Annotated in this window: 47 protein-coding genes, 1 tRNA gene, 1 rRNA gene, 1 other RNA gene and 1 pseudogene; 11 read left to right on the plus strand and 40 right to left on the minus strand. The window is 34.3% G+C overall.

The genetic code is table 11. The features are described 5' to 3' along the window. The 14 genes and pseudogenes from IDG45_RS09810 to gltB form a co-directional block, all read right to left on the minus strand. A 16S ribosomal RNA gene (locus IDG45_RS09810) occupies nucleotides 1-95 on the minus strand; the annotation flags it as partial. 549 nt (nucleotides 96-644) lie between these two features. Next, nucleotides 645-741: pseudogene (locus IDG45_RS09815) on the minus strand (hypothetical protein). A gap of 207 nt (nucleotides 742-948) precedes the next feature. Further along, entirely contained in the window at nucleotides 949-1,545 is a 597-nt protein-coding gene (gene recR / locus IDG45_RS09820) for a recombination mediator RecR (protein ID WP_000559156.1), read from the minus strand. 6 nt (nucleotides 1,546-1,551) lie between these two features. Next, entirely contained in the window at nucleotides 1,552-1,869 is a 318-nt protein-coding gene (locus IDG45_RS09825) for a YbaB/EbfC family nucleoid-associated protein (RefSeq protein ID WP_001213992.1), read from the minus strand. A gap of 89 nt (nucleotides 1,870-1,958) precedes the next feature. Further along, nucleotides 1,959-3,656 (minus strand): DNA polymerase III subunit gamma/tau, encoded by a 1,698-nt coding sequence (gene dnaX, locus IDG45_RS09830; protein ID WP_031927435.1) that lies wholly within the window; start codon nucleotides 3,654-3,656, stop codon nucleotides 1,959-1,961. A 68-nt stretch (nucleotides 3,657-3,724) separates the two neighbouring features. Then, nucleotides 3,725-4,249: a GNAT family N-acetyltransferase gene (locus IDG45_RS09835; protein WP_001167821.1), complete on the minus strand. Its 525-nt coding sequence runs from the start codon at nucleotides 4,247-4,249 to the stop codon at nucleotides 3,725-3,727. A gap of 138 nt (nucleotides 4,250-4,387) precedes the next feature. Further along, a complete protein-coding gene (locus tag IDG45_RS09840) occupies nucleotides 4,388-4,489 on the minus strand; it encodes a hypothetical protein (protein WP_014936987.1) in 102 nt (33 codons plus the stop codon). A 69-nt stretch (nucleotides 4,490-4,558) separates the two neighbouring features. Continuing rightward, nucleotides 4,559-4,828, minus strand: an RNA gene (ffs, locus tag IDG45_RS09845) — signal recognition particle sRNA large type. A gap of 61 nt (nucleotides 4,829-4,889) precedes the next feature. Continuing rightward, nucleotides 4,890-5,618 (minus strand): trehalose operon repressor, encoded by a 729-nt coding sequence (treR, locus tag IDG45_RS09850; RefSeq protein ID WP_000240627.1) that lies wholly within the window; start codon nucleotides 5,616-5,618, stop codon nucleotides 4,890-4,892. 24 nt (nucleotides 5,619-5,642) lie between these two features. Further along, on the minus strand, nucleotides 5,643-7,283 hold the full coding sequence (gene treC / locus IDG45_RS09855; RefSeq protein WP_000031519.1) for an alpha,alpha-phosphotrehalase: 1,641 nt from the start codon (nucleotides 7,281-7,283) through the stop codon (nucleotides 5,643-5,645). 63 nt (nucleotides 7,284-7,346) lie between these two features. Beyond that, complete coding sequence (gene treP / locus IDG45_RS09860; protein WP_000279377.1) at nucleotides 7,347-8,774, minus strand: PTS system trehalose-specific EIIBC component; 1,428 nt, start codon at nucleotides 8,772-8,774, stop codon at nucleotides 7,347-7,349. Nucleotides 8,775-9,243: 469 nt separating this feature from the next. Then, nucleotides 9,244-9,336: transfer RNA gene (locus IDG45_RS09865), tRNA-Ser, on the minus strand. Nucleotides 9,337-9,605: 269 nt separating this feature from the next. Beyond that, entirely contained in the window at nucleotides 9,606-11,069 is a 1,464-nt protein-coding gene (gene gltD / locus IDG45_RS09870; RefSeq protein ID WP_000503590.1) for a glutamate synthase subunit beta, read from the minus strand. Nucleotides 11,070-11,086: 17 nt separating this feature from the next. Continuing rightward, nucleotides 11,087-15,586 (minus strand): glutamate synthase large subunit, encoded by a 4,500-nt coding sequence (gene gltB, locus IDG45_RS09875; RefSeq protein ID WP_206171613.1) that lies wholly within the window; start codon nucleotides 15,584-15,586, stop codon nucleotides 11,087-11,089. A gap of 180 nt (nucleotides 15,587-15,766) precedes the next feature. Between gltB and gltC the strand changes: the two genes are divergently transcribed. From gltC to IDG45_RS09890, 3 genes are all read left to right on the plus strand, one after another. Then, nucleotides 15,767-16,651 carry a glutamate biosynthesis transcriptional regulator GltC gene (gene gltC, locus IDG45_RS09880; RefSeq protein WP_031927437.1) on the plus strand — a complete coding sequence of 295 codons (885 nt, stop codon included), beginning with the start codon at nucleotides 15,767-15,769 and terminating at the stop codon, nucleotides 16,649-16,651. A 114-nt stretch (nucleotides 16,652-16,765) separates the two neighbouring features. Then, complete coding sequence (locus tag IDG45_RS09885; protein ID WP_072357655.1) at nucleotides 16,766-17,884, plus strand: YibE/F family protein; 1,119 nt, start codon at nucleotides 16,766-16,768, stop codon at nucleotides 17,882-17,884. Next, entirely contained in the window at nucleotides 17,881-18,663 is a 783-nt protein-coding gene (locus IDG45_RS09890; protein ID WP_000994678.1) for a YibE/F family protein, read from the plus strand. Before IDG45_RS09885 ends, IDG45_RS09890 begins: the two co-directional genes overlap by 4 nt. A gap of 168 nt (nucleotides 18,664-18,831) precedes the next feature. Here IDG45_RS09890 and IDG45_RS09895 read toward each other — a convergent pair whose 3' ends face one another. Then, entirely contained in the window at nucleotides 18,832-19,317 is a 486-nt protein-coding gene (locus IDG45_RS09895) for a GNAT family N-acetyltransferase (RefSeq protein WP_000183666.1), read from the minus strand. After that, on the minus strand, nucleotides 19,307-19,702 hold the full coding sequence (locus tag IDG45_RS09900; protein ID WP_000588523.1) for an NUDIX hydrolase: 396 nt from the start codon (nucleotides 19,700-19,702) through the stop codon (nucleotides 19,307-19,309). Before IDG45_RS09900 ends, IDG45_RS09895 begins: the two co-directional genes overlap by 11 nt. 149 nt (nucleotides 19,703-19,851) lie before the next feature. Between IDG45_RS09900 and IDG45_RS09905 the strand changes: the two genes are divergently transcribed. Continuing rightward, a complete protein-coding gene (locus IDG45_RS09905) occupies nucleotides 19,852-20,121 on the plus strand; it encodes a hypothetical protein (protein WP_001129473.1) in 270 nt (89 codons plus the stop codon). 186 nt (nucleotides 20,122-20,307) lie between these two features. On the opposite strand, the gene aaa is transcribed toward IDG45_RS09905, so the two are convergent. The 10 genes from aaa to IDG45_RS09955 all read right to left on the minus strand — a co-directional run bounded on the left by aaa (nucleotide 20,308) and on the right by IDG45_RS09955 (nucleotide 30,000). Continuing rightward, nucleotides 20,308-21,315: an autolysin/adhesin Aaa gene (gene aaa, locus IDG45_RS09910; RefSeq protein ID WP_001170267.1), complete on the minus strand. Its 1,008-nt coding sequence runs from the start codon at nucleotides 21,313-21,315 to the stop codon at nucleotides 20,308-20,310. Nucleotides 21,316-21,647: 332 nt separating this feature from the next. Next, on the minus strand, nucleotides 21,648-22,490 hold the full coding sequence (gmpC, locus tag IDG45_RS09915) for a dipeptide ABC transporter glycylmethionine-binding lipoprotein (protein ID WP_031927438.1): 843 nt from the start codon (nucleotides 22,488-22,490) through the stop codon (nucleotides 21,648-21,650). 36 nt (nucleotides 22,491-22,526) lie between these two features. Beyond that, entirely contained in the window at nucleotides 22,527-23,186 is a 660-nt protein-coding gene (locus IDG45_RS09920; RefSeq protein ID WP_111063895.1) for a methionine ABC transporter permease, read from the minus strand. A gap of 3 nt (nucleotides 23,187-23,189) precedes the next feature. After that, nucleotides 23,190-24,215 (minus strand): methionine ABC transporter ATP-binding protein, encoded by a 1,026-nt coding sequence (locus IDG45_RS09925; RefSeq protein ID WP_000569268.1) that lies wholly within the window; start codon nucleotides 24,213-24,215, stop codon nucleotides 23,190-23,192. Between the two features lie 294 nt (nucleotides 24,216-24,509). After that, nucleotides 24,510-25,652 carry a bifunctional cystathionine gamma-lyase/homocysteine desulfhydrase gene (locus tag IDG45_RS09930; RefSeq protein WP_001036646.1) on the minus strand — a complete coding sequence of 381 codons (1,143 nt, stop codon included), beginning with the start codon at nucleotides 25,650-25,652 and terminating at the stop codon, nucleotides 24,510-24,512. Further along, the gene (locus IDG45_RS09935) at nucleotides 25,645-26,550 is read right to left on the minus strand and encodes a PLP-dependent cysteine synthase family protein (RefSeq protein ID WP_000634112.1); all 906 of its coding nucleotides are present in this window, start codon (nucleotides 26,548-26,550) and stop codon (nucleotides 25,645-25,647) included. The genes IDG45_RS09930 and IDG45_RS09935 overlap by 8 nt, the downstream gene beginning before the upstream one ends. Nucleotides 26,551-26,765: 215 nt before the next feature. Next, nucleotides 26,766-28,103: a sodium-dependent transporter gene (locus IDG45_RS09940; RefSeq protein WP_000828722.1), complete on the minus strand. Its 1,338-nt coding sequence runs from the start codon at nucleotides 28,101-28,103 to the stop codon at nucleotides 26,766-26,768. 165 nt (nucleotides 28,104-28,268) lie between these two features. Then, nucleotides 28,269-28,358, minus strand: a complete 90-nt coding sequence (locus tag IDG45_RS09945; protein WP_031785503.1) for a hypothetical protein — start codon at nucleotides 28,356-28,358, stop codon at nucleotides 28,269-28,271. A gap of 196 nt (nucleotides 28,359-28,554) precedes the next feature. Further along, nucleotides 28,555-29,289, minus strand: a complete 735-nt coding sequence (gene fphI, locus IDG45_RS09950) for a fluorophosphonate-binding serine hydrolase FphI (RefSeq protein ID WP_001220809.1) — start codon at nucleotides 29,287-29,289, stop codon at nucleotides 28,555-28,557. Between the two features lie 36 nt (nucleotides 29,290-29,325). Next, nucleotides 29,326-30,000: a phosphatase PAP2 family protein gene (locus IDG45_RS09955; RefSeq protein WP_000565824.1), complete on the minus strand. Its 675-nt coding sequence runs from the start codon at nucleotides 29,998-30,000 to the stop codon at nucleotides 29,326-29,328. Nucleotides 30,001-30,037: 37 nt separating this feature from the next. Here IDG45_RS09955 and IDG45_RS09960 point away from each other — a divergent pair, with 37 nt between their 5' ends. Then, nucleotides 30,038-30,454 (plus strand): hypothetical protein, encoded by a 417-nt coding sequence (locus tag IDG45_RS09960; protein ID WP_001793744.1) that lies wholly within the window; start codon nucleotides 30,038-30,040, stop codon nucleotides 30,452-30,454. Between the two features lie 227 nt (nucleotides 30,455-30,681). Here the strand turns inward: IDG45_RS09960 and IDG45_RS09965 are convergent, their stop codons facing one another. The 3 genes from IDG45_RS09965 to IDG45_RS09975 all read right to left on the minus strand — a co-directional run bounded on the left by IDG45_RS09965 (nucleotide 30,682) and on the right by IDG45_RS09975 (nucleotide 35,408). Beyond that, nucleotides 30,682-31,044, minus strand: coding sequence for a Na-translocating system protein MpsC family protein (locus IDG45_RS09965; protein WP_000831495.1), 363 nt, complete (start codon nucleotides 31,042-31,044; stop codon nucleotides 30,682-30,684). Between the two features lie 161 nt (nucleotides 31,045-31,205). Beyond that, complete coding sequence (locus IDG45_RS09970) at nucleotides 31,206-33,911, minus strand: DUF2309 domain-containing protein (RefSeq protein ID WP_000211556.1); 2,706 nt, start codon at nucleotides 33,909-33,911, stop codon at nucleotides 31,206-31,208. A 12-nt stretch (nucleotides 33,912-33,923) separates the two neighbouring features. Next, the gene (locus tag IDG45_RS09975) at nucleotides 33,924-35,408 is read right to left on the minus strand and encodes an NADH dehydrogenase subunit 5 (protein WP_111063897.1); all 1,485 of its coding nucleotides are present in this window, start codon (nucleotides 35,406-35,408) and stop codon (nucleotides 33,924-33,926) included. 518 nt (nucleotides 35,409-35,926) lie between these two features. On the opposite strand from IDG45_RS09975, the gene IDG45_RS09980 reads away from it, so the two are divergent. From IDG45_RS09980 to IDG45_RS09995, 4 genes are all read left to right on the plus strand, one after another. Beyond that, nucleotides 35,927-35,992 carry a phenol-soluble modulin PSM-alpha-1 gene (locus tag IDG45_RS09980; RefSeq protein ID WP_014373781.1) on the plus strand — a complete coding sequence of 22 codons (66 nt, stop codon included), beginning with the start codon at nucleotides 35,927-35,929 and terminating at the stop codon, nucleotides 35,990-35,992. A gap of 31 nt (nucleotides 35,993-36,023) precedes the next feature. Further along, a complete protein-coding gene (locus IDG45_RS09985) occupies nucleotides 36,024-36,089 on the plus strand; it encodes a phenol-soluble modulin PSM-alpha-2 (protein ID WP_014373780.1) in 66 nt (21 codons plus the stop codon). A 51-nt stretch (nucleotides 36,090-36,140) separates the two neighbouring features. Next, nucleotides 36,141-36,209: a phenol-soluble modulin PSM-alpha-3 gene (locus IDG45_RS09990; RefSeq protein WP_014373779.1), complete on the plus strand. Its 69-nt coding sequence runs from the start codon at nucleotides 36,141-36,143 to the stop codon at nucleotides 36,207-36,209. Between the two features lie 63 nt (nucleotides 36,210-36,272). Next, nucleotides 36,273-36,335, plus strand: coding sequence for a phenol-soluble modulin PSM-alpha-4 (locus tag IDG45_RS09995; RefSeq protein ID WP_014532416.1), 63 nt, complete (start codon nucleotides 36,273-36,275; stop codon nucleotides 36,333-36,335). Between the two features lie 657 nt (nucleotides 36,336-36,992). Here IDG45_RS09995 and IDG45_RS10000 read toward each other — a convergent pair. Further along, on the minus strand, nucleotides 36,993-38,195 hold the full coding sequence (locus IDG45_RS10000; protein WP_001062992.1) for a GTP-binding protein: 1,203 nt from the start codon (nucleotides 38,193-38,195) through the stop codon (nucleotides 36,993-36,995). Between the two features lie 118 nt (nucleotides 38,196-38,313). Here IDG45_RS10000 and IDG45_RS10005 point away from each other — a divergent pair, with 118 nt between their 5' ends. Then, a complete protein-coding gene (locus IDG45_RS10005) occupies nucleotides 38,314-38,574 on the plus strand; it encodes a hypothetical protein (RefSeq protein WP_072357653.1) in 261 nt (86 codons plus the stop codon). Nucleotides 38,575-38,873: 299 nt separating this feature from the next. On the opposite strand, the gene IDG45_RS10010 is transcribed toward IDG45_RS10005, so the two are convergent. From IDG45_RS10010 to IDG45_RS10035, 6 genes are all read right to left on the minus strand, one after another. Further along, the gene (locus tag IDG45_RS10010; RefSeq protein ID WP_000172546.1) at nucleotides 38,874-39,188 is read right to left on the minus strand and encodes a hypothetical protein; all 315 of its coding nucleotides are present in this window, start codon (nucleotides 39,186-39,188) and stop codon (nucleotides 38,874-38,876) included. 18 nt (nucleotides 39,189-39,206) lie between these two features. Beyond that, a complete protein-coding gene (locus IDG45_RS10015) occupies nucleotides 39,207-39,530 on the minus strand; it encodes a hypothetical protein (RefSeq protein WP_000971498.1) in 324 nt (107 codons plus the stop codon). Further along, a complete protein-coding gene (locus IDG45_RS10020) occupies nucleotides 39,527-40,855 on the minus strand; it encodes a hypothetical protein (protein WP_072357651.1) in 1,329 nt (442 codons plus the stop codon). The genes IDG45_RS10015 and IDG45_RS10020 overlap by 4 nt, the downstream gene beginning before the upstream one ends. Next, entirely contained in the window at nucleotides 40,842-41,654 is an 813-nt protein-coding gene (locus IDG45_RS10025; protein ID WP_000455731.1) for a tandem-type lipoprotein, read from the minus strand. The genes IDG45_RS10020 and IDG45_RS10025 overlap by 14 nt, the downstream gene beginning before the upstream one ends. Nucleotides 41,655-41,835: 181 nt before the next feature. Next, the gene (locus IDG45_RS10030; RefSeq protein WP_031927442.1) at nucleotides 41,836-42,618 is read right to left on the minus strand and encodes a tandem-type lipoprotein; all 783 of its coding nucleotides are present in this window, start codon (nucleotides 42,616-42,618) and stop codon (nucleotides 41,836-41,838) included. 2 nt (nucleotides 42,619-42,620) lie between these two features. Then, nucleotides 42,621-43,418, minus strand: a complete 798-nt coding sequence (locus IDG45_RS10035; RefSeq protein ID WP_025174481.1) for a tandem-type lipoprotein — start codon at nucleotides 43,416-43,418, stop codon at nucleotides 42,621-42,623. Nucleotides 43,419-43,784: 366 nt separating this feature from the next. On the opposite strand from IDG45_RS10035, the gene spn reads away from it, so the two are divergent. Beyond that, nucleotides 43,785-44,093: a myeloperoxidase inhibitor SPIN gene (spn, locus tag IDG45_RS10040; protein WP_000669522.1), complete on the plus strand. Its 309-nt coding sequence runs from the start codon at nucleotides 43,785-43,787 to the stop codon at nucleotides 44,091-44,093. 107 nt (nucleotides 44,094-44,200) lie between these two features. Here spn and IDG45_RS10045 read toward each other — a convergent pair whose 3' ends face one another. The 4 genes from IDG45_RS10045 to IDG45_RS10060 form a co-directional block, all read right to left on the minus strand. Further along, nucleotides 44,201-45,703, minus strand: coding sequence for an FKLRK protein (locus IDG45_RS10045; RefSeq protein WP_001208891.1), 1,503 nt, complete (start codon nucleotides 45,701-45,703; stop codon nucleotides 44,201-44,203). Between the two features lie 21 nt (nucleotides 45,704-45,724). After that, a complete protein-coding gene (locus IDG45_RS10050) occupies nucleotides 45,725-46,408 on the minus strand; it encodes a superantigen-like protein SSL11 (protein ID WP_000769153.1) in 684 nt (227 codons plus the stop codon). Between the two features lie 401 nt (nucleotides 46,409-46,809). Continuing rightward, nucleotides 46,810-47,970: a restriction endonuclease subunit S gene (locus IDG45_RS14160; protein WP_000072615.1), complete on the minus strand. Its 1,161-nt coding sequence runs from the start codon at nucleotides 47,968-47,970 to the stop codon at nucleotides 46,810-46,812. Further along, on the minus strand, nucleotides 47,963-48,420 hold a 458-nt coding region (locus tag IDG45_RS10060; RefSeq protein WP_031859883.1), incomplete at its 5' end, for an N-6 DNA methylase. The genes IDG45_RS14160 and IDG45_RS10060, both read right to left, overlap by 8 nt.

Below are 48,420 nucleotides of genomic sequence, written 5' to 3' on the forward strand. Positions count from 1 at the left end.
ATCAGAGAAGCAAGCTTCTCGTCCGTTCGCTCGACTTGCATGTATTAGGCACGCCGCCAGCGTTCATCCTGAGCCAGGATCAAACTCTCCATAAAAATTATGATGTTTGATTAGCTCATAAATACTATAATAATGTTTGTAACTAATAGTTACGTTTTTGGAATTAACGTTGACATATTGTCATTCAGTTTTCAATGTTCATTTTTCTTACCGACAAGAATTAATTATACATTTTATTAACATTTAAGTCAACAACTTTTTGAAATTAATTTTCGTTAGTAATTCAAGTTATTTCTTAAGTTGAGTTGTTTTGTTTGCCTCAACAAATAAATACTATACAGGCTTTCAAACTGCTTAACAACAGTAAAAATTACACCTTCACTATCCATTCTGAACGCTCTCATTCTAAAAATCGAACTTAAAGAAATTACAATTGTGAATAGTACGTTTTCTAAAACAAATAAGGTGGTTATTTTTATGAAAAGATAATAAAAAACCCGCAAAACAGAACGTTATTTTTTTACCAGAAATTAAAAATAAATTTACAAGTTTTAAATAATCTCTCAAAACACCGCTATACAGGCTGATTTAATAAGCTTTAGACCAAAGAAGTACAACTACTAAGCCAGCATCTATCATTTCAATTACAAAAGAATTTCATTTGCATAGTCATTAACCATCAACCGCATTTATCAAATTAATAACACCAACACACCATAACGGTATTCCTACTTCGATAATCCAATTCGAATCATTACTATTAAAAGTAACAAATCACAACCAACGGCTTGCTTCCTAAATATTCCCCACCCTCAGTAAAACTAGGTAAACCATGCCACCAACACACCACAAATAAAGTAGTACACCACACCATAAAAAAAGCCACAATGATTACACTGTGACTTTTCTTACTATAGTATTAAATTCAAAAATGTTTAATAGAAGACATTACATTTCTGTTCTACCTGCGATTGCTTTAGATAATGTTACTTCGTCAGCATACTCTAAATCGCCACCTACCGATAATCCTTGTGCTAATCTCGTCACTTTGATACCTATAGGCTTAACTAATCTAGAAATATACATGGCTGTAGATTCCCCCTCTAAGTTCGGGTTCATAGCTAAGATTAATTCGCTAACTTCATCGTTTTTCAAGCGTTCAATCAATGAAGGAATATTAATATCTTCTGGTCCAATTCCATCCATAGGCGAAATAGACCCATGTAAAACGTGATATAAACCTTTGTATTCTCTCATTTTTTCCATAGCTATGACATCTTTGTCATCTTCCACAACACAAATAACTGAACGATCTCTTTGCTTATCTTCACAAATATAACATGGATCATTTTCAGTAATGTGACCACATACGCTACAATATGTTAATTCTCTTTTAACATCTACTAATGCTTTGGCAAACTGAACAACATCGTCTTCTTTCATATCTAAGGTATGAAAAGCCAGACGTTGGGCTGTCTTTGGACCAATGCCTGGCAATTTCATAAAGCTATCAATAAGCTTTGATATAGGTTCTGGATAATGCATCTATGATCACATTCCAGGGATGTTTAAGCCTTGAGTATGTTTACCTAAACGTTCTTGAGTAAGCTCATCAGCTTTATTCATCGCTTCATTAGTAGCTGCTAACACTAAGTCTTGTAGCATTTCAATATCATCTGGGTCTACAGCTTCTTCTTTGATTTCAACGTCGACAACTTCTTTATGACCAGTTACAGTAACTGCAACCATGCCACCGCCAGCTGTTCCTACAATACGCTCTTCTTTAAGTTTTTCTTGTTCTTGAGCCATTTTCTTTTGCATTTTTTGCATTTGTTTCATCATTTGTTGCATGTTTCCGCCACCGCGCATATTCCATTTCCTCCTTGAAAATCAATAAATATTTATCAATAAAATGATGTTTCTTTCATTATACATACGATTATATCGCTTGTCATGTATCACTCTTCATCTATCACATGTACAGTTTCTTCACCGAAAAGATCTTTTGCTTTTTGAGCAATATCTGTTTGTTGCGCTTGTTGCTTTGGCATATCATCGCCTTCGTTTTTACGATTTTGTAAATACTCCGTTCGAACTCTTTGCCATTGATCTGATGGTACACCAACAACTTTAACGTTTTTATTAACGATATTACATACAACACTTTCTATACTACTACGTTTCTCGTCGTCTTTATTGACGATTTCACAATGGATCTCTTCCTCAAATTTCACAAGTACGTGATCTTCACTTGCCGCCACAGGTTCCGAATTTTGCAATAAACTAACGAGTGATTTTTTATCATTGTTTTTGGCATGGTCAATCACTTCTTGCCAATGATCTTTCAACAATTTGATATCTGCCTTATTCGCTTTATCTAGCACTTTTGCAATTTGTTGCATTGAAAATGCATTTTTAGATTTTTGTATGCCTCTCGCAGGCTTTTTCGAAGATTTTTGAGTAGGAGCCACACTCACTCCTTGTGCTTTTAGTGTTTTTAGTTCTTGCTCTAACTGTTCCATACGTTGCAACAATACGTCTGTGTTTGGCGATGAAGCAATTTGTGCTGGTTCAGCTACATTCGCAATCACTTGTGGTTGATCCTTAATCTGCTCAGCTAATTTTACTAACAACACTTCAAAATGAACGTTTTGATTCACACTAAAACGAATCGACACTAATGTATCATTAATAAGATCAATCATTTGATATAACATATCTAATTCTAAGTTCATCAGTGCTCGATACTCAGTATCTTTCTCAGATGTTTTATTCATAATCGTATCTCTGACAAAATAAATCATATCATTTATTAGGCGATTCACTTCTTTACCTTCTGTTATAAACTGATGATATTTTTTAAAAGATGCTTGTACATCACCTTGTACAATATCATCAAACAAGTGATCCAACGCTTCATCATGAACGCTACCCGTAACATTTAGGGCATCTTGTAATGTCAATGTGCCATCTCCGAAAGCAATAGCCTGATCCATAATACTTAATGCATCACGCATACCCCCTTCAGACGCTTTAGCGATAAATGCCAAGGCTTCATCTTCACATTCAATTTGTTGTGCATCTGCTACAAATTTTAAACGTTCAACAATTTGATCTAGGCTAATTGCTTTAAAATCAAAACGTTGTGCCCTAGAAATGATTGTTGGAGGAATTTTATGTGGTTCTGTCGTTGCCAATATAAAAATAGCGTGTGCTGGAGGTTCTTCTAACGTCTTTAAAAGGGCATTAAAAGCACCTGTTGTTAGCATGTGCACCTCATCTATAATATAAACTTTATATTTCGATTCACTTGGTGCATATTTAACTTTGTCTCTAATATTTCTTATTTCATCAACGCCATTATTACTAGCAGCATCAATTTCTATCACATCTGAATTAGTCCCCTGCGTAATGCCTTTACAAATATGACATTCATTACAAGGTTCTCCATCAGTGCTATTTAAACAGTTGATTGCTTTAGCAAACACTTTGGCAATACTCGTTTTCCCCGTACCTCTCGGACCACTAAAAATATATGCATGCGACTGTTTTTCTTTCGAAATCGCATTGCGCAATGTCTTCGTGACATGTTCTTGTCCGACGACATCCTCGAAACTTTGGGGTCTGTACATACGATATAAGGCTTGATAATTCAAGTTAGCACCTCCATAAACAATTACCTTTCATTATAGCATGATAATACCTTTACTTCTTAAATGAACAATTAATAAAAATGTTCTGGAAATTTTACGATTCCGTGTGGTGCATCCGTCAAATTATCCCATAAATATTTTACAAGTAACGGTGCATCACCAGATTCTAATTTAATGTCATGCTCAGCAGCATTTTGATAACCCAACTTTTCAAAGTAGTCAAAACAATGGTCTACAACAACCGTACTATACTCTTGCGCTTTAGCACGTTCTTCTACTGCTTGAACCAATCCACGACCTAATTTTTGTCCACGTAATTCAGGATGAACTGATAAAGAGGCAATCGCCAAACCATAATACGTCTTGTCATCACTATTAATTTCTACTTCAATTAATAAAACGTGTCCAACGACATCGTTATTTTCATTTTTCGCTATTACTTCTAATTCAAAATTATAGCAAGGAGATTTCCTTAAATGTTTCACTTTCGCACGTGCTTGCCAACTCATTTCAGGATTATCATCAAAACTTTCTTCAATACTATTTAAAGATTTATCATAATCTAACTCTGTTAAAGTACTTAAATATATTTGCATATGTCCTCCGTAGGCATTTGATTGTCAATAATCATAACGTATCTCATTAATAATTCTATTGTAAGATACTCCCCCTCATTTCACCATCATTTCTTTATCATCAAATAATAACTTCTTACTTTTTATATCCGTAAAAAATCATTCAAACTGCGCATCGATTTCACTTGAATCAAACTTCACATATAAAAAAGCTACTTCCCACAAACAAGTTCCACGTATAATACGCTGAATTGTCTTCAAGAAAGTAGCTTCTATAATTATATATTTTCAACTCTTAATAATCGGTTTAATATTTAAAAAAATAAAAAACCGTGCACCTAAGCATCGAACGTAATTCACGAACGTAACCAAAGTCGTTAGCTAAATCTCGGCTACCCTACGGCACATATGATGATCCACTTAATGCTGCTTCCGTCAGGACCTGACATGGTTCATGGGTTCATATTGCATAGGACCGAAATCTTCAAACACTACGTGCTTTGGGCAGACTTCGCAAAAATACGGCCTCAACAAAGGAATTAAGCCTCGCATAAAGCGGATTTCGAGTACAGGGAACCGCTACCTCCCCACCTAGCACGGCAAGATATATATTACTATATTTTAATAGTTAATTGCAAGTATAAATCATTTATATCATTGTTTACTTTATACGACGTCTTGAGAAGTCGTTAAATTTAAATTCATTTGCAAGATGTTTTGAAATATTATATTGAAACGGCATTGTATTTTCTAAATACACAATACTTCGAACTGTTGCTGAATAAGCCACCGATACATCACCAAACAATTGATATGCTTGTTCATCAAACGGTTCAAAAGTAATAGACTTACTTGAATAACTAATATTAAGATTTAATACCTTTTCCAAATAATCATAAATAGAATCACTCGCAACATCATTACCTATGTCTGAAACAATCGACTTTAGAAAATAATCTTCATCAACAATCTTCACATGTTGGTTAAGCCGACGAGTTCTAACAATATGAATGAGTGATTCACTAGAATTGATGTTTAAAGCATGTTGAACTTCTGGAACTTCATGCGCTTCAACAACCTCATTCACAACAACTTCAGTTAAATATGCGACACCCATTTCTTCTTGCATTTCTTTAAAACTAACAAGTTCAGAAAATGGAAACTCTGTAACCTCCTGATAAATGACAAGTGACCCTTTACCATGAATCTTTTGAATCATACCGTCTAATGCCAACAAATCTAATGCCTTACGCACGGTCTCTCGAGATGACTGGTACAATTGCACCAAATCATGTTCAGACGGAATTTGTTCACCATATTGAATCTGCCCGTTTAATATATCTTCTTTCAACGCCTCATAAATCTTCATAAACTTCTTTTGCTTCACCATATAAACGCATCCACTCAATTTATTTTACGCGTTTGTTTCGATTACAATTGCACCAAACCCGCTTATCGTATTATTTTCCACTGTACCTGTTTGAATCACAACACGACCTTCGCTAGCCAATCCTTCTGGCAAATCAACAGCCGATGCTGAGAAATTCGCAATTACTAGCCATTGTTGATTCTTATAATGACGTTCATAAACAAATAAATGATCATGATCCATAAAACGTGGCACAATGTCTCCATACGTAATAATATCATGCGTATGTCTTAATTGTATTAATTTTTGATACGTATAGAAAATAGAATCTTTATTCTGAAGTGCTTGTCTAACGTTGACCTGATGATAATTTTCCGAAATATCAATCCAAGGCTTACCAGCTGTAAATCCAGCATTAACATCATCACTCCATTGCATAGGCGTTCTCGAATTGTCTCGTGACTTCTGTCCTAAAATCGCTAACACATCCGCTTCAGCATGCCCTTCACTTAACAACTGATGGTAGGCATTAATCGATTCAACATCTCGATATTGTGCTATTGATGTAAAATGTGGGTCCGTCATACCAATTTCTTCACCTTGGTAAATATATGGCGTCCCTTGCAACATATGCAGTGCGATAGCTAACATTTTAGCACTTTGTATCCTCATCTCTTCCGACGTATCATCACCAAATCTAGACACTACCCGTGGCTGATCATGATTACACCAGAAAATGGCGTTCCATCCGCCACCGTCATAAATACCTCGTTGCCATTGCATCAGAATTTCCTTTAACTTATGAAAATCAAGCTTCGCATTTGTCCACTTTTCACCATCAACATAATCAACCTTTAGATGATGAAAATTAAAAACACTATTCAATTCTTGGCGTTCTGGCTGTGTATACTTAATACAATTTTCAATCGTCGTCGAAGACATTTCTCCTACAGTCATCATGTCAGTGTTACCAAACGTTTGACGATTTAATTCATGCAGAAACTCATGCACTCTAGGACCATCCGTATAAAATTCTTTACCTATTTTGTCAGAGTCCTTAAATTCACCTTTAGAAATTAAGTTAATGACATCAAATCGAAAACCATCAACGCCGAAGTCTATCCAATGATTGACAATGCGATATAACGATTGACGTACTTCCGGATTATCCCAATTTAAATCAGCTTGACTGACATCAAATAAATGTAAATAATATTCATCTGTCTCAGAATCATACTTCCATGCATTACCACCAAATTTAGAATGCCAATTTGTTGGCGGTCCGTCTTCAGATGATCTGAAAAAGTAATAATCTCTATAAGAGTTGTCTTTAGATTTACGGGCTTCTTTAAACCATTCATGCTCCGTAGACGTATGATTAATGACAATATCTAACATCACTTTCAAGTCTTTTTGATGAGCAACTTTGATTAACTTTTCAAAATCATCCATCGTTCCAAAGTCTTCATTGATTTCTAAATAATTGCTGATATCATAGCCATTATCATTCATCGGTGATTCATACACTGGTGTTAACCAAATATAATCAACACCCAATAACTTGATATAATCCAATTTTTCTATAATTCCGTTAATATCTCCTATACCATTCCCCGTCGTATCATTAAACGACTTAGGATAAATTTGATATACAACGGATTTTCTCCAATCTATTTCTTTCGACACACAATTACCACCTTATAACGTAATAAAGGACGTCCAAATAACGAACGCCCCTTTTTTATTTTATTAATCTTCAACAATTTCTTTCGCTTTTTGTTTACTAAAATGAGACATCACAATTGTTAGTATACATGGTACAACAATAGCAATAGCTGTCACAATAAGATATACTGGCCAAAATTCTTTTTGAATTGAAATGAATGCTGGCACACCACCAACACCAACTTTTCCAAGTACGTTATTCATACCAACGATTGCCCCCAATACACAAGACGTTGATATCGCAGCGATAAATGGATATTTCAGAGGTAAGTTCACACCAAACATAGCTGGTTCAGTAACACCTAACATACCAGAAATACCAGATGTTAATGCCAAGCCTTCTTCTTTAACCATTTTACGACGTTTATAGACAAACCATGCTCCAAATGCTGCAGACCCCTGACAAATATTTGAAATCGCAACGATTGGCCATAAGTACGTACCACCTAAACTGCTACCCATCAATTGGAAATCTACTGCTAAAAACATATGGTGTAGTCCTGTAATGACAAGTGGTGCATATAACAATCCATATATTGCTCCGCCAAGCCATCCTGCATGTTGGAATATAAATGTAACACCAGATGTGATACCTGTACCAATCAATAACGCAACTGGTCCAATGATAATAAATGCTAAAAATCCAGTAACTAAAAGCGCTACGGGTCCAACGACCAACATTTTTATCGAATCGTGAACGACTTTATTTAATCCTTTTTCAATTTTAGCTAGAACATAAGCTGCAATTAAAACAGGCAACACTTGACCTTGGTAATTCAACTGCTTAATCTCTAAGCCAAATAAGTTCCACGTCGGAATATTCCCTTTTGCCAAATCATACTGAGATACTAATTGCGGGTGCATTAAAATCAAACCTAAGACTAAGCCTAGAATCGGACTACCACCAAATACACGCATACTACTCCAGCCAATTAATGCTGGTAAGAAAATAAATGCCGTACTCGCAATCACATTAATGATGTTTGAAATATCAGCAATTTGTGGATACATCTCAATAAGTGCTTTTGGACCAAATAAACCTTTCATTGTAAGTAAATTATTGATCCCCATTAACAAACCAGCTGTCACAATCGCAGGTAATATTGGTATAAAAATATCCCCCAACAATTTGATTAAACGTTGTACTGGATTCCCTTTTTGCGCAGCTGCTTGTTTCGCTTCATCTTTCGAAGCTTCTTGAGCACCTGTTTCATCAATAAACTGCTTATACACTTCATCGACTGTTCCTGGACCAATGACAATTTGATATTGATGGTCTGCTTTGAACTGCCCCTTGACCAACGCGTTATTACTTAATGCGTCTTTATCAACTTTACTTTCATCCTTCAGCACTAAACGTAATCGTGTTACACAATGCGTTGCAGCTTCAAGATTTTCTTTTCCCCCAATAGCGGTTACGATGGCTTTTACATCTTCTCTTTTTACAGCCATATATTTCACTCCCTTAATGTCTTAAAACGAGTATAACTTGTCTAGACAAGTTATGTAAAGGCTTTCAACAAAATATTTTTATTTTGTCACAATTATCTGGGGTAGCCATTTCAGAAAATCAATGAGCCATAACGACATATGTAGCAATACCCCCTCGCTACAATTGTGTTATTAACAATACCTCACCACGCTCTCGCCATTATAAAGTGTAAATGCATGGCCAACCCCTAAATTGAAAAATGCATATCTACAAATAGCAAACTTGCCACACAAGCCATCCATCATATTTCACAAAACAAAAAAGACATTTAGCTGTGTATATTGCACAAGCTAAATGCCCTTCCAATCTCAATGCCTTATCATTTCTATTATCAAAAATTACGAGTCATTCAAAGTCATATAAAAAAGGTAAACACTCAAACTTTGAGTACTTACCTTTTTTATATATAGTATTTAATATAAATATTGATGGCGGAGGAAGAGGGATTCGAACCCCCGCGAGCCGTTAAGCCCCTGTCGGTTTTCAAGACCGATCCCTTCAGCCGGACTTGGGTATTCCTCCTAAACACAATATTTATCATATATGAACGTTCTGTAAAAGTCAATATTGTTTTTAAGCATTACATGATTACCACAAATCATTGTCTTCCACTACAGTTGACCTATAAAACGAATGTAAAAAATCACTACTTATAATTAATCCATTTGTTGTCTTACAAACCTTTGTTTTTAGGTTACAAAGATGGCATGTGACGTTGATAGATACTAGATTATTTCAAACTCGATTCAGCATGACACAACGTCAACGTAACCACCATTTCCATACAAAGATTATACACAAACTTTACTCGCTAAATACTGATCTACTGCTTTCGCTACGCCTCTACCTTCTTTAATTGCCCATACAACTAAACTTTGACCACGTCTAGCATCTCCAGCAGCAAATACCTTTTCATTATTAGTTTGATAGTTTGTATCATCCGCCACGATTCGATTTCTATCCGTTTTAATGTTAAAAGCATTCGGTACTGTTGGTTCTGTACCTTCGAAGCCGATTGATAATAATACAAGGTCAGCAGGCCAAAATCTTTCAGGTCCTTCTTTCATGACCATACCATTTTCGCCTTGCTCTAAAATTTGAGTATACAAACCACGTATGTGTCCTTTATCGTCAACATCGTAACGCATTGTTTGAACACCATATGCACGTGGTTCCTTACCAAACTTAGCTTCGTACTCTTGGTGCGCATAGTCCATTTTAAACACCGGCATTGCTAAAGGCCATGATGCATTTTCTGTAAACGTAATTGCTTCTGGCAATTTCGTATATTTATTAAATTGAACAATCGATTTACAATTTTCTCTTAATGCTGTCGCTACACAGTCTGCCCCTGTATCACCAGCACCAATGATAATGACATTCTTATCTTTTGCAGTTATTGTTATATCATCAATTTCTCCATTTAACAGTTGCGTTTGTTCAGTTAAATAATCCATAGCGAAATGTATACCATCACCCATGCGTCCTTCTAAAGGTAAATCTCTACCTTTTTGTGCACCAGTACATAATATAATGGCATCATACTCAGATTCTAAAGTTGCTTTATCAATATCAACGCCTACTTCAACACCATTAATGAAAGTAATGCCCGCTTCTTCCATTAACTTAATACGACGTCGAACCACATCTTTATCAAGTTTCATATTCGGAATACCATACATTAATAAACCGCCTGATTCTCTAGCACGTTCATAAATAGTTACTTGATATCCTAGTAGATTAAGTTCTTCAGCAGCAGTTAATCCTGCTGGACCGCTTCCAACGATTGCTACTTTTTCATCTCTACGGCGACTCGGAACTTTCGGCGCTACCCAACCATTTTCAAAAGCTTCATCAATAATTGTGCGTTCAATACCTTTAATCGCAATCGATTCTCTATTAATCTTCATCACACAAGCACTTTCACATGGTGCAGGACATACACGCCCTGTAAAGTCAGGAAAGTTATTTGTTTCGCTTAAGCGTTCATAAGCAGTTTTAAAATCTTGATGATACACTAAGTCGTTCCATTCAGGAATGTAGTTTCCAATTGGACAACCTATTGTTTCCCTACCATACTGTTGTCCGGTTTGACAAAACGGCGTTCCACAATCCATACATCGTGCACCTTGGATAGAGGCATCTTCTTTAGTAAATCGTTGTTGATATGCTTTATGATGCTTCAAACGGTCTACCAGTGATAATTCACCTAAGTACTGTTTGTCATACTTCATAAATCCTTTAAATTCACCCATCGTATCTCCCCCTTTCCTTAATACACAACGGCTGGTTTATGTTTAGCGTCGATTGTTTTGCTGTCATCGTAAAATGCAGCTAACATCGCTTCATCTTCATTGTCATGTAATGATTTGTGCAAATGAATTTTTTGCATCATTAATTGATAATCTTTAGGAATAACTTTAACGACGACATCTTCAATGCGATCAAAGTGTTTTAACACATGAATCGCTCTCGTACTATTCGTATGTGACACATGTTCTTCCAGCATTTGCTTAATGAATGCTTTTTCTTCTTGGTGTTTAATCTTTGTAAACGAAAGCGTATCTAGTTGATTATTTTCAACAAAAGCTTCTACATCAGACGGGATAACGTAAGCAATACCACCACTCATACCTTGACCGAAGTTCTTACCTACATCACCTAAATTAATGACATGTCCACCAGTCATGTACTCTAATCCATGGTCGCCGATACCTTCAACGACAACATCTACACCACTATTTCTAATACAGAATCTTTCTCCTGCACTACCGTTAATAAATGCCTTACCACCTGTCGCACCATAGAATGAGACGTTACCAGCAATAATTTCATTTTGTCGTTCTTCAAAAGGCGCTTTGACAATGACCGTACCACCAGATAATCCTTTACCAACATAGTCATTCGCATCTCCAGTATGATGAATCATTAAGCCTTTCGGTGCATATGCTGCAAGACTTTGACCAGCATGACCATTCGTATAAAGATTAATTGTATTTTCAGGAAGTCCTGCTTCTCCATATTGTTTCGAAATCTCACTACCTGTAATAACCCCTACATCACGTTGTTCATTATTTACTGTAAAGCTACCTGTATAGCGACGTCCTTCAGCAATATATGGCTTCGTTATCTCATATAAATTTGTTAAATCAAATCCATGCTCAAGATTATGATTTTGTTGAATTTCTTTTGTGTTTGGCCCATCGAAAGGACATAACAGTTTTTCAACATCAATACTAGCCGCTTTGCTATTCGCTTTTAATGTTGATGATCGTTGTAATAAATCAGTTCTTCCAACTAAGTCTTCTACACGTTTCAAACCTAAAGATGCTAAAATTCCTCTTAATTCTTGTGCAATAAAATGCATAAAATTAACAACATGATGTGCTTTACCTCTATATAAAGCACGTAAATCTTTGTTTTGAGTTGCAACTCCTACTGGACATGTATCTTTATGGCATACACGCATCATAATACAGCCCAACACCACTAATGGTGCAGTTGCAAATCCAAATTCTTCCGCTCCAAGCGCACATGCGTACGCTACATCTTTACCAGTTAATAACTTACCGTCTGTTTCTAACTTAACACGACTTCTTAAGTCATTTAGTTTTAATGTTTGATGTGTTTCTGCTAAACCAATCTCCCAAGGAACACCGGCATGCTGAATACTCGTTTTAGGTGAAGCCCCTGTACCACCATCGTAACCACTGATGACAATTTTATCTGCAAATGCTTTTGCCACCCCAGATGCAATGGTACCAACACCTGTTTTCGAAACTAATTTTACCGCGATATCTGCATCTTTATTCGCATTTTTCAAATCATGTATCAGTTGCGCTAAATCTTCTATTGAATAAATATCATGATGTGGCGGTGGTGAAATCAGACCGATACCTGGCGTTGACCCTCTTGTCTTCGCAATCCACGGATATACCTTAGTACCAGGTAATTGACCACCTTCACCAGGCTTTGCACCTTGCGCAACTTTAATTTGAATTTCTTTGGCATGTTGTAAATAATCACTAGTTACACCAAAACGTCCAGAAGCAACTTGTTTAATCGCACTTACTTTGTTGCTTCCATCAACTTGTACTTCATAACGTTTTGCATCTTCGCCACCTTCACCACTATTACTCTTTCCACCTAATTGGTTCATGGCTTGTGCTAACGTTTCATGTGCTTCCGCTGAAATCGATCCATAACTCATCGCCCCTGTATTAAAGCGTTTGACAATGTCACTCACCGGTTCAACTTGGTCGATGTCAATCGGTGTACATGCTTTAAATTCAAGTAAATGTCTAATATGATCTGTTCTATTTTTGTTTACCGCTTCAGAGTATGCTTTAAATTGCGCATAGTCATTTTCTTTACATGCGTGCTGCAATAAGAAAATAGATTCCGGATTAAAAGCATGATGTTGACCTTGTTGTCTCCATTGGAATGTACTACCTGATGCAAGATAATTATCATCACTTTGTTGACGTGCTTTATTTTCAGCATCGATTTGATCAATCGAAATACCAGATAACTTAGACTGTGTTCCAGTAAAATAACGATCAATCACACCATGAGACAAGCCAATCGCTTCAAATATTTGTGCACCTTGATAACTTTGCACTGTCGAAATTCCCATCTTCGCCATTACTTTAATGACACCTTCCGACAATACATCCGTATATGTCTTAACATTATCGACAACGGTGCCTTGTAACCCTTCTGTCAATGTCAGTTGTTCAACTGTACGTTGCGCTAGGTATGGCACAATTGCATTCGCGCCATATGCTAGTAAACAAGCAACATGATGCACTTCTCGTGTCTCACCAGATTTAGCGACTAAACTTGTAGACATACGTAAATCTGCTTTAATAAGTAATTGATGCACATGACTTATTGCGAGTAACATCGGCATTGCAAAGCCATTGCCATCAACTAATCCACTATCATCTAACACTAGAATTTGAGCGCCTTGCTTTACAGCATCCACTGCTTCTCGGCCTAATGCTTCTAACGCATCTTCCAAATCCCCTTCATATACCGTTGATAAATATGTTAATTTAAAATGCTCCTGATCAATCGCTGCTAAGTGTGATTCATTCAATACCGGTCTCTTCAATTGAATTCGATCTAAAACCGTTTCGTCAGGTGCTAATAAGTTACCTTCGCCACCTAAATAAGAAAGTTCACTCGTTACGATTTTTTCACGATACGCATCAATTGGTGGATTCGTTACTTGTGCAAACAGCTGTTTAAAGTAATTAAATAGTGATTCTGGTCGCTCGTTCAACACTGCAATTGGCGCATCATATCCCATTGCACCGATAGGATCCTTCTTACCTTCTACAAGTTCCTGAATATACTTATGAATCTCTTCTTTCGTGTATGCAAATTGACGTTGTAATTTAAATAACGTTTCATCTGTCCATTGCGAATCTTGATATTGTATATTTTCAAAATCAAAATCAACTTTATGGTTATCAATCCACGCTTTATATGGTAATTCTCCGGCAATCGCACCTTTTAAATCATTATTTTCAATGACTTTATTCTGTTTAAAATCAACAAGCAATAACTTTCCAGGATTCAATTGACCTTTAAAAGCAACATTACTTTCAGGTACGTCCACAACACCCACTTCAGATGAAAAGACAATAAAGTTATCTTTAGTAATCGTATAACGACCTGGACGTAATCCATTTCTATCTGTAAGCGCGCCAAGTTTGTCACCGTTACAGAACGAAATCATTGTAGGACCATCCCACGGTTCCATTAAAAAACTATAAAATTCATAAAACGCACGTACATTTGCATCATTCGCTTCATTATATAACCAAGGTTCAGGTATGAGTAACATTGCTGCCTTTTCTGGCTCCATGGCTAACGATAAGAACTCTAGCGCATTATCTACAATGGCAGAGTCACTACCATCCTCATCGACAATTTGAAACACTTTATGTTGATCCTCGCCAAATAATGTTTCGATTAATTTATGTTGGCGTGCTCGCATCCAGTTCACATTACCTTTTATCGTGTTAATCTCACCATTATGCATTAACATACGGTTAGGATGCGCCCTTTTCCAACTCGGGAATGTATTCGTACTAAATCTCGAATGAACTAACCCTAGCTTTGATTGATATAAATCATCCGATAAATCTGTATAGAGTTTTTTAATTTGGTCTGATCGTAACCAACCTTTATATACAATTGTTTTGCGTGATAAGCTCGTAAAATATAATTCTAAATCGCACTGAGTCGAATAGAACTCTAATTGTTTTCTCGCTAAAAACAAACGCTTTTCAACATCTTCAATGTCCCTAATATCAATAAACACTTGTTGAATGACTGGCATCGTATCTGCTACATGTTTAGCAATGGCATCTTTATTAACTGGTACATTACGATAACCAAGAATTGATAACCCTTCGCCTTCAAAATATTTTTTAAAAACTACTTCATGTTCAGAACCTAAAATGCGTTCTTTGGAAAAAAATAACCCCACGGCATATTCACCTTCACCTGGGATATCAAAGTCCGTTACATGTTGTTTGAAAAATGCAAAAGGTATTTCAGTCATAATACCTGCGCCATCACCAGTGATGCCATCTGCGCCGACCCCGCCCCTGTGATCTAAGCGTCGCAACATTTCAAGCGATTTATCAATGATGTCGTGAGACCTTTTATTGTCCATATTCGCATAAAAACCAATACCACACGCATCATGTTCCTCACGATAGTCATATAAGCCTTTAATTAATTTCTCATTGTGCATGATGCACACCCCTTTTTTAGAATATTCTGATATTAGTTATTAATGATAATTACTATAATCCAAAAAATTTATCTGTTCAATATATAAAATAGAAGGTATTCATCTAAAAAATAGAACATTTATCAATAATATTGCTATAATAGTTACAAAACACTCATTTTCGGAGGTGCCTATATCGCTATGGAAATTAAACAATTAAGATATTTTATCGAGGTCGCTAAAAGAGAACATATCTCCGAAACAGCACTTGAACTAAACATTGCTCAATCAGCGATAAGCCGTCAAATTACATTATTAGAACAAGAACTTAATGTGTCTTTATTTAAAAAGCAAGGACGCAATATTATACTCACATCTGAAGGGAAATTATTATTTAATGAAGCTCTGCGTATTATTGAACATTTAGATAGCACGATTGAACAATTTCAAAGCCATGGATTAACTAAAAATAAAAGTATCTACATTGGCTATGATGAGAGTGACGTATCCCACATGTTACTACCACTTATCCAAACGTTTCATTTACAAAATGATACACATGTCATACCGAACTTATTAGATCATGACACGATTATAAATAGCGTATTAAATGGGAATATAGACATTGGTTTCACGGAACTTACACCAGAAATACGTAAACACAAACAATTACATATGCTACCTTTATTCGAAGAGCACTATCATTTATATGCGCCTTCAGACGATCCAATCACGATGGCGACACACCCACCATTAATTCAGTTTGAGCATAGTCATATTTATTGCTTGGCACCATTTGCCGAATCTGTAAAAAAGCAATTGCGTAAGATTACTAAATCAGATGTATACACAATCAGTAGCCAACCACTTGCGCAGTATCTCCTTCGTCAAAAAGAAGGTTACATCATTTCATCACAAAATATACATTTACCAGAATCTAAATCATGGATAGATATAAAATTAGATCATACTGAATTAAAAAGAACGATATGTGCTATTACAAAGGAGCCTTATACGAAGAGTGATATTGGTATCTTATTAACACTCATTCAACAATTAATGACTAAAACGTCTACATTCCATTAAGTAATTCGACTCTATCAATGATGATTTTCGTTTTACACTTAACAGTAATATCTTTGAAAATAAAAAATTAAGGGCGTATAATCACCATATTAATTCATTCATAGAATTGGGGTTTTGTTTTTGAAATATAGAAATTTATTTACAAAGCCATTTAATATAATTTTAGGTTTGTTCTGCATCGTATTCATTGGTGCTATTTTATTTACATTCAATAATGAGAACTTTTACAACAAACCAATTGGTCAAATTATAGATGTCAAACACGTTTCATCGACACCTACAAAAGATGCACAAAATAACCGCGATACTAAGTATAAAAATCAATTAAAAGTCAAAATATTAAATGGTCAATTTGCTGGAGAAACGACGACGATTAATCATCAGTACGTCAAATCTCAAGCAGATTCAGAAGCATTTCGCACACACGAAAAAGTATTATTACATATTTCTAACAAGCCGAGTGATGCTTATATTATAGAAAAGAAGCGTGATACCTTAACGGTTATCATCACTGGTTTGTTCTTATTAACTGTATTATTGGTTGGTCGCAAAGTCGGACTGCAATCGATTTTATCGTTAATCTTGAATTCTATTGCCATATTAATCGCAATTTACATTCATATTCAACATAGCAATATTAATTTATTCTTACTCATGACCATTGCCATGATCTGTTCAACAATACTCACTTTATTGCTCGTTACAGGCTGGCATATGCGTACACTCATTACCGTAGCAAGTACAATTATCGGAACTTTTTTGAGTATAGGTTTAACAGAATTAATCATATATATGACAGATGGTAAAGGCATTAAATATGAAACGATGAATTTTTTATCATTACCACCGAAAGATATCTTCCTAGCCTCAGTGTTAATAGGTTCACTTGGCGCTATTATGGATGTTGCAATTACAATTGCTAGTGGTATGCATGAAATTTTACAGCGTACGCCGCACATTTCAATGAGGAGATGGGCGCTTGCTGGGCGAAACATAGGCCAAGATATTATGGGAACAATGACTAACATCTTATTATTCTCATATTTATCCGGTGCACTACCTATGTTTTTAATCTTTTTAAAAAATGCCAATACAGTGACTTATACTATTTCGATGAATTGGTCGTTAGAAATTGCGCGCGCACTAACAGGTGGTATAGGTATCGTACTTACAATTCCTATCACAATATTGTTTATGGAAATATTTGAAACATTAAGGAGGGCGAAACAATGAATGCTGTATTTATATTGGCGTTATTGCTCCTCTTTCTGATGATAATTTTCGGAGGTAAAAAGGGATTCATCTCTTATTTAACCCTATTTTTAAATTTCGCTATTTTAATTATTAGTATTGTATTGATTATTTTTGGCGTACCGATTTATGTCGTCACATTCTTTTTCTGCATTATTATTGGCGCTTGTAATTTATTCGTACTCAATAGTTACAATGTTAAAACACAAGCTGCATTTATCAGCACTATCGTTACAACAATATTGTTGATTACACTCATTTATTTATCGGTCTACTTCGGTCATCTACAAGGCTTTTCAACCGAACAACAAGATGAAACATATGTGTATTCAATGAATATTGGCATTGATATGGTTCAATTTATGGTGTTCACTATTATTCTTGCTGTTATTGCAGCTGTGATAGATTTAACGATTACCATTAGTTCACCCATTTATGAATTACATCAAGTGAATCCAACACTTACGCAATACGAACTATTCCAATCTGGCATGCGTGTTGGTAGAGAAATTTTAGCGACATCTGCGAACACGATTTACCTTGCCTTTTTTGGTGGCCAACTTGCTTTATTTATTTGGTTTTTCAAACTTAAATATTCATTTGGTCATATTATAAACTCGAAAATATTTGCCCAAGAATTTATTTCTATTATTTTAGGCGGTATTGCCGTTGCAATCAGTATTCCGATTACGGCTTGGATTACGGCATTTTTAATAAAAAGACCATCTCGACAGCGCAAAAATGATGAGTCTATCAATTAATCGCAACTAGCAATATAACTTAAGTTAAGCGACCTGTGGATATATGTCAATTGTTCACTAGGTCGCTTTTTACTATAGTAAATTGCCCGGTGGTCTATAACAAAAAGCACCTTTATTCATCATTAATTGTTGTGGTCGACGATGAGTAAAGATGCTTTTAAATTTAATTTATTTTATAGTTAGCGCCATAATATGAACAGGTCTTCCGACGAACATACTATCTCCCATATATTGATATCCTTGTTGGCGATAAAGTGCCATGGCATGTGGATTGTCAGTATTAACCGTTAACACAATCTCATTAATATCCTGAAATGTTGCAGTGATAAATGCCGCCAATTTTTCCATTACCACTTTACCTATTCCTCTATTACGATAACGTTGATCAACACTAAATGACCTGAAAAATACTGCATCTTGGTTATCGCTAAATGGTGCGACCCCTTTTCCACGATGTAATGTAAAAAAGGCCACACATTGCCTGCCATCCATTACAACGATGGGATACCTTTCATTATCAGACATTGCAGCTGTAATATTTTCCTCTGGCGTTTTAACAAACTTCAAATCACTTTCACTTAATTGAAAAGCTTCTAACATCGAATAATCTTGTGGGACATAATGTCGTAACATGATAGTGTCATTATTTGTCATGTTTACCACCATACGTTTCAATCCAAACTTTGACAGCAGGCGCAATCAACGTATCATTATCTTTATCAATCCAGCGTATATCCGTAATTTCATTATTGATAGTTACGTTTTCCCAATCGATTTTGGTTAATGCGCGAAATCCATTTAACTCAGTTAACATATCCTGTTGTGGATATGCAGGACCTACAATTGTCCCGATATATTCAATTTCATCCATTGTTAATGTTAAATTTAGCTCTTCTTTTACTTCTCTTAACAGCGCGTGTACTTGTGATTCCCCTTCTTCTATTTTACCACCTGGGAAATAATACTTTTCGCGATTCCTTACTTGAACAAGCAATATTTTATCAGCTGTTTCTTCAACTAAACAGACACATTTAATCATCTTTGACACCCCAACTTTGTGAAATCAATTTTTCAAATTATACTGTACAATTATGTTATCATATATAAGTAGTTATAGCGCAAAACGTTACCAATTCAGCGCACCCAATTTTTCCATATAAACAGAAGATACTAGGGGGAATTATTGTTATGGCAAAACGTTCCAAATCACAACGTTTATCAAGTTTACTAAATGTCGCAGGTTTCATAGTCGACGGCTACAATGGCTATAAATATCATGCTAAAAATAAAAAATTAGTATATCTTTCATTAGGTTTAAGCACTGTAGGAACCGTGTTAGACTTTTACATTTCAATTAAGTCACCACGTAAGTTCAAAAAAGCAGTGGCAGTTGTTACTTTAATAACAAACGGTGCTAGATTATTTACAAGCATTCGCAAAGTAAAGCATGAATACTAAATCAGAAAAGGATTGGTCGAACATAGAACATGAAGTTCATTCGACCAATCCTTTTTCTTATACAAAAATTCCTATTACAACAATCACGACTTTGATAGCCCCGCCATAAAGTTTAGGATTCAATCCAACTTTTCAGCTTGTGAAATGTAATAGGAATTCATTATATATATTTATATACGTAAGACTTTAGTGAATATATCTATAATTATTTACTTGGTAAGCTGGTACCGTTCTGTAAGTTAAAATACCTGGTGCAGCTGAATAGTTCATTTCTGAAACTAAAATACTACCATCGTTATTTACACGTTCTACAAACATAACATGACCATAGTAACCTACATCTGTTTGAGCGATAGAACCTACAGTAGGTCTATTGTCGATAGTGTAACCATCTGCTGCCGCTGCGTTATCCCAGTTATTTGCATTCCACCAATAAGTACTAATACCTTTACCAATTTCAGCACGACGATTAAATACATGATATGTACATTGACCCCATGTATATAAGTTTTGATGACTGAATACTGGTGTATTGTAACCTCTATTCGTAGTTGTTGCAGATCCTGAGTTTGAAGATGTTGCATTACCAGTTACTTTTAATTTTTGACCCGGATATATAAAGAAATTATTTAAGCCATTTAAGCTCATAATTTTTTGATAAGTTGTACCATATTTTGATGCGATTAATGACAATGAGTCACCTGCTTGTACTGTGTAATACGATCCGCCGCCTGAGTTCGTTGATGGACGGCTACTATTGCTCGCAGCGTTACTTGAGCTAGCAGTACCTGATACTTTTAATTTTTGACCTGGATAAATAAAGAAATTATTTAAACCATTAAGACGCATAATATTTTGGTAAGTTGTACCATATTTCGATGCGATTAATGACAATGAGTCACCTGCTTGTACTGTGTAATATGATCCGCCACCTGAGTTCGTTGATGGACGGCTACTATTACTCGTAGAATTACTTGAGCCAGATACTTTTAGTACTTGGTTTGGGAAAATTAGATTAGATGTTAAATTGTTTAATGACTTTAATTTAGCAATCGAAATCCCATACTTATTTGAAATTGCCCACACTGATTCACCCGGTTTTACTGTGTGAGTTGTAGCCGCATTTGCTTGAGTTGCCGCAACAGCGCTAATCGCGCTTGTCCCAATAATAGCTGCAATTACTTTTTTTTGCACTTTAAAATCCTCCTCTTGCTTAACTTTCCTAACATTCTTTTATCCGAATTTATGAATACTACATCATTATACGATTTTATTATGTATAATAGGTTGATGTTTGATGACATTATGATTACAAAAAAATCATATACTGTATCATCAAATTTTATAATTACCCCTTAAAATTATTACAACTTATTAGATTTTACAATATCTAAATTATTACAATTTCATAATATTTCACTATAAAATGATTACAATCCCTTTCTGTCTTTTGAAACATTTTTATAGGCAAACAAAAACGCCCTACAAACATAAGCATGAACTTTGCTTGTAGGACGCAATATATTTTATTTTGCTAATGACGTTTCTATTGCCTTAATCTCATCTTTAGATAAATTAACAGGTTTCTCTCCATCTTTGACATCTTCCTGCAACGCTTTTTGAGCTTCTTTTGAATGATACAATTCTACGATTTTAGCATATGTTTTATTATCCAAGTCTTTGTCGTTAACTGCAACAATATTAATATATGGCTTTACAGCATCTGAATCTGATTTTTCCAAGAAAATCGGATCATTTTTTGGATCTTTCCCCGCTTTAGTTGCTACACCGTTATTAATAACTGCAATATCGACATCAGATAAAGCACGTGCAGTTTGTTGTGCGTCTACTGCAGTAATTTTTAAATGTTTTGGATTTGACGTTATATCTTTCACTGTACCTGCTAATCCGAAATCTTTTTTCAGTTTTATTAAACCAGCTGCTTCTAATAGTTTAAGTGCACGTGCTTGGTTTGATACATCATTTGGAATGACAACTTTAGCACCATCTTTAACCTTTTTGATATCTTTAATTTTATCCGAATAAATACCCAACGGTGCCAAAACTGTTGTACTTAATGCTGAAATCTTTGTTCCTTTATGCGCCTTTTTATATTGATCTAAAAATGCAAAATGTTGGAATGCATTCATATCAATATCACCATCGTTTAATGCTTTATTCGGTAAATTGTAATCGGAGAAGTGCTTAATCTCCACATCAATATCATCTTTTTTAGCTAATTCTTTAACCTTCTCCCAAGCCTTAGTGTCATTTGATGCGACACCAATTGTTACTTTTTTATCATTGTTACTACCACACGCTGCTAATAATACAATTGCTACGATAACTAACCCAATCAATCTTTTCATTCTATCAATTCCTTTCAAAATCTTCACTATATATCATTAATGTCTACGTATGAATCTAGCTAGGACATTCCCTAGCGTTTGAATCACTTGGACAATAATGACTAATACAATAACGGTAATAATAATGACCGTCGTATCAAATCTTTGATAACCATACACTAAAGCTAAGTCTCCTATACCACCACCGCAAACAGCTCCTGCCATCGCCGTACTTCCAATAAGTCCAATAATCGCAGTGGTAATTGCTAATACTAATGAACCTAACGCTTCAGGAATTAAAAAATATCTAATGATTTGTAGTGGTGAAGCGCCCATCGCTTTCGCCGCTTCAATAATCCCCTCGTCTACTTCCAATAATGAGTTTTCAACAAGTCTTGCAATGTAAGGTGCCACATATACAGTTAAAGGTACGATGGCAGCAGTCGTACCAATTGAAGTACCTACTACTAATTTTGTGAATGGCACAATCGCAATTAACAAAATAATAAATGGTAGTGACCTTAAAATATTGATTAAAGGATTTAAAATTTGATGTATCACTATATTGGGCCATATGCCTTGTTTTCGAGTAATTACCAATAAGACACCTAATGGAATACCAATCACTGCTCCTAAAAATAAAGCAATAGATACCATATATAGCGTTTCGTATAATGCTTGTAATAACTGTGCACTGTCTAAATCAGAACCAAACATATGTTAATGCACCTCCTCAAATTGAATATTTTTCTCTTTGAAATATTGATTTATTACCGTGTCATCAAATTGTTGATCCATATTAAATCGAAGCCACATATAACATACGGTGTTACCTTGTATTTCTGACATAGATGAAAATAAAATTTTAACCTCTCTGCCACAAATTTGAATCAAGTCATTTATAACCGGTTGTGTCACCTGAGTTTCCTCGACGAAGATTTTATAATCTTTAAAATCGCCAACTTGTTCGTCATTCAATCGCTGAATCAATGACGTACTTGGCTCAGTCTGTATAACTGTAGACACAAAATTTTGAGCAATCGTCGTTTTAGGGTGACTAAATACCTCTTTAACAGTTCCTGTTTCAACCACTTGCCCCTTTTCCATTACAGCAACACGATTACAAATATCTTTAATAACGCGCATTTCATGTGTAATCATCATAATTGTAATGCCAAAGGTTTGATTGACATTCTTTAATAACGTCAATATCGAAGCAGTCGTTGCTGGATCCAATGCGCTTGTTGCTTCATCGCATAGGAGTATTTTCGGATTAGTAACAAGCGCTCTTGCAATAGCCACCCTTTGCTTCTGCCCACCAGATAATTCATCAGGAAATTGGTCTTTTTTATCACTTAATCCTACAAATTCAAGCATTTCCGTTACTCGTTGCTTAATTTCTGTTTTGCTTTTCTTACTTAAAATGAGCGGCATAGCTACATTTTTAAATACCGTAGCTGAATTTAGTAAATTAAAATGCTGAAATATCATACCGATATCTTTCTTAATATCCCTCATCATTTTATCGCTATAATTCGTAATATCATGTCCATCTACAATCACTTGTCCATTCGAGGCAGCTTCAAGATGATTCACGAGTCTTACCAACGTACTTTTTCCTGCACCACTATATCCAATCACACCAAAAATATCATTGCGATTGACCGTAAATGATACGTCCTTCAAAGCATCTATTGTTTGCTTTTTCTTATGAAATGATTTACTAACTTGTCGAAACTCAATCATCATCGCCCCTCCTACAAATTCTTATTAATCCACTAGGAATAAGAGCATTATATGTAAAATTGCATATATCGTCAACACAATTTGCCGAATTTTCTAAAAAATTAAAAAATAAGCAATTCATGTGACAATGACGAATTGTGAGACTACTATGACATTTATCGAATTAAATGAATAAAAATGACCACCAATCCTCCACAACGCAATCACGAATGATTAACATCGCACTAAAAAAGCACTAGCATATTCAAGAACAAAAAATGTTGAACTCAAAATATATGCCAGTGCTGCTATTATTTATAACGTATCTAGTGCTTGTTTTAAATCATCTACTAAATCTTCAGTATCTTCAATACCTACAGAAATTCTTACAAGTCCGTCCGTAATACCTTCTTTAGCTCGAATATCTGCTGGAATAGATGCATGTGTCATCAGTGCAGGTACTGAAATTAAACTTTCCACTGCACCTAAACTTTCAGCCAATGTGTAATACGATGTTGCTTTAATCAATTGTTTGGCACTTTCTGTATCTTTCACTTCAAATGCAATCACACCTGTATGTCCATCCGCTTGAGCCATATGGACATCATGATTTAAATGACTTTCAATACTTGGATGGAACACTTGTTGCACAGCTGGATGTGCTTGTAACATTTTAATAATTTCAATAACACTGCGATTAATTTGTTCCATACGTAAACCTAATGTTTTAATACCCCTCACAAGTAAATAGCTATCTTGAGGTCCTAAAATGCCACCTGTTGAATTTGAAATAAATGCTAAACGTTCTGCAAGCTTGTCATCCGATGTTGCAACTAAACCAGCAACGACATCACTATGTCCACCTAAATATTTCGTTGCAGAATGTAAGACAATATCGATGCCTAAATCTAATGGATTCTGATAATAAGGTGTCATAAATGTGTTATCAACGACTGAAATCAAACCGTGTTCTTTCGCAATTTCAGCAGACTTTTTAATGTCGGTAACACGTAATAATGGATTAGAAGGTGTTTCAATAAACAACATCTTTGTTGTTGGGCGTATCGCTTGTACAATTGAATCTGTATGCGTTGTATCTACAAAATCCACTTCAATGCCAAATCGTGTAAATACTTTTGTCAATGCGCGATAAGTACCGCCGTATACATCTGAATTTAAAATGATATGATCACCTTTGTCCAACAGCATAACAACTGCACTGATTGCTGCAACACCTGAACTAAATGCAAAGCCATGTTTGCCATTTTCTAATGCCGCAATAACGCTTTCTACAGAACTTCTTGTTGGATTCGCAGTACGAGAATACTCATATCCTTGACGTAAATCACCAATATCATCTTGTAAATATGTACTTGTTTGATAAATTGGTGTTGTAACTGCACCTGTATAGTCGTCCGTTGTGTGTCCACCGTGAATTAATTTCGTTTTCTTATTCATAATCATTCTCCTCATAATTAAATATTTGCTTAGACATATATCGATCGCTACCATCTGGAAATACGACAACAATCGTACCTTCAGATAATTGCGCTTTTAAATTCAATGCACCTTGTAATGCTGCACCTGAAGAACTGCCTACCAGTAATCCTTCATGCTTTGCCAAACTTTTGACATTTCGAAAGGCATCTTGATCTTTAATCGTAAATATCCCATCTACAAGACGTCTCTCTAAAAATATCGGCCATTTCTCAGAGCCGATACCTTCAGTGTCATGTGCATGAGCTGGCCCTCCATTTAACACGGACCCTTCTGGCTCAACGGCATAACATTGCACGTGATGTTGCTTTAAATAACGTGCGGTACCTGTATATGTACCGCCAGAGCCAATACCAGCCACAAAATAATCAATTTGCTGTAATGCTGAAGTCAATTCAGGTCCCAATGTATGAAAATATGTATCCGGATTATGTTCGGATTCAAATTGATTCATATAAACGGCACCATATTTTTCAGCATAGGAACGCGCAGCTAATTGTGCCCCATGCATACCTTCAGACTGACTCGTTCTTGAAACATCTGCACCAAGCGCTATCATAATATTAATCTTTTCTTCTGAAAAACCATACGGCGCAAAGATTTTACATTTCAAATGATGTCTATTTGCTGCAATAGCTAACCCTATGCCTGTATTGCCAGCAGTCGCTTCAACAATAGTTTGACCTGCACGCACACGCCCTTCTTGAATTGCCATCTCTACTAAATATTTCCCGAGTCTGTCTTTAACACTGCCTCCGGGATTCCATTGTTCAAGCTTGGCATAAATTTTAACTTTATCATCACTATAATGTTCTAACAGTACTAATGGTGTATTACCAATTAAATCATAAGTAATCATAGATGCACCCTCATCTGACATGCCGATCAAATGAATGAAACCTTTCTTCATGTCTCAATTTCAATTCTTACTTTTCAGATAAGAATTATAAACGACATTTTGTTATTTTGCAATTATCTAAGTTTCGATTAATTCAGAACCAGTACAAAATTTTCAATTCCAAACAAAAAACACCTGAGCAACACAAATACTTGTGCGTCAGATGCTTCTATATATTAACTAAATAATTGCACGATAAAGACTAAAATAATAACGACAGGCATCGCATACTTAATTAAGTAATACCAACCACTGAATAATCTAAATCGATCTTTACCAAAATATTGTTGTAATAATTTTTTATCTAATAATTGTCCTACGACAAGCGTAGTACCTAATGCGCCTAATGGCATCAATACATTCGAAACGATGAAATCCATATTATCAAAAATCGTTCCCGCACCGAATCTTACATCTTTTAAGATACCAAAAGATAAGGTTGCTGGAATACTAATGATAAATACTAAAATACTACCGATCACTGCGACTTTTTTACGTTTTGTATTGTCATTCTTCGTGAAGTTAGAAACATTTAATTCTAATAAAGAAATAGATGACGTTAAAGCCGCAAATAAGAACAGCACTAAGAATCCCAAATAGAATAATGTTCCTAGATGCATTTGACTAAAGACCATTGGCAGTACTTTAAATAATAATCCAGGCCCTTCTTGTGGTTCATAGCCAAAACTATGTAACGCCGGAAATATAGCTAGGCCTGCCAATACAGATACAAAGATATTCATAACAACGATAGAAATAGCTGATGACTTAATCGTCATGTCTTTAGAGGCATAACTCGCATAAGTAATCATACCTGTAGTTCCTAATGATAACGTAAAGAATGATTGACCTAGCGCAAACAAGATTCCATCAGCAGTAATCTCTGATACTCTTGGTTGTAAAATAAATTTCACACCTTCTAAGGCACCATCTAATGTTAAAGACTTAATCACAATGATGATTAAAAAGACAAACAGCAACGGCATCATAACTTTCGATGCCTTTTCTAATCCTTTTTCAACACCTAACATGACAATAATCATCGTAGCGAATATGAATATACCTTGCCCTAGAACGGTTAACCAAGGATTTGATATTACCGCTTCAAAATTCATTTCTTGGAGATGATTGATGCGTTGAAATATAACTAATTGCCATAATACTTGTCCGATGTAAATGACAATCCAACCACCGATAACACTATAGAAGCCAAATAAAATAAACACTGCCAAATTACCGTTCCAGCCAATGATATTGAGCCATTTCTTACCAGTTAATTTACTATATATTTGTGTTGTATACGTCCGTCCCATTTTCCCAACAGTGAATTCCATAATGAGTAATGGTAACCCAACAAAAATGGTGAATATTAAGAACATAGCTAGAAAGGCACCGCCGCCATAGATCCCTGCCATATATGGGAATTTCCACATGGCACCAAGACCGATTGCAGAACCCGCACTAGCTAAAATAAATCCAGTTGATGACTTCCATTGTGATTGTTGTCTTTTCATCATTCACATCTCCTTTAAAGCGTTAAAGCGTCTACGTGTTTAAGTAACACTCTAACATGTATGTAAATAACATGCAATACACCTGCATCAAAATTGTTTCATTAATACGGTAGCGCCTGGGTTTATCATAATATAGTAAATCCCTTGTAATGTGTTGTCATTACGCTACATTAAAATTTCTGGTTCAACGCTGTATACGTGCGCCAACATCTCGCCACATACAACACCATCTATATCCCCAACATCTCGCCACATAACTCAGGTACAATGCCCATAAAATTCCCACGACATCACAATACAAATCAACTTCTGGTATAACTCCATAATATTTCCACGACATCACACTAAAAATTAACTTTAGCTAAGTTCCCTATACTATCACGCCAAAAAAACACTCAAATGACAAATATAATAACATCGTCACTCAAGTGTTAATTTTTAAAATCTTCAATTATGTTAAAGCATTGAAAAAGCGAATAACATTTTCTTCTAAAATATCTCTGCCCTCTCCATGCGTCATTAAATGATGAGAATCCTTCAGACCATTTAATTCTTTGTCTACTGATCCTAAATGTTCATAAATAAAGTGTGCACTTGTTTCATAGGATGGCGCATCTTTACCACCAAATAATATATTAGCTGGAATTTTAATAACATTTAAATTTGTCATGATATCATCAATAAAATGCTGAAACTTCGTAATTTCACCTTCATAATCATCAATTGCTGCTAATTGCGCACTCGATGCTTGCTGATCTAAATTTAAAATATTCGACATGCGTTGACTATAATAAACTAAATGTTCTATTAAACCATCGTCACTCTTTTCCTTTGGTGCTGACATGACAGCGATACGTTTCAACGGATAGTGTTGCGCCAATTTCAATGTCATTAATCCACCTAAAGACACACCCGTTGCACTGATAGATTCATAACCTTCATTGACTAAAAATTGGTAAGCTTTCTCAACTTCTTCCCACCAATCATCTACATTATATGTCATGAAATCTTTCAACAATAAACCATGACCTGGATAATTCGGTGCATAACAACTAAATCCTTGATCATTTAACTCAGCTGCAAGATGCTTCACATCCCGATTTGTACCTGTAAATGAATGTAATAATAATATCGCATGTCCATTTGTGCCTTTTAAATAAGATGGACTCGGTGTTTTAATTCTCATTTTTCTATATACCTCCACTATGTCTAAAGATGTTTGCTAAACGCGTTGTCGTCGATGATTAATAAAGTATGGGTATACCATTAAGAATAACGCTACCCAAATGATTGCTAGTGACGTGCCGCCAATGACATCTGAAAAGTAATGCGCATGAAAATAAAGGCGACAAAATAATATGCTAAGCCATAATATTCCCATAACTAGCGCACTCAACACTTTTGTTATTGTCTTAGAAGCAACTGAAATAATAATGATCATTAAGGCGAAATATAATAATGTGCTGGCGTTAGAATGTCCACTCGGAAATGAAAAGCCTGTATCAACGGCTAAATGATTATATGGTCTTGGACGTAAAACAGTATCTTTAATTAATTTGTTCATGATGACACCTGAAACCAAATATGTCACAAACCAAACCGCTAAGTGCCTCTGTTTAATAAACAGTATGATTGTGACGATAATGGAAATCAACACGACACCTTTGACATCTCCAATTTCCGCACTAAACGTCATATAGTAATTAAATAAATTGTTAACATACTGACGTTGTGGCTCACCGAAATAATCTGTAAACCATGTTAATGATCCCATATCTATATTTTTAAGCCATTCTTGGTTTGTCACTACACTGTAAAACATACCTATAAATACAATCAGCGCGATTAAAAATAAAGGCACTGTCATTTTCGGTGATGTTAATTTTTTATCTATCATCTTACAATCTCCTCGTATCATCATTTTCATTTTACAAATGTTATCCATAATATCAATGTGCCACAAATTTCACTTTACCGACAATATCAAAATTATAAAGTTCATATTGTTATGTATATTGCAAATAAAACATTGTATTATTGAAATAACAATATTTTGCTATTTTCAATTTAGTACGATCTATATTTATTATACAGAGGGGGTAGGGCGTATCAATAGAGTAATTTTTGTCTATATAGCGTTAATCATTACATTAGTTAGATTCTTTACCCCTATACATCCATCGTTTTCAAATTTGATTTACTGGATATTTGTATTATATTTTATTCCTATTATACTATGCGTTATCGGTTTCAAGGCCGAAAAACTTATTGCAACAATGGTCATTATACCTAATTTTTTAGGTATACTTTATCGATTATATGCATACGTCACACATATACTCTTTATGTAAAAGGATAGTGGGCAGTCTCGCAACAAATATGCTTGCGTTGACTTGTCACCATTCTCAAATTTTATGACATACGCCTTTCACGGGCTATATTCAGAGCCACACATTCTTCCAGGTGATAAACACATCATATAATAGAAAAACAGCACACCCAAATATATGGCGTTGCGCTGTTTAACCAAGCATACTTCTATAGCTTTAATAAGCCAGCAGAAGCATACCTAACCTTCTTAAATATGCTTTTCCAAATTATCCTCAAGTTTGAATACGATAATACGTTCACCTGTAACTGTACTTAAATCACTATGGAAGCTCATCACTTTGATACCTGTAATTTTAAAAATGATATCATTCAAATCTTGCTCACCGGATTCAACTAATTCAGAACGTGTTCGTTTAATATTTAATAATCCTTCATTCGTACTACACACACGATATTCTGCTGGCGTTAAAATACCTTGTAAACTAATAATCACCATATCTCTTAAAATGTCTGATTTAACCGACAAGGAACCTCTGCCAAGGAAATCTTTTTCCCATTGCGTAATGGCTTTACTGATTTCAGCTTCGATTTCACCTTTCGTTCTTTTCATATCACTAACTCCAATAATATTAAAATTGATTACTTCATCTTTGTATCGTTATCACGACATCAACTATTACATTAAGTTTATCATTTTTAGTATATTTTAAGAAGCTAGAACATTGTAGATATGATGATATATTAGTTACTTAGCATCGCAACATTTCATCGTTAAATCCAACTTTTAAAACGCCCTTCCTCATTAACGCTCATTAAACGCAGCCAATGATTAGACACTTTCCTAGCGAAATGCTCATTATTCGCGAGTAGTCTAGCTACAACATAGTCGGGTGCCTGAACAACGACAAGCAAACGAATTGGCGAATGATACATCGTTCGATCAGCAGCCATAACAGATTGCCATGATAAGCCATACATCAGATCACTCGCATTACCTTGCATGACACCAACACCTGACGTGACGGTTTGTGTCGCTTTATTCCCACTTCCGTAAAAATGCGGGGCAACTGTCGACGCATAATATTGTAAATTAATCCATTGTGCCACAAGTGCCGGACCAGAAATGATGGTATTTAACAATGTGCCATCTTTATCTTTACGCCAATCATAATTGTGTAAAAATGTCCGCCCTTCTAAATCAATCCCTTTTGTTAATTGGCGTCGTCCAATTATAAATGATGCATTTTTAGCCAAGCCCCATTCTGGACGTACTTCACTCCAATCACTTGCAAACCGCTGCGCTTCTTCCACTGGATGATTCACACGACCAATCGTTGGCAGTTTGTCCAAACGTTCGCAATTCGCGTGTTCAGAAATCATCGGCATGGCGTCATTCAATGATTCATATGCATCTAAAGCAATAGAAGATAATGTATCTGGCACATATACCCATGCCAACGTATCAGTAGACGTATGATGTTCTGCTGCCGCAAAAACAGTTGTCTCTGGAATATACACGCCTGCTTGTTTTAATCCTTGTCTGACATTTGGACGATTACATATCATCGCTAATAACTTAGCATTAAAACCGCTTGATGCACCACCACAAGCCCCACATTCAAGTGATGCATGATGTGGATTATTGTGAGAATGACTAGCATGACCTGCTAACACAACGAACGGCGCAAATGCTTCGGTTAAATCCATCAATTTCAACGCTTGTAACGCGAAATCAATTTGCTCTTGCTCAGTAAATCCAACAGGTAAGTCTGATGTTCTGTCAAACTCACGATCAATCGTTAACTTTGTTTCAGGCTTCTTCAACCATTTTTGTTTTATTTTCTGTAAAGACGCGCGACTTTTTCTAGGCATAATCGTATTGACAATGGTACTCAAGCTTAAAAATGGTCCACTTAATTCAGGCAATAACAGACTAGGCATGACATTATTTTTCATCAATTTAAATGTGTAAAACATCGATGACATTGTCTGTTGCTGTTGTCGATAAACATTCATATCGTAACGGTCTGCAAACTCTTTAATGCGATATGCTGGCGGTACCATGACAGGTAATGAATCATGTTTGAATTGTTCGTCGACGGCTTCTTTTTGAATAGGTAATCCAAAGAAACCTGCAATACCAATCGTTTCAAATGGACCTGCTGCTTCGATATGTCTACGAAATGGTTCTGAACGAACATCTATACAAAATGCAATTTGCGCTTTCGTTGATGTGCCCACCTGATTTAGCTCGCTATTATTTTCATCAACTGCTTGTGTATCATTTAACGATACTGAATGTGACTGATTAGCGTTGTCATTTTCAGTAACATTTACTTGGTTTATATCTAATACGCCCGCCACACTCTCATGACCTGCTTTAATTTTTTGTTTTAACTGAGATTCGTATGTCATTTCCCAGGCAATCAACCATAAATTTTTAAATACATTTTTATTCATAGTTGCTGCAAAATGAATAAACGTTTGAATTTCATTGACGTCATGTTGTAGTAATACATCGCTAGGCATATCACTGTAGTAACACCATGATGCAACAGTTTGCTTAAACCAATTTTCCGATCTACTTTCACAATCTTTAGTGACTGACTTAAACTCATCACCAACTAGCAATTGTTCGACAACTAACCGAATGGCCAAATAATCCGTTAACAAATGTTGTTCAAAGTGATGCTGTTGTGAACGGTAATACAACATACCTGCCCAACCCGGTAACGCCAAAAGATGTCCTTCAAAGTAAGCTTGGTAGTCTTCCTGCGCTATTGAAAAATGATTTAATACTGACTCTATCGTCATTTTAGGATCATTGGGTAAGCCTTTAATCACTTGGCGCTGTGCTTTAGTAAAACTATGATCATGTTGCGCTAAATGCAACCATGCATGGTAAAAACTTTGCTCACGCTTCGGCATTGTCCAACTCGATAGAAATTGATCGATATAAAGTTTCGTCCATTTAATCATTTGACGATTCACTTGTTCACTAAGTGGCTCACCTTGTTCATCTACTAATGCATCACTCATCGGACGTACATCATAGTGGTGATATGATTCAGCCATATCACGTTTTGATTTTTCTAATAGTAGATCAGCAACAACATCAACATTTGAATGATTCATGTATGATGCAGGTACGTCTTTTAATGTTTTAATGTTATCAATATAAAGATTGATGTAGTGTTGCGGGATATTATAGTGATGTTCAAGTAGCATATCAGTAACAAGTTGATTAAAGACACTTTCGTCTAATTCACCACGTGCCACAGCACTTTCTATTAATGCTTTATTCGGAAAAATATCCACATCGCGAACGTCACGTAACCATTTTGCGACATCTTCAAACGTATCCGCTTCTAATCCTTCCCATGGATTTCGTGCTGCAAAAATCGAAATCGGTGATAATGGTGTAATAACACGTTTCGCATTTTCAATGACTGAATTGATATTTAACTGTGTTGTCATACCTCTCACCTCCTATAAATACTTCTTCAAATAATTCGGATGACTTTCTATCGCTTTCGAGCGTGCTTCACCTAGATTAACTAACCACACGTACAATACCGCAAAAGTCTTAGAGTATCGATGACGCGCTACCCAGATACTTAATAAACTACCAAATATTAATATGACAACACTAATGATGACACTAATTGTAGGCGGCGTTGTCGCATGTGTTGTTATATTTTGTAATACATCGTAAAAATAATTATGTGTGATGATGTAGATAAATGTCACAATTGAAATCAAAATCATGCCAACCAGACGTGCCATACGCCCTTTACTAAAGGCTACCATTTGATTCCAAGATACAAGTAATGACCATGCTAGAATGAGTGCACTTAACACTTCATATGCACTTCTGTCACTACTCATCCAAAACAGAAATGCCACGATAATAGCTAATACACGTCCCATGACAATCCAGCCATAAGCGTCTTTAGCAGATGCTTGTTTTGGAATATTGGATCGCTTCACGATAGAACCTGATTGTAAAAATAATGTTGCTTTAAAAATACCGTGCAATATTAAATGTATAATCGCTGCTGAATATACACCCAATGCGCATTGAACTAACATAAAGCCCATTTGACTCATCGTAGAGCCCACTAATTGGCGTTTATAGTCAACTTGAACCAAACTTATGCCTGATCCTAACAATACTGAAATACTAGAAAGGATAAGTAATAATGATAACGCAAATCCATTATCAAATATCGGCGCAAAACGAGTTAGAATAACACCACCTGCATTCACAATTCCTGCATGCATAATTGCCGATACTGGCGTTGGTGCAGTTACAGATTCAATCAACCATCGATGAAATGGAAATTGTGCTGCCGGTATCATGACTGCTAATACAAGTAGTACATTCGTCAACAATGACCTTGTCGGATGCGCTATATGTTGTGGTACCCGCCACTCGCCAGTTGCAATATAAATAGATACAATTGCTCCAACGAATGCAAGCCAACCACATAAAAATGTCATGCTTGATAATTTCGCAGACTCACGTGGCACTTTCCAAAAACGATTAACGTTCATCAGCAATGTTAAACATAATAATGTCATACCCCAGCAGAGTGCCATCAGTCTTAAGTCTTCAGACATCCATGCTAAAGATGCAAACGACGTAATCGCAGTGAACAATGGAAAGTAATGTCTATAATGATGATCACCTAGTAAATATCGCATTGAAAACTTTTGAATAATAAAGCCAAGCGCCATTACAAAGCCAGCTAATAACCAAGATAAACGATCTATTTTAAATGGGCCTAAGACATGTTGACCGTGAATACCGAAAAAGCCAATTACTGCAAATAATACTGGCATGACTAGTATGTATAAATGTAATTTAATATATCTCATTGGCATAACTGGTGCTAAAAACAACAAGCCACTTATCAATGCAATGATAAGCGCAATAACAAACAGTGAAAATAGCAATTGAAAACTTAACACTGCATAACCTCCTTATTTCTAATCTCTCGCATAATGCTTATGTATAAAAATAAAAACCTACAATAGTAGATTCTGTACATAATGGCAGAAAATTTACTATTGCAGGTTTCAGTTTAACTAGACACTGCACCATGGTATGTTGATATACCTTGTTACACTGTTCTCTTTAAGCGTGCTCCCATGCACATATGTATATAAAATGTTACTTCTGTCTGTTCAATTCATCTTCATAAATATGCTTTGCCTAGACGAGACCTAACGTGTTATTCGTTTTAAACTTATAACATAAAATATAATTAAATTTCTGCTTCATGTCAAATTCATGACCTTAACCCCACTAAGCCAATGATTGTAAAGATTTTGTAAATGCACCTGTACAGTTAGGCAGCATTTCCCGTCCTTTTAAAATAAAAAATTCGCAGTTATGATCATAACAATTCAAGTTAGGAAAAAAATCAATTACGCACAAGATAACTATGTACAATGAAGTTAACTCATAAGCAAAGGAGGTAATCTTAATGGGTATCATCGCTGGCATCATTAAAGTTATCAAAAGCTTAATCGAACAATTCACTGGTAAATAAGTTTTCATAACAAACAAAGGAGGTCTTTCACATGGGTATCATTGCAGGAATCATTAAATTCATTAAAGGATTAATTGAGAAATTCACTGGTAAGTAAGTTATAAAAATATTATAGATATGAACATCTTATTTGAAGGGGGCCATTCACATGGAATTCGTAGCAAAATTATTCAAATTCTTTAAAGATTTACTTGGTAAATTTTTAGGTAACAACTAATCTCAAACATTAACGATCAACAACTCATCACTATGTTAAATCAACATACAGGAGGACAAAACGATGGCTATTGTAGGTACTATCATTAAAATCATCAAAGCAATTATCGACATTTTCGCAAAATAATTTAAGCGAATTGAATACTTAAAATTCTCAGGCCACTATACCAATAGGGATGGTGGCTTTGCTTTGTGTTTATTTATTGATGTGAGGTGAGTCTGGGTAGTTTGTTGCAAATAAATGGTCTTAGTGTTTTTTGTATAGGATGTTCTTAGTGGGACGTACGGAATATTCGTAATCTTTGTAGTCTGACGCGGTATATTTTTGTGACGTGTTTTATGTTTGATACTCGAGGTCTGAGACATTCATGATTTGGCGTGCGAAATCTTAATGATCTTCTTGATCTAGCGCAAGATATATTGGCCGCGTACAGAATTTCGTTGCACGTTTAGTCTGAAACGCTCGTGTGACTGTAAGCAGTAATAGTACATTGATAGCTGCATTTACTCACTCATTTTTATGACCGTTAAACAATGATTGTACTTTCAATTGACGGTTGGTATGATGGTTTTGTCATTTTTCATCAACGCAAATATAAAAAGGACTAAGACACATACATGTCCTAGCCCTATGGATAAAATGCAAATTTCTGCTTTATCAAAACTATCACACTTTAGATAGATTGAAAACAAAAAGATCCTAAGAACATCTTAACTTTTTATTAATTGTCATAAATTGCAAACAATTAAGCCACAATTCAAAAATGATTATACTTCATTCAACTTATCGTGCTGGTCTAATTTGCCATTGATATGGATCTTCAAATTGTTGCCAATCTGCATCAATTTCTTGCGCATTGACTAAGCATGCGTCGAGTTCTTTTGTTAATTTTTCTTCATCTAATTCTGTACCAATAATGACAAATTGTGTATGACGATCGCCATATTCTGGATCCCATTCAGCTGCGACATCTTGACGTTCTGCTAATATTTGTGTTTGTTGCGCTTCAGACATACTAGCCACCCAATATGTAACTGGATGAATATTGCAAGATGACCCTGCTTGAGATAATAAACATGCTACGTGATTGTATTGTGCTAGCCATACGATACCTTTTGATCGAACGACATTATTTGGCATGCTTTCTAACCAATCATTGAACCTTTTAGCATGGAAAGGAAGTCGACGTTTATATACAAACGATGATATACCATATTCTTCTGTTTCAGGTGTATGCGATGCATGCCCACCAGACTCAAGTTCTTTGATCCATCCTGCTGACTCGCTCGCTTTTTCAAAATCAAAACGCTGCGTATTCAAGACTTCTTTTAAATCTACTTCAGAATTTGTTGTCTTAATAATTTTAGCAGTCGGTTGCAATGCACTTAACACTTTTTCTAACTTCGCTAGTTCTTCTTCACTAATTAAATCAATTTTATTAATAATCAATACATCACAAAATTCAACTTGGTCAATTAATAAATCAGCAATCGAACGTTCATCTGTTTCATCAACGCTTTGATCACGATCCATCAATAAATCTTCTGAGTTGATGTCATGTACGAAGCGGTTAGCATCAACAACTGTAACCATTGTATCTAAACGGCAAATCGCTGTAAGATCAATGCCAAGTTCATCATCAATATATGAGAAAGTTTGTGCAACAGGTACTGGTTCGGAAATCCCTGTTGACTCAATAACAATTTGATCGATGCCACCTTTTTTCACTAAACGCTCAACTTCTTTTAATAAATCATCTCTAAGTGTACAACAGATACAACCATTAGAAAGTTCGACTAATTTTTCGTCTGTGCGCGATAGTCCCCCACCATCTGCGACAAGATCTTTATCGATATTAACTTCACTCATATCATTTACAATTACTGCGATACGTCGACCTTCACGATTTTGTAAAATATGATTTAACAACGTTGTCTTCCCCGAGCCTAAATAACCACTTAATACCGTAACTGGAATTTTAGCCATATATATACCCTCACTTCAATTTATTTGTAAATAGGAATAATTCCGTTTTACATTATATAGGAGCGTTTCCTCTTTCGCAATCTTTGATAATAAAAAAATAGTATACTTAATTAAATTATTGAGCGCTTTACTTTATAATGGAGACAAAGATATATCTCACGAAAGAGAATCGAGGTGTATAAACATGCTATTTGTCATTTTAATTTTATATATCATTGGTATTGCATTTATTCTACTCAGTGTTTTTGGTTCAAAGACTGAAGGATTATCTACGAAACATACGTTATATACCATTGGTAGTGCTATTATAACGATTGCTATTTTCATTTCTATAGGCTATGCCATTCAATACTTAACTGCAGCGCTTTATGGTTTGTAAGGTGAAGATGATTTATGGCGGGTAGTTCGGGAGAGGTTAACTTGCGTTGATTTTGATAAAGAGGTCATAGCTTTCGGTACTTGAGGATTTTGGTACTTGAGGATTTTGTTGTTGCTGTTACGAATGTGGTTATGTTTAATGCGGGACAGTAATTTAAGTTGTGTTTTCACAATTGTGAGTGTGATATTTCCATTAAGATAGCGTTACTTTATAGTGGAATAAATTAAAAAGAAGCGGCCTAGTGTCAGTTGTGAATATACTGAACATTGGTCGCTTTATTTAGTAGTACGATATGTAGTTTAGCTATTAATTTTTTTCAGGTCATCCTTAATGCTGTCTATCTCAGACATGGCACTTTTAACCCAATCTCCTTGAGCCGCGCCTTTAAAATTAGCTTTAAAAGCCTCGCAATGTTGCGCCATTTGTTCAATTAATACTTTTTCTTCACCTTTTAATCCGTTTTCAATATCTTTGTATTTATGCTTATGTTCAGGTGCAATAACTGTGCGAATATTTTCTTTTTGAGCATTCATTTTAGATATGAGATTAAGTGTTTCTACTGTAGTACTTATATCTGGCATTCTTAAGGTCATATCTGGTTCTATTAGAGTCATTTAATCTCCTCCAAATTATCAGTCACTTAGTTTATCTAACTGCTTTTCATAAGACTTTTTTAAGTCTTCTTTATATTCTTCTAATTTCCATTCTTGCTTTCTAATTATCTCATTGATTTCTTGCTCATACGCTTCTATATTTCTCGTCATTTTCCTTTGGGCATCTTCACTATAATTCATTTCGTGCTTCAAATATTGAAAAACATCATAACTACGTTCATTTTCTTTTCGAGTTCTATGCCTAAGTTCATTTAAATTTTGCAGTTCATTCTCTATACGTTTTTTCTCGGATTCATATGATTCTTCTAATTCATTTTTATTATTAATTTGATTAAACATCATAGTAATCCACCTATTTGTGATGCAAGCACTTGATCTTTATCAACGATTTCATTAATACTGAGTCTAACTCTCATAATATAATTTGATACAGAAGACCCTATCGTTGAAAGTTGTCTTTCTTTTGCAGATATCATTTGTTCAGGTTCTCTTACCATACTACTTTCATTCACTTGACCTTCATCTAAAGCATTGAGAACTTCATTTACACTCAAATTTTCACCTACAGCTTTTCCAGCTTTTTGAGCGTCTTCCCAATTTTTTTCAAATTTCTTTTTCTTTTCATTATACATTTTTTTGATTTGATTAATTTCATCGTCTATCAGTTGACTGAATGACTGCGCAATTGTTAAAGCTGTTAAACTTTCTAAAACTTTCTGCTGCGAAGAAGATAATCCTCCTCCATTTGTAGTCATCATATTTGCTCTAAGTAATTCTATACTAGCTAATTTAGAGATAGCATTATTTGAATGCTTTACAAATGACTTATTATTTTCTTCTGCATAACCTTGTAGTTTTTTAAGTTCTTTTTTTATAGCTTTTTGTTCTTCTTTGGTTAAAAACCCTTCCATTTCATGACCTTTACCATTTTTAAAGACGATATCATTACCGAAAAAAACATAATGCTTATATTTCTTCAGATTTTCTGTCAATTCATCATTTTCTGCAACAAACCTAGTAATATTACCTTTATAATTCTTATATAATTCTAATAAACGTTTTCCATCTGGGGAATTAGGATTCAAACTAGTTATAGAAATAGGAGCTGGATTATAAACCACAATGTTCGGAATACCATTACTCATTCCTAGAACTACCGCATCTCTTCCACCTAGTGAATGTCCAGTAATAAAATCAATGTCATACTTACTTTTTATTTTATTTATAAATTCTTGTGTATTCGCATATCTATAGTTTTGATCAGATGCAGGAGAATATAATATTTTAATATCTGCATATCCATCTTTAACTGTTTCCAAAGCATTGGTAACATTTTGTCTTGAAAATTCACCTTCTTTTAACTTTTTAAAGGCTTCGCCTTGTATATTAGTCCCAGTCATCCCAAGAGTTACTTTGCCTGTATCTTTATTTAAAAAAGCAGAAGTTGTTACTCCATTAAGAGAATCAGTGTAACTATCAACATATTCAAGATTAGAAGGGAATTTACCATCTGACTTTAAACCTTTTATTTGCCTTCCAATGCTATCATTATCAAGATTATGTAGATGTGCATTCTCAAGTTCATAACTAATTTTTGAAACAGCTGTAGTTTCTTCAGTTACAACATTTATATTCCCTGTTTTTATTTTATATTTATCTTTCATCATTATTCACCTTTGCTGGTTTATAACTTAAAAATTCAATGACTGATAATTTGCTGTTTTCACGTTTTGAAAAGTCAATTTCTAACTTTCTATAACCTACAGAACTACCTTTCAGGTTCCCATCAATATGCATTTTTAATATAGGTGATTTTTCAGTCGAAATATTATAACGACTTCTTAATTCCTTAACTATTTCATCTTTATTGCTCATTTTGTATTCAACATCATAACTAGGAACATTTTCATTAATTGAAACATCACCATTATTATATTTTTTCAATTCTTTAAGATTTGCATATTGACCGAAAAATTTAAAGTTTTCTATTTTCTGCTTGAGCTTATCGTCTTTTACTTCATCTAATAAAATAATCTTATTATTTTTCATTTCAATTTTATAATTCTTTTCATCTGGTAGTTTACCATTCCGGTAAAATGTAGTAACAAAATAATGGCCTTTAGCGGTTCTAGTATTCCTATCCAGATTTAAAACCATACCTTCATCATTCAATTCACCCGGTTTATTACTTTTGGCGAAATCTGTATATATCGTCCACATCCCTTTGTCACCTTTTTCAAATTCGCCATCTCGATAGCCTTCTTTGTCATATAGTTCCTCGAGATTCTTAATTGGATACATATCTAACGTTTTCGCAAAACTCTTTTTGATTTGTTCTTCTTTTGAATCTGTTTTATTCGTTTGTTCCTCTTTTTTCTGTTCATCTTTCATATTTTCACATCCCCCAATAAAAATGATTAAAAGTAATACACTCATGTACAAAGCAATTTTTTTTATATACTCCATCATTTCACATCTCTCTGCTTTAATTTTATAAACATTTGAATATTTCATACAACTTAATAAAATAGTGATTATTACACTTTTATGTTATCAAACAAAACTAACTTATTCAATTTAATACATGTAATTCATTTAACTTTATTATTAAATGTTCTAACGTTATTTTTTATATTAGTAATTATATTTATTTATCCTCGCTCGGATTAAAGTAGACACTATCTGTGAAGTAAATATTTTCTTCCTTATTTTCAACAAAGGTAAATTCAATATTTTTATATCCAACTGATGAGCCTTTTAGATTACCTGACCCTTTCAATAATAATTTAGGCGCTTTTTTCGTCGGGATATTATATCGCTTCCTTAATTGTTCAACATTGTAATCACTGTTTTTCAATTGATATTGTGCAGAGTAAATTGGTACTTCTGGGTTATATGACACTTCGTCCTCTTTATAGTTTTCCAATTCTTTGAAATTCCCGTATTGTACAAAGAATTTAAATTTTTCAATTTCTTTTTCAACTTTTTCATCATCGATTGGTTTTAATGGAATAATTTTACTATTTTCCATTTTCACAAGAAACCTTTTTGTATGATTGTGTGTCATTCCATCGCTATCTTCAACAACTTCTCTAACAATATAATTCCCTTTAGCCGTTCTAGTATTTCTGTTAATTTCTAAAACTACTCCCCTAGATTCCAGATTTTCTCCTTTTAATTGGATTTTCATTTCAGATCTAATTAGCCAAGTACCTTTATCATCTTTTTTAAATTCTCCATCTCGATATCCTTCTTTATCATAAAAGTTTTCTAGATTTTCAGTAGGATACATATCTAACGTTTTCGCAAAGCTCTTTTTGATTTGTTGTTCTTTTGAGTCTCCAGTGATCTTATTACCACCACAAGATGTTACAAAAATGATTAAAATCAACAGACTTATGCACAATCCAATCCTTTTTATAGATTTCATTGTTACACACCATCCTCATCATCTTCATCCACCTTCGCCGGCTGGAAATTTAAAGAATCTATTACTGACAAATCGCTTTTTTCACCTTTTGAAAAGTCAATTTCCAACTTTTTATAACCCACAGAACTTCCTTTCAAATTACCATCAATATGCATTTTTAATACCGGTGCTTTATCAGTAGGAATATTGTAACGACTTCTTAATTGCTTAACATTTTCATCTTTATTGCTCATTTTAAATTTTGCGTCATAACTTGGAACATTCTCATTAATTGAGACATCACCATTGCTGTAGGTTTTCAATTCTTTAAGATTTGCATATTGACCAAAAAATTTAAAGTTTTCTATTCTCTTTTTTAGATTTATATCTTCTACTTTATCTAATAAGATAATTTTATTATTTTTCATTACAACTTTATAATTTTTTCTATCTGGGAATTTGCCCTTATTATAGAATGTCTTAACAAAATAATGTCCCTTTGCAGTCCGTGTATTTCTATCTAAGTATAAGACCATACCTTCATTACTCAATCCACCTTGTTTATTACTTTTGGCGAAATCTGTATATATCGTCCACATCCCTTTATCACCCTTTTTAAATTCACCATCTCTATATCCTTCTTTGTCGTATAAATCCTCGAGATTCTTAATTGGGTACATATCTAATGTTTTCGCAAAGCTCTTTTTAATTTGTATTTCTTTTGAATCTTCTTTTGTTTCATTACCTTTGCCACAACCTGCTATCGCAAATATTAAAATCATAACGCTTATGTACAATGCAAACCTTTTTAAATATCCCATTGTTTCACGTCTCTCTGTTTTATACTTCATTTATATTCTCTTTTCATATAAATAATTAATTATTTTGTATATTTCTCTTTTACGTTACCAAAATATACATATACAATCAATTTAATTTCTTAATTAAATTTGTAGTTTTTATTATGTTGTAGCAATTTTTTATTATTGTTTCATTTGAATTTAAATATCTTCGATACCTACTTATCAATTCGAAGAAATACAAGCATTGCACTAAAGATTAATTGTTTTTTATCAATATTTGCCATTTTAACTATTTATTAAAAATTATTAAATCGGCTTAATAAACGTAATTTTCTTAATATTCAGTGTTATGATGGAGTTACAATTTTTAGAGGAGTGATAGATATGAAATTTAAAAAGGTTTTAGTAGCTACGGCAATGGTAGGTGTTTTAGCAACTGGCGTTGTTGGATATGGTAATCAAGCAGATGCGAAAGTTTATTCTCAAAATGGACTCGTACTACATGATGATGCAAACTTCTTAGAACATGAATTAAGCTATATCGATGTGTTATTAGATAAGAATGCTGACCAAGCTACAAAAGACAACTTAAGATCATACTTCGTCGATAAAGGACTACATTCAATCAATGACATTATCAACAAAGCTAAGCAAGACGGCTTTGATGTTTCAAAATATGAACACGTAAAATAAATTCAATAACGCTTTGTAACAAAGCACAAAAAAACAGCTCAATGACGTTGAAGTCAGTGATTAACTCACTAGTTTCATTACATCATTAAGCTGTTTTATTTTATTAATTATTTTTCTAATTTAGGCGTTGTACGTTCAACTTTCTTTTCACCTAAAGGATAAAACCAAGTAATCGGGAAATCATTAGTATCGAAACCAACTATTTTATCACCATATAACTTGTAGTAAGCGGGTGTATTTTCCATTCTTTCATCAAACTCACGATCTGCTTTTTGTTCAGGTGTTTCTTCAATATCAATCTCTTTAGAAACAAACTCATTACTCAACAACTTACCTGTAATTGGATCAACTACTGCGAAGTTTAGCTTTTCTCCATTTTGTAATCTGAACCCAGCACCATGTGAGTCAAAGCTAAATTCACCTTTTTCATTAACTTGTAAATCAGGGAACAATTGTGCTTCACCCAGTTCTGAATATACTTTCACTACTGCGTTTGCGAATTTAGTCTTCCCTTTAATTACTTTAGTACCTTCTTTATCAAGAATACCTTTACCTTTGTCTGTATGATATAAGCTTCCATAAATTTCATCTACTTGTAAATCTTCTTTAACATTATCTAAAACTTTTACTTTGTTGACTTTAGTATGGTCATATTTAGTTTCTGCTTTCTCAATATCTTCCAAACTTGTTACTTTAGTTTTGAAAATTAAAGGTTTTAATGCATCTTCATCATCTTCCGGTGCAAATGTTAATGAGATATCATTACCTTCTTTTAACTCTAGATTATCGAAACGTTTCGTTTTGAAGTCAAAGTTAAAGTAGCCTTTTTCATCAATAGGCATCCAGATACCATCTGAACTAGCTTTAGTATCTTCTTTACTAACACCGCCCTTAACGCTCTCTTCAAAATTAATAAATTTATTATTAATAGAAAGGGCGACTTTACCTTTTACAGAAGTATGACCTTTAATAATGCCTGATCCTTCAGTAATAGGTTCAATGAAAACTTGGTGATGTCCATTTTTTTCTTCTAATTGTTTTTCTGGTATTTCATAAGCTTTTTCATAGCGTGGTGTTGTATATGTAGCCTTAGCATCTGTACTTTCTTCCTCAACACTTGCTTTTTCAGTTGAGGATTCTTCCACTTCTTCATCCTCTTCGTCGTACAAACCATCCATTGAAGATGACGTTACTTCTATCTCTTGATTATGTACAATTTTGCGTCCATTTAAGTCATACTCAAACTTACCATCTTCATTAGCAGTTACTAGGTTAAGATCACCAGTTTCAACAGAGTCCACATCTTTTTTATCAATGCTTAATAAAATTAATTGGTTCGGTAAAGTAGTACCAGTTACCTTTTGAGCTCCAGGTTTAATAGGGTCTAATTTAACAAAATTCTTTTTTGTTTGATCCGAACTTACTTCTTGATTGCTTTGAACTGGTTGTGATTTAGCTTTGATTTCTTCAGTTGCATTTACCTTTGGGTTCTTAACAGTTTGGCTACCTTCAGATGCTTCTGCTTCACCATTTGTCATGATATATAACATAGTAATTGCAACTGATACTAAACCGACTTTCATTTTACGTAATTTAAAATTTTCTCTCATGATATACTCCCTCGAATAATATTATAAATTCACTTCAATTTTCTCTATATTTCTACCATCAATCACATCACCCATACGGTGAGTTTGTAACTTTTTATTTAATTCAAACGTGTAGAATCCACCATCTTTCATAGTAACTTTAATTTTACTGTCTTTAGGTTCTGTATTATACAGACCGTTATTGTCGATTAAGTGCTTTCTTAATTTAAAATCAAGTTCTTTTAATGAGATATTCTCTTTATCTATACTGTAATAAGATGAAGTTACAGTTTCAGTATTACTACTAGTTTTTTTAGTTATTTGCATGTTCACACTTTTGACATTATCTATGTTATCTTGCTTATTAGAATACGTTATTCCTCCATTAGAATTTGTGATACCTGATCTGTCGGAATTTTCTCTGACCACAAATACATCAATATTAGATATTTCTTCATCGTCATTAAATTCTAGCTTTTCTTTACCTGTTAGTGTCACATCAATTTGTTGATTGTGATATATGAAAGTAACCTTGTTCCCTTCCTTATATCCTCCTATATTTTTCAAATCAAAACTTTGTCCTTTATAATAATCTTTTAAATCTTGAGTCGCTTGTGATCTAGCCTCTAATGTACTTGCTTTTACTGGCTGAGCAGTAGTTGTAATCATCCCTGTTGTTAAAATCCCTAGTGCTAAACTTGCTTTAGCAATATTTTTTAATTTCATAATTCTATGCTCCCAATTTTTAGTCTATTTGATTTATTCTATTACGCAATACGAACAATCCTCATTCATTATAATGAGCAATGGTCGTGCTTCACATTAAACTTACTTTAACTAAAAATTAATAATTATTAAGTAATTTAATAAATAGTTAACTAATATCATTCAATTCCTATCGATCTACTCTCTTTTATTTACGAATAACACTTTATCTCAACTTTATCTTTATTTAACTACTTATTCTGTACACAATTTCGACACAAAAAAGACACTGTGCTATCACAGTGCCTAAATTTAATGTTCGTTTTTAATATACTTTAATTTTGTAGCTTTAAAAATTAAAAACCACTTATTAATCAAGCAATAAAACATTACCATTTCCTATAAAATAAACTCTTACAGATTTAAATTAACATCGATTTAAGTAAGGCTTTTTTTCGTTGTTGAAGTAATTCTAGTTTTTGTTCTTCTAGTTCAATTTGTCGGTCAAGTTTGATGAAGAAGTCACCTATTTTTCTCTGCTCTTCTAAACTTGGATATTTAATTAGAATAGTAAAAAAATCATTCACAGAAATATTTAATAATCCGTGATTTCTTGCACCCTCAACTGCAATTCCTGAAACTTCTCTATACCAGTGTGTCGAATCAAAATATGCTTCCATGAAGTCTTTAGACATTTCACTTTTAATAGAAAAGCAAATATACAAAGAGGACAATACACCACTATCATATCTAGTTAATCTTTTAATAGCCCCTAATGGGTATCCATTAGAATAACTTTTATTATACGCGAATTCTCCATTCTTTATTAGTGTATAATTTTCTAGATTTTTCGACGAAACTGATTTACTAAAATATTCTGTTTGATCAATTAAACCTAACTGTCCGGATATTGTTAAAGGCTTTTTCGATTCAAAGTTTTTATTTTTCCTTATTACTCTATCAGCTACTTCCCCTAATTCCTTCTCTTCCCAATCTGGATAATCATTACCACTCTCATCTTTGAATCGCAATTCTTGCGAAAAGATTTTCTGCATATAGCCTTTTTTCTGTTGCTGAAATAACTCAAGTTTTTGTTCTTCTAATTCAATTTGTCGGTCAAGTTTGCTGAAGAACTTGCCTATTTTTTGCTGCTCTTTATTTGTAGGGACAAATCTATTTATTTTATTAATGGTTTGTTTACTTAAGCTTGGCACACCTGTTGATTCATCGTATACTTTCCAATTTATTTTTCTAAATAAACTTAATATAAATAGTATGTCTGTTTCTTTTTTAGGTGTACAATAAAATAATGTATCCACCGTCCAAAACGGCGCCTCAAGCAAATATGGTTTGTTTATAGTCCCTTTTCTCCCAATACCAACAGCATCAATTTCACTTAGTGGTTCTGAAACACTTGTCATATAACCGCCAGTACCATAGACTGGTATATCGCCTTTATCCAAATGTTTATAATCTTTTCCAGAATTAACTTTTATAATATCTTCTAACTTCTTCTCTTCCCATTCGCCTTCAAACCCTGGGAATCTCAACTCTGGCACATTTTTCGTTTGTGTATTACTCATCTTTCAACACCCCAAGTTCTTTCAGGTATGCATTGATTTCTTGTTCAATTTCTGCGATTTCTTTATCGATATTTTTCAAATCTTGTTGGACTTGATCTAAATCAATCGGCGCTTCTTCTTCGAATGTATCAACATATCTCGGTATGTTTAAGTTGTAATCGTTATCGGCGATTTCTTGTAATGTCGCGCTGTAGCTATATTTATCAATTGTTTCCTTACGCTTATATGTGTCTATAATGCGTTCGACTTGGGCGTCGCTTAAATGGTTTTGATTTTTTCCTTTTTCAAAATCATTGGATGCATCGATAAATAATACATTGTCATCTTGTTGGCGACATTTTTTAAACACTAAAATACATGTTGGAATACTTGTCCCATAGAAAATATTGGCTGGTAAGCCAATCACGGCTTCTAGGTAGTTCTTTTCTTCGATTAAATAACGACGAATGA

The sequence above is a fragment of the Staphylococcus sp. EG-SA-10 genome (assembly GCF_017151945.1).
Taxonomy (GTDB): Bacteria; Bacillota; Bacilli; order Staphylococcales; family Staphylococcaceae; genus Staphylococcus; species Staphylococcus aureus.

Excerpts from the sequence above, each read along its gene's own strand:
- IDG45_RS09945 (WP_031785503.1), bottom strand. The coding sequence starts at position 28,358 with ATGTGGCGAGATGTTGGGGATATAGATGGTGTTGTATGTGGCGAGATG.
- IDG45_RS09920 (WP_111063895.1), bottom strand. The coding sequence starts at position 23,186 with ATGTTTGGTTCTGATTTAGACAGTGCACAGTTATTACAAGCATTATAC.
- IDG45_RS09900 (WP_000588523.1), bottom strand. The coding sequence starts at position 19,702 with ATGATTAAATGTGTCTGTTTAGTTGAAGAAACAGCTGATAAAATATTG.
- gltD (WP_000503590.1), bottom strand. The coding sequence starts at position 11,069 with ATGGGTGAATTTAAAGGATTTATGAAGTATGACAAACAGTACTTAGGT.
- IDG45_RS09970 (WP_000211556.1), bottom strand. The coding sequence starts at position 33,911 with ATGACAACACAGTTAAATATCAATTCAGTCATTGAAAATGCGAAACGT.
- IDG45_RS09965 (WP_000831495.1), bottom strand. The coding sequence starts at position 31,044 with ATGAAAAGAACGAAAGGTGAAATCGAAGCTGAAATCAGTAAAGCCATT.
- IDG45_RS10010 (WP_000172546.1), bottom strand. The coding sequence starts at position 39,188 with ATGACTCTAATAGAACCAGATATGACCTTAAGAATGCCAGATATAAGT.
- IDG45_RS09895 (WP_000183666.1), bottom strand. The coding sequence starts at position 19,317 with ATGACAAATAATGACACTATCATGTTACGACATTATGTCCCACAAGAT.
- IDG45_RS09890 (WP_000994678.1), top strand. The coding sequence starts at position 17,881 with ATGAATGCTGTATTTATATTGGCGTTATTGCTCCTCTTTCTGATGATA.
- treR (WP_000240627.1), bottom strand. The coding sequence starts at position 5,618 with ATGGTGAAGCAAAAGAAGTTTATGAAGATTTATGAGGCGTTGAAAGAA.
- recR (WP_000559156.1), bottom strand. The coding sequence starts at position 1,545 with ATGCATTATCCAGAACCTATATCAAAGCTTATTGATAGCTTTATGAAA.
- IDG45_RS09940 (WP_000828722.1), bottom strand. The coding sequence starts at position 28,103 with ATGAAAAGACAACAATCACAATGGAAGTCATCAACTGGATTTATTTTA.
- IDG45_RS09930 (WP_001036646.1), bottom strand. The coding sequence starts at position 25,652 with ATGAATAAGAAAACGAAATTAATTCACGGTGGACACACAACGGACGAC.
- IDG45_RS10030 (WP_031927442.1), bottom strand. The coding sequence starts at position 42,618 with ATGAAATCTATAAAAAGGATTGGATTGTGCATAAGTCTGTTGATTTTA.
- IDG45_RS10045 (WP_001208891.1), bottom strand. The coding sequence starts at position 45,703 with ATGAGAGAAAATTTTAAATTACGTAAAATGAAAGTCGGTTTAGTATCA.
- treP (WP_000279377.1), bottom strand. The coding sequence starts at position 8,774 with ATGGCTGTAAAAAGAGAAGATGTAAAAGCCATCGTAACCGCTATTGGG.
- IDG45_RS09925 (WP_000569268.1), bottom strand. The coding sequence starts at position 24,215 with ATGATTGAGTTTCGACAAGTTAGTAAATCATTTCATAAGAAAAAGCAA.
- gltB (WP_206171613.1), bottom strand. The coding sequence starts at position 15,586 with ATGCACAATGAGAAATTAATTAAAGGCTTATATGACTATCGTGAGGAA.
- IDG45_RS09960 (WP_001793744.1), top strand. The coding sequence starts at position 30,038 with ATGTTATCCATAATATCAATGTGCCACAAATTTCACTTTACCGACAAT.
- IDG45_RS14160 (WP_000072615.1), bottom strand. The coding sequence starts at position 47,970 with ATGAGTAATACACAAACGAAAAATGTGCCAGAGTTGAGATTCCCAGGG.
- IDG45_RS09955 (WP_000565824.1), bottom strand. The coding sequence starts at position 30,000 with ATGATAGATAAAAAATTAACATCACCGAAAATGACAGTGCCTTTATTT.
- IDG45_RS09835 (WP_001167821.1), bottom strand. The coding sequence starts at position 4,249 with ATGCAAATATATTTAAGTACTTTAACAGAGTTAGATTATGATAAATCT.
- IDG45_RS10025 (WP_000455731.1), bottom strand. The coding sequence starts at position 41,654 with ATGGAGTATATAAAAAAAATTGCTTTGTACATGAGTGTATTACTTTTA.
- IDG45_RS09935 (WP_000634112.1), bottom strand. The coding sequence starts at position 26,550 with ATGATTACTTATGATTTAATTGGTAATACACCATTAGTACTGTTAGAA.
- gmpC (WP_031927438.1), bottom strand. The coding sequence starts at position 22,490 with ATGAAAAGATTGATTGGGTTAGTTATCGTAGCAATTGTATTATTAGCA.
- fphI (WP_001220809.1), bottom strand. The coding sequence starts at position 29,289 with ATGAGAATTAAAACACCGAGTCCATCTTATTTAAAAGGCACAAATGGA.
- IDG45_RS10050 (WP_000769153.1), bottom strand. The coding sequence starts at position 46,408 with ATGAAATTAAAAAATATTGCTAAAGCAAGTTTAGCACTAGGGATTTTA.
- IDG45_RS10015 (WP_000971498.1), bottom strand. The coding sequence starts at position 39,530 with ATGATGTTTAATCAAATTAATAATAAAAATGAATTAGAAGAATCATAT.
- spn (WP_000669522.1), top strand. The coding sequence starts at position 43,785 with ATGAAATTTAAAAAGGTTTTAGTAGCTACGGCAATGGTAGGTGTTTTA.
- gltC (WP_031927437.1), top strand. The coding sequence starts at position 15,767 with ATGGAAATTAAACAATTAAGATATTTTATCGAGGTCGCTAAAAGAGAA.
- IDG45_RS10020 (WP_072357651.1), bottom strand. The coding sequence starts at position 40,855 with ATGATGAAAGATAAATATAAAATAAAAACAGGGAATATAAATGTTGTA.
- IDG45_RS09825 (WP_001213992.1), bottom strand. The coding sequence starts at position 1,869 with ATGCGCGGTGGCGGAAACATGCAACAAATGATGAAACAAATGCAAAAA.
- IDG45_RS10035 (WP_025174481.1), bottom strand. The coding sequence starts at position 43,418 with ATGGGATATTTAAAAAGGTTTGCATTGTACATAAGCGTTATGATTTTA.
- IDG45_RS10000 (WP_001062992.1), bottom strand. The coding sequence starts at position 38,195 with ATGGCTAAAATTCCAGTTACGGTATTAAGTGGTTATTTAGGCTCGGGG.
- IDG45_RS09905 (WP_001129473.1), top strand. The coding sequence starts at position 19,852 with ATGGCAAAACGTTCCAAATCACAACGTTTATCAAGTTTACTAAATGTC.